The following is a 56,354-nucleotide window of genomic DNA, read 5'->3' as shown; positions in this document are numbered from 1 at the left end:
TGATCTTCTCGCCCAGCCAGTGCTTCTCGATGAAGTCGGTGGAAAAGATCTTTCCGACCACGTCGACGGTGTGGGATTCCTGGTCGGTGATATCCCTACTGTTCCAGGTGAAGCCGAAACGGTAGCCGAGCCTGTCGGCGAGTGACTTTGCGTTGGCCATGGCCAGCAGGCGGCCGCCAAGCCCGTCATCCCTGTTGACGGCAATCAACATCGACCTGTCGTCATGCGGCCCCGAGCCGGAAATCGCCCTTTTCAATGCGGCGGAGAAACCATGCATATGTCTGTTCCAGTCCACTGCGAAGTTCGAAGGCGCCAACCGGCGGTTAAACGCGCAAGGGCGAGCCGTCATTTGCCGCTGCGGCTGTCCGGAGCGTCAATTCGATGTCCCGGAAAAGCCGGTTGGCGGGTTCCGCCTTGCGCGATAGCGCAGCCATTGCCAGGGCGGCCTCGGTTCTGCCCAGAGCCGTGTGAAGGATATGGGCAGAGCATGCCGCGGCGTAGGGACAGCCAGCCCTGGCCGCGGCGAAGTAGAGTTCGAAGTCACCGGCCATGACATGGCCGCGCCACGAGGGGCTTGTCAAAACCTGCATGATCTGCATGGAATTTTCGGCGCCGGCATCGATTTCCCTGAGCATGAACGCTTTCAGAATTGCCTCGCCGCCTCGATAATCCTGTTCTCGAAAATAGCCGGCCGCCATCTTCAGCGCATAGGCGGGGTTTTGCGGATCGAGCGCGGCCGCCTTTTCGAGAATTCCCCGCGCCTGCGCTGGGCCAATGCTGTCTTCCATAAGCAGGAAGGCCGACTGATAGCCAAAGGCCGCCTCCAGCGGATGGTAATCGGATTGCCGAGCCTTCAATTCGTCCAGGATGGCCGCCGCTGTTCCACGATCGCCGAACAAGGCTTTTGGCCGCAGGACCCGGATACCGCCCATCACCGAGGACATTGTCGCGAACACGCTGCTTCCCGCATAGATCCGCCGACACCGAGCCATCAATGCCATTTCGAAAAACGCCTTGAGTGTCCCGTCTTCGAACTGGCCCGCTCCGAAATCATCGGAGAGGAAGGCTCCGGTCTCCGATTTCAGATAGTCGAGCGTTGCCCGATCCTGGCCGATCACAAGCGTCGCCAAGCCTTTTGACGCCAGTTTCGACACGATCGCCTTGGCTAGCGGTGCGGGAATGACCTTCTCGCAAAACTCCATCTGCGAGCGGTAGTTGCCGTGGATGATGTCGCCGCTGCGCAGATGCAGCGCGGCCATCGGCCGGGAAAACCGGCGCCCGTCGGCGGCGGCAATGGTTGCTCTCACGGGATCGGAAAAGCCAAGCGTGCCAAACGTCCGATGCCTCGATCGCGCCGACCTGTTGGCGGGCAGCATCGCCCTGAACCAACCCTGCCGGAACGATTTCAGGATGCGGAAATCATCGCAGATCCATCCCTGGGAACCGTTCCGGCGGGCATCGGCTGCCAGGCTGGACCGCGTGAATCGTGTACCGTCGAGGACCCCGTACCGGGCAGCGTCGATCGTCTCGCCCAGCCAGTGTTTTTCGATAAAGCTGGTGGCAAAAACCTTGTCGACGGAATCGACAATGTGGAATTGCATGTCGTCGATGGATCGGCGGTTCCAGGTAAAGCCGAAACGGCACCCCAGTTTATCGGCGAGACATTTTGCGTTGACCATGGCGAGCAGGCGCCCTCCAAGGCCGTCTGCCCTGGTCGCCGCCAATGTCATCATGGAGAAATCGCTCAATCGGCATCAACTTTCGGGCGCTGACAGCCGGACCTGACCGGCTTCGATATGCCGGAGGAACCATGCATATGTCTGCTCCAGCCCGCTGCGCAGCGAGTACCGGGGGCGCCAGCCGGTGGCAAACAGCCGCGAGACGTCGAGCAGCTTGCGCGGCGTGCCATCCGGCTTGGTCGTATCGAATGTAATCTTCGCGTCGCCGCCGACGACCGAGGCCACCGTCCTGGCCAATTCGGCGATGGTGATGTCTTGACCCGTGCCGACATTGATGTGGCTTTCACCGGTGTAGGTTTTCAAGAGGAAGACCAGCGCATCGGCTGCATCGTCGACATGCAGGAACTCGCGCATCGGTTTGCCCGATCCCCATACCCGCAGGCTCTTGTGACCAGCCTGCTTCGCTTCATGCGCCTTGCGCATCAATGCGGGTATGACGTGACCGGATTCAAGGTGGAAATTGTCGCCCGGACCATAGAGATTGGTTGGCATCGCCGAGATATAGTCGACCCCGTGCTGGCGCCTGTAGGCCTGGCAGAGTTTCAGCCCGGCGATCTTGGCGATCGCATACCATTCATTGGTTGGCTCCAGCGGCCCGGTCAGCAGCGCATCCTCCGGGATCGGCTGTGGCGCGAATTTCGGGTAGATGCAGGACGAGCCGAGAAACAGCAGTTTGCCCACCTCGCTGCGAAAAGCAGCTTCGATGACATTGGTCTGCAGCTCGATGTTCTCATACAGGAAATCGGCCGGAAACCTGTCATTGGCCAGGATGCCGCCGACCTTGGCGGCGGCCATCACCACGGCATCCGGCCGACGATCGGCCATCCAGCGCCGCACGCCGGCCTGATCGAGGAGGTCGAGCCCGTCGCGCCCTACGGTGAGGATCTCGCAATCCTCGGCTGCCAGCCTGCGCACGATGGCCGAGCCGACCATGCCGCGATGTCCGGCCACGAAAACCCGCTTGCCCCTGAGGTCGAAGGTCTCGTTCATCGCCCTGCCTTATCAGGATTGGCCGTGCCTGGCATCAGCGGCGACGCGTGTCAGATCAGCCCGCACCATCTCCGCCACCAGATCCCTGAAGCCGGTCACATGCGACCAGCCGAGCTTGGCTTTGGCCTTGGATGCGTCGCCGACAAGCAGGTCGACCTCGGTCGGCCTGAAATAGCGCGGGTCGATGCGCACCAGCGAGGCGCCAGAGCCGGCATCGACGCCGACCTCGTCCACGCCCGTGCCCTGCCAGCGAATGGTCCGCCCGGTTTCGGCAAAGGCCAGTTCGACGAATTCGCGCACCGAATGCGCCTCGCCCGTCGCCAGCACAAAGTCATCCGCCTCGTCATGCTGCAGGATGCGCCACATGCCCTCGACATAGTCGCGCGCATGACCCCAGTCGCGCCTGGCGTCGATGTTGCCGAGATAGAGTGTCTCCTGCAGGCCACGATGAATTGAGGCGACGGCTCGCGTGATCTTGCGGGTCACGAAGGTTTCGCCACGGGTCGGGCTCTCGTGGTTGAACAGGATGCCATTGGCGGCAAACATGCCGTAGGCCTCGCGATAATTGACCGTGATCCAGTAGGCATAGAGCTTGGCGGCGGCATAGGGCGAGCGCGGCTGGAAGGGCGTCGTCTCGCGCTGCGGGACTTCCTGTGCTCTGCCATAGAGTTCCGATGTCGATGCCTGGTAGAAACGCACGGACTTTTCCAGCCGCAGGATGCGGATTGCCTCCAGCAGCCTGAGCGCCCCCAACGCATCGGCATTGCCTGTGTATTCAGGCGTCTCGAAACTCACCTGGACGTGGCTCTGGGCGCCGAGATTGTAGATTTCGTCCGGCTGTGTCTCCTGCACCAGACGGATCAGGTTGGTGGAGTCCGTGAGGTCGCCATAGTGCAGGAAGAAACGGGCTTCGCGCTCATGCGGATCGACATAGATGTCGTCGACGCGCTCGGTGTTGAACGAGGACGAACGGCGCTTGACGCCATGGACGACATAGCCCTTCTGCAAAAGCAGCTGTGCCAGATAAGCCCCGTCCTGGCCGGTTACACCGGTGATGAGCGCCACTTTGTCTGCCATCGCTCTGTTGGTCCCTGATCTGCGCTCCCGCAATACAGATTCAAACCAACAACGCAAATCCCCGCGCGGGGGATTCTTTTGGCCCAACTTCCTATGGCTCAGGCGCCCGCAATGGCGCAGAGGCTCTTCATCCTGGCCACGGCCAGTTCCGGGTCGGCCAGCAATCCTGCCTGGTCGGCAAGGCGAAAGACATCGGCGTAGTGACGGATGCCGCGCGCCGACTGCATGCCGCCGATCATCGTGAAATGGTCCTGATGGCCGTTCAGCCATGCCATGAAGACGATGCCGGCCTTGTAGTACTCGGTCGGCGCCTCGAAGATCTTGCGCGACAGCGGCACCGTCGGCGCCATCAGCGCGTCATAGCCGGCGCGATCGCCGTCCGCCAGTTTCGCCAGCGCGGCGTTGGCGACCGGCGCAATCGCATCGAAGATACCGAGCAGAGCGTGCGAGTGTTTCTTGCCGTCGCCGGCGATCAGCTCGGGATAGTTGAAATCGTCGCCGGTGAACATGACGACCCCTTCGGGCAGCCGGTTCCTCAGCGCAACCTCCTTGCCGGCGTCGAGCAGGGAAATCTTTATCCCTTCGACCTTCCCGGCGTGGCGTTCGATGATGGCGACGACCGTGTCCAGCGCGGTTTCGAAATCGCTGCTGCCCCAATAACCTTTCAGCGCCGGGTCGAACATGTCGCCCAGCCAGTGCAGGATGACCTTGCCGGAGGCCTGGCTCAGAATGCGGTCATAGACACTGGCGTAGTCTTCCGGGCCCTTGGCGACAGCCGCCAGCGCCCGGCTGGCCATCATGATCGCCTTGCCGCCCAGCCCCTCGATGAAAGCGAACTGCTCCTCATAGGCGCGAATCACATCGTCGAGCGTCCTGGCGGCGGCCGGCGCCAGATGGTCGGTTCCAGCGCCCGACGCAAGGTCGGCGCCGCCGACCGTACGCGCCTCGGCAATCGATCGCCGGATCAATTCCTGTGCGCTTGCCCAGTCGAAACCCATGCCGCGCTGCGACGTGTCCATGGCTTCGGCGATGCGGAAGCCGAGCCGCCACAAATGGTGGCGGAAGGCCATGGTCCGTTCCCAGTCGACCACCGGCCGCGACCACGGATCGGTCATCGCAAGCGGATCGGCAACGACGTGCGCGGCGGCATAGGCGATGCGGGAAAACCGCGCGCCGATCACCGGCCGCGCCGGCTGGCCGACCAGATGGTAGCGGGCGCTGCGGCCCTCCTCCCCAGGCAAGGCAATGTCCATCGAACTCTCCCTTTTCCGCGCCTATAAATGGAACGTTCCAATAAATCAAGGACCTTTACGATTCATCGCCGATCCAGAGGAATATGCTGCATTGCAGCACGACAACCGTTAGTGCGCACGGCATTCAGCACTCGGCGATCAATCTCCTGGATGGAGAAAAAATCTCGATTGACTCATCCTTGAAGCAGTGATTAGAACGTTCCAATAGATTTGACCGAGAAACAGCCGGGAGGATGCATCTGGATGGCCAGCCGGGCCAAGGCGACGATATTCGACATTGCCCGCGAGGCTGGCGTGTCCAAATCGACGGTATCGCTCGTGCTCCAGGGCAGCGGGCTGATCCGGCCTGAAACCGCGGTCAAGGTGCGCAAGGCGATCGAGGATGTCGGTTACGTCTACAACCGCGGCGCCGCCAATCTGCGCAAGGCCCACTCCAACGTCATCGGCATGGTCATCAACGATCTCACCAATCCTTTCTTCGCGGAACTGGCGGTCGGCATGGAGCGTGTCTTCCAGTCGGCCGGCATCGTGCCTTTCATAGCCAACACGGCGGAGAACCCCGTGCGTCAGGAAGAGGTGCTGAAATCGCTGATGGAACAAGGCGTCGCCGGCCTCATCGTGTCACCGGCGCGCGGCACCACGCCGGGCGCCTTCCGGCGCCTGGAAACGGCGGGCGTGCCCGTGGTCTTCGCCATGCGTCGGCTGCCTGAAAGCCGCATCCCGGTGATCGCACCCGACAATCATCGCGGCGCCTTTCTCGCCACCGCTCACCTGATCGGCAAGGGGCATCGCCGGTTGGTCTTCTTCGGCGGCACGTCGGACCTGGTGGTCTATCAGGAACGGTTGGGCGGTTTTCGCGAAGCCTGCGAGACGCTTGGCATCGCCGCCCGCGACACGCTTGTCGTCCAGGGCGAGACCAGCCGCAGAGGTGGCATCGCTTGCCTGGAGACCGCCCTCGCGATGGCTGAACCGCCGACCGCGGCCCTCTGCTTCAACGATGCCGTCGCCTTTGGCGTCATGCTGGCATTGCGCAAGCGTGGGCTCGAGCCGGGAACGGATTTCGCCGTCGTCGGTTTCGACGATGTGGTCGAGGCCGAGCACTATATGCCGGCGCTGACCAGCGTCTCGGTGGATACGGCAGGTCTCGGCGAACGCGCCGCCCACGTCATGCTGAAGATGATCCAGTCGCGCACCACGCGCGCCGAAGACCATATCGGCGCCGTCAATCTGGTCGTCAGGGAAAGCTGCGGCCCAAATCGATCCGCGGAGCTGGGACTGGGGGACGCGGCATGAGCGTCAGATGGGGACTGGTCGGCGCCAGCACGATTGCCAGGCAGTTCATGATCAACGCCATCCGGGCACAGTCCGATGGCGAGATCGCGGCGGTGATGAGTTCCAGCCCGGAGCGCGCCACGGCCTATGCCAGGGAAAATGGCATTCCAGCCGCCGTTTCGACGCTTGATGCCCTGCTCAAATCCGACATCGATGCGGTCTACATCTCGACCACCAACGAACTGCATCTCGAACAGGCACTCGCCGCCGCCAGGGCGGGCAAGCATGTGCTGTGCGAGAAGCCGCTGGCGCTGACCAGCGCCGATGCGCGCACGATGGTTGCCGCCGCCAGGGCTGCCGGCATCGTGCTCGGCACCAACCACCATCTGCGCAATGCCGGCGCGCATCGCGCCATGCGCGAGGCGATCGCCGCCGGCCGCATCGGCAAGCCGATCGCGGCGCGTGTCTTCCATTCCGTCTATCTGCCGGAAAACCTGCAGGGCTGGCGCATAACCAGACCGGAAGCGGGCGGCGGCGTGGTGCTCGACATCACCGTGCATGATGCCGACACGCTGCGCTTCGTGCTTGGCGACGATCCCCTCGAGGTTTCGGCCTTCACCCAATCGGCGGGAATGGCCGGCAGCGGGCTGGAGGACGGCGCCATGTGCATCTGGCGCTTCAAGTCGGGCGTCATCGCGCAGTCGCACGAAGGCTTCACCACCAAATTCGCCGACACCGGCTTCGAGGTGCATGGCTCCGATGGCTCCTTGATCGCCAGCAATGTGATGACGCAGAAGCCGGCCGGCTCGGTTATGCTGCGCACCGCCAAGGGCGAGGAGCAGTTGAGCTTCGACCGCGAGGACCTCTACTCCCGGTCGTTACGCCAGTTCCATGCCGCGATCCGTGGCAAGGGCCAGCCCTCCGCCACTGGCGAGGACGGCATCTGGTCGCTCACGGCGGCCGAGGCAGCGCTTCAGTCGGCCAACTCCGGCAAGGCCGTCAAGATTGACCCGAAACTCGGGAGCATGGATTGAACAAGGTCGTTTCGGCAGCGCAGGCAGCGGGCCTCATCAAGGACGGCATGGTCGTTTCCGTGTCATCGTCGAGCGGTCTTGGCTGCCCGGACGCCGTGCTTGCGGCGATCGGCGAGCGATTCGACAGCGAAGGCCATCCGAAGGACATCACCACGCTGCATCCGATCGCCGCCGGTGACATGTACGGCATCAAGGGCATCGACCATCTGGCCAAGCCCGGCCTGTTGAAGCGGACACTGTGCGGTTCCTATCCGTCCGGTCCCTCCTCTTCCGAACCACCGCAGATCTGGAAGATGATCGGCGACAATTCGGTCGCCGCCTACAACGTGCCGTCCGGCATCCTGTTCGACATGCACCGCGAGGCCGCCGCCAAGCGCCCGGGCGTGCTGACCAAGGTGGGTCTCGACACCTTTGCCGACCCACGCCATCAGGGCTGCGCCATGAACGCTGCCGCCAGCGAGCCGATCGTTTCGGTACAGCAATTCGACGGCGAGGAGTGGCTCTATTTCCGCTCGATCGTGCCGCAGGTCTCGATCATCCGCGCCACCACGGCGGACGAGCGCGGCAACCTCACCTATGAGCATGAGGGCGCCTATCTCGGCGGGCTGGAACAGGCGCTGGCCGCCCGCAACAATGGCGGTGTCGTCATCGCGCAAGTCAAGCGCGTCGTCGAGAACGGCACGCTGAAGCCGCATGACGTGCGCGTGCCGGGCGTGCTGGTCGACCATATCGTCGTCGCGCCCGATCAATTGCAGACGACGCTGACGCCCTACGATCCGGCAATCTCCGGTGAGATATTCCGGCCGCTGTCGAGCTTCCGCAACGCCGAGATGAACGTGCAGAAGGTGATCGCGCGCCGTGTCGCCATGGAATTGCGCGACGGCATGGCCGTCAACATCGGCTTCGGCATCTCGGCCAATGTGCCGCGCATCCTTCTCGAGGAAGGCCAGCACGGCAAGGTCACCTGGGTGATCGAACAAGGCGCGGTCGGCGGCGTGCCGCTGCTCGACTTCAAGTTCGGCTGCGCCTCGAACGCTGAGGCGATCATGCCCTCGCCGCACCAGTTCATCTATTTCCAGGCCGGCGGCTTCGACGCCTCGCTCTTGTCCTTCCTGCAGATCGACCGCCACGGCTCGGTCAACGTGTCGAAACTTTCGGCGCGGCCGCATGTCACCGCCGGCGCCGGCGGCTTCGTCGACATCACCGCGCGGGCGAAGAAGATCGTGTTCTCCGGCTTCTTCAACGCCGGCGCCAAGCTGTCGCTGGCCGATGGCGGTATCCGCATCGACCAGGAAGGCAAGGTCAAGAAGGTGGTCGCGGAGGTTGAGCACATCTCCTTCTCCGGCAAGCGCGCGGTCGCGCAGGGCCAGGACATCACCTATGTCACCGAGCGCTGCGTCATGAAGCTGACCCCGGAAGGTCTGGTCGTCACCGAACTCGCGCCAGGCATCGACTTGCAGCGCGACGTGTTGGCGCAGTCGGAAATTCCGCTGGCGGTCGCCAAGGACCTCAAGACGACTCCGCAAGCGCTCTATCGCGACCAGCCGATCGGCCTGTCGCTGAATGGCGGCGCGTCACTTGGAGGCGCGCATGTCTGAGCCTCTCGTCACCTTCGAGCAGGACGGCGCCATCGGCACCATCACCTTGCGGCGGCCGGAGAAGTTCAACGCGCTGGACATTCCGATGCTGCGCGCGCTGGAGGCAGCACTCGACGAAGCAGAGACGGCAAGCGACGTGCGTGTCGTGCTGCTGCGCGGCGACGGCAAGGGCTTTTGCGCCGGCGGCGATGTCGAAGCGTGGGCCGCCATGAGCGCCGCCGATTTCCAGGTGCAATGGGTGCGCTACGGCCATCGCGTCTTCGACCGGCTGGCGCGGCTGCGGCAACCGACCATCGCCGTGCTGTCCGGCCATGCGCTGGGCGGCGGGCTGGAACTGGCGGCGGCTTGTGATTTCCGCGTGGCGGAAACACAGGTGAAATTGGGCTTCCCCGAAACCTCGATCGGCGTCGTGCCCGGCTGGTCCGGCACGCAGCGCGCGGTGCGCCGCTTCGGCGCGCAGACGGTACGTCGCTTGGCTCTGGGTGGCGAGGTTCTCCTCGCTGCCGAAGCGCTGGCCCTGGGCATGGTCGACCGGGTGGTCGAAACCGGCAAGGGTCATGCGGAGGCCAAGGCCTGGGCCGGAAAGATCGCCGAACGCGGACCGCTGGCGACGGAAGCCGCCAAGCTGATGATCGCGGTCGCCGAAGGCGAGGAAAGTGCCGCCGCCGTCGAAGCGCTGGCCAGCGGCTTCATCGCCTTGACCGGCGATCTCAAGGCCGGCGTCGGCGCTTTCAAGGCCAGGCAAAAGCCGGCCTTTTCGAGATCCTAGAGGAACCACATGAACGCACCCCTCAACATCGCCATGCCCGCCGAGGCATCTGCAGCGCCAAGAACCTATCGGCTGCTGATCGACGGCAAGCATGTCGATGCCCGCGACGGCCGCATGCTGGAGCGCAAGAGCCCCGGTCATGGTTTTACCGTTTCGCACTATGCGCAGGCCGGCGCGTCCGAGGTGGAAGCCGCTGTCCAGGCCGCGCACAAGGCGTTCGAGACCGGCCCGTGGCCGCGCATGAAAGCGGCCGAACGCGCCGCGATCCTGCTCAAGGCGGCCGACCTGATCGAGGCGCGGCTGGAAGAGATCGCGCGGCTCGACGCGCTGGAATCCGGCAAGCCGATCGCCCAGGCGCGCGGCGAGATCGGCGGCGCCGTCGACATCTGGCGCTATGCCGCATCGCTGGCCCGCACGCTGCATGGCGAATCCTACGCCAATCTTGGCGACGCCATGCTGGGCGTCGTGCTGCGTGAGCCGATCGGCGTCGTCTCGATCATCACGCCATGGAATTTCCCGTTCCTGATCGTCAGCCAGAAACTGCCGTTCGCGCTCGCCGCCGGCTGCACGGCTGTGGTCAAGCCGAGCGAAATGACCTCGGCCTCGACCTTCGTCCTCGGCGACATCCTGATGCAGGCCGGCCTGCCCGCCGGTGTCGTCAACATCCTTGCCGGCCTGGGCGCCGATGTCGGCGCGCCGATGGTCAGCCATCCCCTGGTCGAAATGGTGTCGTTCACCGGCTCGACCCGCGTCGGCAAGATGACCATGGCGTCGGCCGCGCAGTCGCTGAAGAAAGTCTCGATGGAGCTTGGCGGCAAGAACGGCCAGATCGTCTTCCCCGATGCCGACCTCGAGGCCGCCGCCGACGCGGCGGTGTTCGGCGGCTTCTTCAATGCCGGCGAGTGCTGCAACGCCGGCAGCCGGCTGATCGTGCATGAGGCGATCGCCGATGATTTTCTCAGCGCGGTGAAGGCACTTACTTCCAAGGTGGTTGTTGGTGACCCGCTCGACGATGGCACCAAGGTCGGCGCCATGATCTCGTCGGACCACCTGGCCAAGGTGGCGGGTTACGTTACGGCAGCCGCGAGCGACGGCAGCAGCGTCTACAGCGGCGGCAAGCAGCTGGCGTCCAATGCCGGCCAATACCTCGACCCGACCATCATTCGCGGCGTCACCGAGGACATGGCCATTGCGCGCGAGGAAGTGTTCGGCCCGGTGCTTTCCGTGCTGACTTTTGAATCGATTGAAAAGGCGTTGCACATCGCCAACAACACGCCCTATGGTTTATCGGCGGGCGTGTGGAGCGCCAGCATCGACACTTGCATGTCGGTGGCGCGTGGGGTGCGTTCGGGAACGGTTTGGGTGAACACATTCATGGAAGGTTATCCCGAGCTGCCCTTCGGAGGCTACAAGCAGTCCGGTCTCGGACGCGAACTCGGCAAACGCGCCGTCGAGGATTATACCGAGGAAAAGACAATCCAGTTTCATCGCGGCCAGCGCACCGGTTGGTGGGTCGGCTGAGTTGAGAAGAACCCGGTGGGTTCCACCGGTCGTGTAATGCAACAAGGGAGGAAGTACATGTTGCGCAAACTGCTTATCGGAACGGCTCTCGCATCGGGCCTGGCTTTCGCGGCCCACGCCGAGGACGTCAAGGAAGTCCAGATGCTGCATTGGTGGACGTCGGGCGGCGAAGCGGCTGCTCTCAACGTCCTCAAGGGCGACCTGGCCAAGGAGGGCTTTGCCTGGAAGGACGTGCCGGTGGCCGGCGGCGGCGGCGACGCTGCCATGACCGCGCTGAAGGCAATGGTCGCGGCCGGCAACTACCCGACCGCCTCGCAGATGCTCGGCTACACCGTGCTCGACTATGCCGCTGCCGGCGTGATGGGCGATTTGACCGAGACGGCCAAGAAGGAAGGCTGGGACAAGTCGGTTCCGGCCGCCCTGCAGAAGTTCTCGGTCTATGAAGGCAAGTGGGTCGCGGCTCCGGTCAACGTCCACTCGGTCAACTGGCTGTGGATCAACAAGGCCGTCATGGACAAGATCGGCGGCACCGAGCCGAAGACCTTCGACGACTTCGTTGCGCTGCTCGACAAGGCCAAGGCGGCAGGCGTGATCCCGCTCGCTCTCGGCGGCCAGAACTGGCAGGAAGCTACCATGTTCGACTCGGTCGTGCTGTCGACCGGCGGACCTGAGTTCTACAAGAAGGCCTTCAACGACCTCGACGACGCCTCGCTCAAGTCCGACACGATGAAGAAGTCGTTCGACAACCTCGCCAAGCTCGTCTCCTATGTCGACCCGAACTTCTCGGGCCGCGACTGGAACCTTGCCACCGCCATGGTCATCAAGGGCGATGCCCTGGTGCAAGTCATGGGCGACTGGGCCAAGGGTGAGTTCCACGCCGCCAAGAAGACACCGGGCACGGACTTCCTGTGCTATCGCTTCCCGGGCACGGACGGCTCAGTGATCTACAACTCCGACATGTTCGGCATGTTCAACGTCCCGGACGACCGCAAGGCCGCCCAGGTCGCATTGGCCACCGCCACCCTGTCGAAGAGCTTCCAGTCGGCCTTCAACGTCGTCAAGGGTTCGGTTCCGGCTCGTACCGACGTTCCGGACACCGACTTCGACGCTTGCGGCAAGAAGGGCATCGCCGACCTGAAGGCAGCCAATGATGGCGGCACGCTGTTCGGCTCGCTGGCCCAGGGCTATGGCGCGCCTCCGGCGGTCGCAAATGCCTACAAGGATGTCGTCTCGAAGTTCGTCCATGGTCAGATCAAGACCTCGGACGAGGCCGTGACCGAGCTGGTCAAGGCGATCGACGACGCCAAGTAAGCAATACGCACCAAAAATGCCTTCCCCGCTCCGGCGGGGAAGGCTCCGATCCGCGAGCCTGATTGGCCTCGCGTCGACGGGAGGGAGCCTCATGAGTACGGTAGCGACAAGCCAGATCAAGCTGACGCCGGAGCACGCCCGGCCCCGCGCCTCGGTGCGCTCGCGCCTGCAGGACGCCCTGCCGAAGATCGTGCTGGCGCCGAGCTTCGCCATCACCATCGTCTTCGTCTACGGCTTCATCCTGTGGACGATCTACCTGTCCTTCACCAATTCCAAGACCTTCCCGTCCTATGTCATCACCGGCTGGCGCGCCTATCAGCGGCTGTGGGGCTGGACCTTCGACACCGACCCGCCGTCGAGCTGGTACACGTCGATCACCAACATGGGCATTTTCGGCTTTCTCTATATCCTGATCTGCCTGGCGCTCGGCCTGTTCCTGGCCATCCTGCTCGACCAGAAGATCCGCGGCGAAGGCATGCTGCGGCCGATCTATCTCTACCCGATGGCGCTGTCCTTCATCGTCACCGGCGTCGCCTGGAAATGGTTCCTCGATCCCGGCCTCGGCCTCGAGCAGACCCTGCATCAGTGGGGCTGGACGAGCTTCCATTTCGACTGGATCAAGAACAAGGATTTCGTCATCTACACGGTGGTCATCGCGGGCGTCTGGCAGGCCTCCGGCTTCATCATGGCGATGTTCCTGGCCGGCCTGCGCGGCATCGACGGCGAGATCATGAAGGCGGCGCAGATCGATGGCGCCACCACCTTCCAGCTCTATCGCCGCATCGTCATTCCGCTGCTGCGGCCGATCTTCCTGTCGGCCTTCATCGTGCTCGCGCACCTCGCCATCAAGTCGTATGACCTTGTCGTGGCGCTGACCAGCGGCGGGCCGGGTGGCTCGGCCTGGCTGCCGTCCAACTTCATGTATGAGTACACCTTCAAGCGCAACGAAATGGCCGTCGGCTCCGCCAGCGCCGTGATCATGCTGATGACCATCGTCGCCATCATCGTGCCCTATCTCTATTCCGAACTGAGGGAGAAGCCGCGATGAGCGCTGTCACCACTCCCGCCCGTCAGGCCACTGGCGGCGTCAACATCAAGACCATCAACCGCATCGTCATCTACGGGCTGCTGGCGCTGTTTGCGCTGTTCTACCTGATGCCGCTGTTCGTCATGCTGGTCACCTCGTTCAAGACCATGGACGAAATCCAGAACGGCAACATGCTGGCATTGCCCAAGGCGCCGACCTTCGATCCGTGGCTGAAGGCCTGGGGCGAGACCTGCGTCGGCCTCACCTGCGCCGGCATCAAGGGCTATTTCTGGAACTCCATCAAGATGGTGGTTCCGGCGGTGCTGATCTCGACCATGCTCGGCGCCCTCAACGGCTACGTGCTGACCAAATGGCGCTTCCGTGGCGCAACGCTGGTGTTCGGGCTGATGCTGTTCGCCTGCTTCATTCCGTTTCAGTCGGTGCTGTTGCCGATGGCGACGATCCTGGGCAGCGTCGGCCGCTTCGGCGTGACGCTGCAAAACTCGATCGGAACGAATTTCGGCCTCGGCAATTCGACGGTCAATCTCGTCTTCGTCCATGTCGTCTACGGCATCGGCTTCACCACGCTGTTCTTCCGCAACTATTACGAGGCGTTCCCGACCGAACTGGTCAAGGCCGCCCAGGTCGACGGCGCCTCCTTCTTCCAGATCTTCCGCCGCATCATGCTGCCGAACTCGATGCCGATCTTCGTCGTCACCGTCATCTACCAGTTCACCAACATCTGGAACGACTTCCTGTTCGCCTCGGCTTACGCCGGCACCGGCGACGCGATGCCGATGACGGTGGCGCTCAACAACGTCGTCAACACCTCGACCGGTGTCGTCGAATACAACGTCAACATGGCCGCCGCGATGATCGCCGCACTCCCCACCCTTCTCGTCTATGTGCTCGCCGGCCGCTACTTCGTGCGCGGTCTCATGGCCGGCGCCGTCAAAGGATAACCCGATGGCTTTTCTTGAAATTGATGGTCTGAGGAAGCGCTTCGGCCAGGTCGAGATCCTCAAGGGGATCGACCTCGATCTGGAGAAGGGCGGCTTCCTGGTGCTGGTCGGCCCGTCCGGCTGCGGCAAGTCCACGCTGCTCAACACGATTGCCGGGTTGGAGACGATCACCTCCGGCGAAATCCGTGTCGACGGCCGCACGATCAACGATCTGCATCCGTCGAAGCGCGACATCGCCATGGTGTTCCAGAGCTACGCGCTCTACCCGAACATGACGGTGGCCGGAAATATCTCCTTCGGCATGGAAATGCGCGGCGTGCCGGCGGCGGAGCGGCAGAAGGCGATCGACAAGGTGGCCAAGGTGCTGCAGATCGGCCATCTCCTGCAGCGCAAGCCGAGCCAGTTATCGGGCGGCCAGCGCCAGCGCGTCGCCATGGGCCGGGCGCTGGTGCGCGACCCAAAACTGTTCCTGTTCGATGAGCCGCTGTCCAACCTCGACGCCAAGCTGCGTGTCGACATGCGCATCGAGATCAAGCGCCTGCATGCCACCACCGGCACCACCATCGTCTACGTCACCCACGACCAGATCGAGGCGATGACGCTGGCGACCAAGATCGCCGTGATGCGCGATGGCGAGGTGCAGCAGTTCGGCACGCCGGCCGAGATCTACAACAACCCGACCAATCTCTTCGTCGCCGACTTCATGGGCTCGCCGGCGATGAACCTCATCCCCGCGACGATCGGCACCAACGGCAATGCGCTGTCCGTCGTGCTGCAGCGCGAGGCGCGCGAGCCGATCTTGCTGCCGATGGCAAATGCACCCGCCGGCCTGTCGGCTTTCCAGGGTAAGCCGATCATCTTTGGCGTTCGCCCGGAAGCCCTGACCGATCCGGAAGGCGCCGAGCGCAACGCCTCCAACATCGCCACCGCCGACCTTCACATCGAGGTCGTGGAACCTGCTGGTTCCGACACCTTCGCCGTCACCAATCTCGGCGGCAAGGGCGTGGTGGCGCGGCTGCGCGCCGACGCCAACATCCAGCCGGGCACGGTGACGCCGCTCGCCTTCAACCTGACCAAGGCAGTGTTCTTCGATCCGGCGACCGAGAACCGCATTCGCTGACGGCTATGACAAATCCGGACATCGTCATCATCGGCTCCGGCATCGGCGGCGCCACGATCGCCTCCGGTCTGGCGGGCAGCGGCGCCTCGATCCTGATGCTGGAGCGCGGCGAGCCGTTGCCGGCGACACCGCATGCGCGCGACACACGCTCGATCTTCGTCGACGGCCATTACCGGCCGAAGGAGATGTGGCGCGAGGCTGGCGGTGCCGCCTTCAACCCCGGCAACTACTACTATGTCGGCGGCAATTCGAAATTCTATGGCGCGGTGCTGATCCGCTACCGCAAGCAAGACTTTTCCGCCATGGAGCATTTCGGCGGCGTCTCACCAGCCTGGCCATTTTCCTACGACGAATTCGAGCCCTGGTATTCGAAGGCCGAGCAGCTGTTTCGCGTGCGCGGCACGCTGGGCGAGGACCCGACCGAGCCATTCCACTCGATCCCCTACGCCTTCAAGCCGGTGCCCGACGAGACGCCCATCGCGCGTGCCCGCGCCGAGCTCAGGGGACTCGGCCTGCATCCAGCCTCGCTGCCGCTCGGCGTCGACATCGACACCTGGCTGAAGGAGGGCAAGACCGGCTGGGACGCTTTCCCGAACACCGGCCAGGGCAAGGTCGACGCGCAAACGGGACCACTGACGGCGGCACTGACCGACCAGAACATCAAGCTCGAAACCGGTGCTTACGTCGAATATCTCGAAGCCTCGGCGGATGGCAGGACGATTGTCGCCATTCACTACCGCCAGAATGGCGAGTTGAAAAAGGTAACGCCGAAGCTGGTCATCCTCTCCGCCGGCGCGGTCAATTCGGCCGTCATCCTGCTGCGCTCGCCCTCACCCGCCAATGGCAAGGGAGGCGGAAAGGGCCTTGCCAACCGCTCCGACCAGGTCGGCCGCAATTTCATGAACCACAATTCGAGCGCCATGCTGGCGATCGATCCGCGCCGCCGGAACGATGCGGTCTACCAGAAGACGCTGATGCTGAATGACTACTATCTGTCAGACGGCAAGGGCGGCAAGCCGCTCGGCAACGTTCAGCTGCTCGGCAAGATCGACGGCAACATGCTCAGAGCCAATGTGAAGTCAGCGCCGAAATTCGCGCTCGACTTCATGGCCGGCCACGCCATCGACTGGTACCTGATGTGCGAGGACCTGCCCGATCCTGAAAGCCGCATCATGGTCGATGGCAAGGATATCGTCATGCAGTGGCGGCGCTCCAACATGCAGTCGCTGGACGGCCTGACCAAGGTGATGCGCGAGAATTTCCGCGCCTGCGGTTATCCCCTGGTGCTGTCGCGCCCCTTCGACAAGCGCACCCCTTCCCACCAGTGCGGCACGGTCAAGATGGGCGATGATCCCGCCACCGCGCCGCTCGATCCGTTCTGCCGCTCGTTCGACCACCGGAACCTGTTCGTCGTCGACGGCGGCTTCCTGCCCAACTCGGCAGCCGTCAACCCGGCGCTGTCGATCGCAGCACAAGCGCTGCGCGTCGCCGACCACATCCGCAAGACGGAGCTTGCCGCATGATCGGTTGGCGCCCCTCACCCTTACCCTCTCCCCGCGAAGAACGGGGAGAGGCGGACGCCAGCGTTGCGGCCATCTCCCTTCTCCCCGTCACTATACGGGGAGAAGTGCCCGGCAGGGCGATGAGGGGCAGCGCCCGCAAGGCCAGCTTTCGATGATCCGGCCCGCAGCCATCGTCACCGGCGGCGCGCGCGGCATCGGTCTTGCCTGCGCCGAGGCACTGGCGGATGCAGGTTTCGATATTCTTGTTGCTGATCTTGCTGAAACAGCTGCTGACGGGCTAGCCGCCGACATCACCGGGCGCGGCGCGAAATTCGCTTATGTCCCGTGCGACATCGCCGATCTCGCCAGTCACGCAGCCCTCGTCGATGCCGCGATCAGCGCCTTCGGCCGCATCGACTGTCTCGTCAACAATGCTGGCGTCGGCGCTGTCGTGCGCGGCGACCTGCTCGAACTGAAACCGGAGAATTTCGACCGCGCGATCGGCATCAATCTGCGCGGCACCGTCTTCCTCAGCCAGGCGGTAGCCAAGGCCATGCTGGCTGCCCCTGCCGACTCGCCGAGATCGATCATCACCATCACCTCGGTCAGCGCCGAAATGGCCTCGCCGGAACGATCGGACTACTGCATCTCGAAGGCTGGCCTTTCGATGTGGGTGAAGAACCTGGCTCTCAGGCTCGCCGCCGAGAATATCGGCGTCTTCGAGCTGCGGCCGGGCATCATCCGCACCGACATGACGGCAGGCGTGGCCGCCAAATACGACGCATTGATTGACGGTGGACTAGTGCCGGCAAAGCGCTGGGGCGAGGCATCAGACATCGGCGCCGTGGTGGCGACCCTGGCTGGCGGCAAGCTCGGCTTCTCGACCGGCTCGATCATCAATGTCGACGGCGCGCTCTCCGTGCCGCGACTGTAAGTGGATAGTGTCATGACCGACTATATCATCGTGGGCGCCGGCCCGGCCGGTTGCGTTCTGGCCAACCGGCTGAGCGAGGATCCGGCGAATTCGGTCCTGCTGCTGGAGGCCGGCGGCAAGGACTGGCATCCCTACATCCACATGCCGGCCGGCTTCGCCAAGATGACCAAGGGCATAGCCTCCTGGGGCTGGTCGACCGTGCCGCAGAAGCACATGAAGGACCGCGTCTTCTGGTACACGCAGGCCAAGGTGGTCGGCGGCGGCTCCTCCATCAACGCCCAGATCTACACGCGCGGCAATGCCCGCGACTATGATGCCTGGGAGAAGGAAGAGGGCCTGACCGGCTGGGGCTATCGCGACGTGCTGCCCTACTTCAAGCGGGCCGAGAACAACCAGCGCTACGCCAACGACTTTCATGGCGACCAGGGCCCGCTCGGCGTGTCCAACCCGATTTCGCCGCTGCCGATCTGCGAGGCCTATTTCCGCGCCGGCCAGGAGATGGGCATTCCCTTCAATCCGGACTTCAACGGCGCCAGCCAGGAAGGTGTCGGCTACTACCAGCTGACCCAGAAGGACGCGAGGCGCTCCTCCGCTTCCGTCGCCTATCTCAAGCCGATCCGGGCGCGCAAGAACCTGACCGTCAGGACCGATGTGCTGGTGACCCGCATCGTCGTCGAGAAAGGCCGTGCCATCGGCGTCGAGGTTGTCGACAGGCCAGCAGGCGGGAAGACAATCCTGCGCGCCGAGCGCGAGGTGATCGTCTCCTCCGGCGCCATCGGCTCGCCCAAGCTCCTGATGCAGTCCGGCATCGGTCCGGCCGACCATCTGAAGTCGGTCGGCGTGACGCCGGTGCACGATCTGCCCGGCGTCGGCTCCAACATGCAGGACCATCTCGACCTGTTCGTCATCGCCGAATGCACCGGCGACCACACCTACGACAACTACGCCAAGCTGCACCGCACGGCATGGGCTGGCCTGCAATATCTGCTGCTAAAGAAAGGGCCGGTCGCCTCCAGCCTGTTCGAGACCGGCGGCTTCTGGTATGCCGATCCGACAGCCGCCTCGCCCGACATCCAGTTTCATCTCGGCCTCGGCTCCGGCATCGAAGCCGGCGTCGAGAAGCTGAATAATCCGGGCGTCACCCTGAATTCAGCCTTCCTGCGGCCGCGCTCGCGCGGCACCGTGCGGCTGAACAGCGGCGACCCGGCCGACCATCCGCTTATCGACCCGAACTACTGGTCCGATCCCTATGATCGCGCCATGTCGATCAAGGGGCTGCGGCTGGCGCGCGAGATCATGCGGCAGAAGGCGCTTGCCCCTTATGTGCTGCGTGAGGTGCTGCCCGGCCCGTCACTCGCCAGCGACGACGAGCTGTTCGACTACGCCTGCCGCAGTTCCAAGACCGATCATCACCCTGTCGGCACCTGCCGCATGGGCCATGACGACATGGCGGTGGTGACGCCTGATCTGCGGCTGCGCGGGATCGAAGCCTTGCGCGTCTGCGATGCTTCGGTAATGCCGCGCGTGCCCTCCTCCAACACCAATGCACCAACCATCATGGTCGGCGAAAAGGGCGCCGACCTGATCCTCGGCCGCGAGCCGCTGCCGCCGGCGGTGTTTTCCGGCAACCGCGCGGCGTGACAGCCGAGAAGGAACAATCCGATGATCAGGCACTGTGTCTTCGTCAAATTCCGCAATGATGTTGGCGTTGGTGAACGCAAGGCGATCCACGCCGACCTCGAGGCATTGCGACGGGTGATCGACGGCATGGACACGGTCCAGTTCAGCGCCAATGTCAGCCCCGAGCCGTTCGCGCGCGGCTTTACCCATGGCTTCACGATCGATTTCCGCGATGCCGCGGCGCGTGATGCCTATCTGGTGCATGAGGCCCATCAGCGCGCCGGCGCCCGGCTGGTCGCGGCGCTCTTAGGCGGCACGGATGGATTGATGGTCTTCGATCTCGATCTTACGAAAAAGTGACCGCCGGTTTTCGAAAGCCGGCTGAGCGCTGTTCTCATCTGCCAACCGGGCGTCATCCGCTTCAGTCCGGGAGCGACGCGGCAGGTGATGACTTTGCTCAGCTGACGGCAGTTATCCCAGTCGAAGTGCCACGACACCGGCGACGATGCTGAGCGCGGCGGCGCCGCGCCAGCCGGTCATCTTCTCGCCGAGCGCGAAAACCGAGATCATCATCGCGAACAGGATCGAGGTCTCGCGCAGTGACGCCACCGAGGCGATCGGAGCCTTGGTCATCGCCCACATCACGATCCAGTAGGCAGCGCCACTGAGCACACCGGTGAACAGCCCCGTCTTCCAGTCGCGCGCCAGCACCGGCAGCGACCGCGGCCCACGGAAGACGATGCACAGCACCAGCGCCCATAGCGCGTCGCAGATGAACAGCCAGGCGGCATAGCTCGACGCGGTGGCGGCGAGCCGCGCGCCACTGCCGTCCGACAGCGTGTAACTGGCGATGAAGATCGAGGTGCCAAGCGCGAAACCGACGGCGCGCAGGTTCAGCTTTTCCAGATGCGCGCCACCGCGAAACGACATCACCAGCGTGCCGGCCGACAACAGAGCGATGCCGAGAATGGCAAGCGGCGCAGGAACCTCCTTGACCACCACCATGCCGCCGAGAGCCGCGAGCAGTGGCGCGGTGCCGCGCGCCAGCGGATAGGTCTGGGCGAAATCGCCGGCCTTGTAGGCGCCGATGAGGAATGTCCGGTAGCCCATGTGGAAGAAGACAGAGGCGATGATGTAGGGCCACACTTCCGCTTTCGGCACCTCGACGAAAGGCAGCGCAATGAGCGCAGCACTGCCCATGCCGAGCGTCATCAGCGTGATCGACAGGAAGCGGTCGAGATGCACCTTGACCAGCGCGTTCCAGATCGCGTGCATGGCGGCGGCGGCTAGCACCGCGAAAAAGACGAACAAGGTCATGTGCGGCTCATCGGCCTCCAGAGGTGGCGGCGATGCCAGAGGTCTCCAGGTCGATGTCGATCCGCAGCGGGAAATGGTCCGACGCAACCTCGCCGATATCGGCGCTGACCGAGCGCACGCGCCCGGCGAACATGCCGCCAACGAAGCAATGATCAAGCCGGCGCTTGGTGAGCTTGCCGTCGATGGTCTTCACATGGGTGTGGAAATCCGCGGCCGGCTCGCTGGCGACGGCAGCGGCATCGATGAAGCCGTCGAGATAGGCGGCTCCGCGATGATAGGGCGTGCTGCCGACGATGCGGCGGTATTCGGCGCTGCCCGGTTCCATGTTGAAGTCACCCATCCAGATCGCCGCCAGCGGGTTCTCCGGCTCGGCTTCGCCGCTGGTCCAGTTGCGCGCCGGCTCGTCATCGATGCCGCTCCACGGGCCGCCATCGGAAGGCGCCCGGCGGTGCTCGGCAAGCAGATAGTCGATCTGCTCCAGCCGCTCCTCGGCCGCGATATGCGCGAGATGCAGCGACAGCACCCGCACCGGACCCGCCGGCGTGCGGATCATGCATTCGAGCGCCGCGTTACGCGTGTTGAGCGGCCGCAGCGTACGGCGCATCGGCAGCGCATGCAGCCGTGACCAGATGATCGGCAGCTTCGACAGCACCATGGTGCCGAACTGCCGGCGACGGTTGACGATCCGGCCGTCATGCCGTTCGCTGGCGTCCATGTCGAAGGCCGGACCATAGACCCAGTGATAGTCCGGCAAGAGGCGGGAAAGCTGCTCCGGCTGGTCGTCGAAATTGCTGCGCTGCCAATGGCGCTCGACTTCCTGCAAGGCAATGATATCGGCGCCCGCAATGACGCGCGCGGCACGCGAAAGATCATAGTGACCGTCACCGCCGAATCCGTACTGGATGTTGTAGCTGACCAGCTTCATTGCTTATCCGGCTCAATTTCGATGTTGGCAGTAACGGTTCGGCGATGGCCTTGCAATGGACCGCCACGATGGCGTGGCTGGGCCAGGAGCAGACACCCTATGTGGTAAGAGGCTGGAACCGCCCAGCGGGCGAGGCCGCCAGTTCCGACCAGTCGATTTCCTCTTCCAGGCGATGGTAGGCTTCGTCGCCGATCGTGCCGTTGCGGCGCAGTTCCTCCAGCGCGTCGCGCTGGCTTTTGATGGCATAGAGGCGCAGCCGGTCATACTCCGTCGCCGCTTGCGCGTTTTCCGGGTTTTCGGCGATCGTGCGCTGGGCCGTATACTGCTCGCGGACGGCGGCGGCCGCATTCGATGTCTTGCCGCTCAACACGTTGAGCGCGGCCTGCATGATGGCGACGCGCGCCCGCGCCACTTCGCGGTCGACTGTCGTGTCCGGATCGAGGTTGAGCAGGCGCAGCAGCGGCTTCAACGTCATGCCTTGCAGCACCAGCGTGCCGAGAACGACCGCGAAGGCGGCAAGCACGATCGGATCGCGGCCAGGGAAATTGGCCGGCAGGGCAAAGGCCGCAACCAGCGTTACCAGGCCGCGCATGCCGCACCAGCCGATGAGCAGGCCGCCGCGAACCGACGGCGCTTCTCGCCTTTGGTCCTCGCTGCCGAACCCGGCAAGCCATCTGATGATCACGCCGTAACCCAACACCCAGGCGAGGCGCGACACGATGACGACGGCCAGCACCGTTGCGGCAAAGACGAATGCTTCGCCCTGGCCTTCCCCGGCAAGCCGGCCGACGATCGACCGTGCCTGCAGGCCCATCAGCACAAAGGCCAGCACGTTGAGCACGAAGACCGCCGACTCCCACACCGAATAGGTGCTGACACGTCTCCTTGCCGATATGCGGCGCGGCGCCCTCCGCGCGAGGGTCATGGCATAGACGACGATGGTGATGATGGCCGAAAGGCCCAGCCTGTCGGCCAGGATCCAGACTGCGAATGTCCCGGCGAACTGCACCACCGTGCTGCTTGCCGCATCCTCGATACGGGTAAGCGTCAGCAGCGAAAAGCGGCCAAGCAGATAGCCCGCGACCAGACTGCCTATGGTTGACAGCAGGATCGTCGGAATGGCGTTGCTCAGCATGATCGAGCCAAGTGTTGCCGAAACCGCCAACCTGTAGATCAGGAGCGCGGTGGCATCGTTGAGCAGGCTCTCGCCCTGCAGGATGGCGGTGATGCGGTGCGGCACCTTGAACTGCCCGAGCACGGCCGACGCCGCGACCGCGTCGGGCGGCGCAACGATGGCGCCGAGCGCAATCGCCGCGGCGACCGGCAGTCCGGCCATTTTCCAGCCGACGAAAGCAACGACCGCCGTGGTGAAGATGACTGCGCCGAGCGCCAGGGCCACGAGCGGCAACCGGTAGCGGTTGAGATCCCGCAACGATGTATCGTAGGCCGCATCCAGAAGCACCGGGGCAATGAACAACGCCAGCGCCAGCTCCGGGTCGATCTCGATCATCGGCGCGCCAGGCAGGAAGGCAATCCCAACCCCGGCCAAAGCCAGCAGGGACGGATAAGGAATCTCCAGCCGTCGCGACAGTCCCGTCAGCGCGACGGCGATCAGCAGGAGGACAAGTGTGAGTTCGAAAAGAGCCATGGCTCGTTATATCCGGAAGCAGAACTGGCGGCAGTAGCTGGCCAACACCATGCCGTTGATTGGTCATCGCGTACAGGCCGACTGGCGGAACGCCTGGAACTTGTGGCGTACTGCTCCCAGCATGCCGCACAAGCCCACACCGCGCCGATGGAAGCGCTGCCTGGCTTTCAGATAGCGGTGCGGCCGCTCATAGCGCCGGCTCGAAAACGCCCGATTTGGGCAGGCCAGGGTGTGTCGAGATTCAGGTCAGGCCGAGGCGGTGTCGAAGACGGGCGCGAAGCGACCAAACAAGGTGGCTTCCGATACCCGGAGCGGAGCGTACTTGAAGCATGTGAGCGCCGGAAGCGCTGGAAACCGGCACTCGCAGGTCGGCATCACCTGAATATCGGCACGGCCTAATGCAGCACCAGCATATCGCTCGACGAAAACGAAATCTCGGCCTTCTCGCCGACCGCTGGCGGCGGCGTTGCCGGGCTGTTGAACGTGTCGAGCGAGACCGTGTTGCCGCCAATACCGACCCGAACCCGGATCACCGAACCCAGGAAATGCACTTCGGAGATTTCGCCCGAAAGGCTGGAGTCGCGGCCGGGCTGTCGGCCAAGCGAAATTGCCTCGGGCCGCAGCGCCAGCGACAGCGTGTCGCCCGACTTGGAACCGTTGAGCTTGCCCTTGAGCAGGACTTCCTCGCTGTTGACGCGGACCTTGCCCGACGCGGCGTCGGTGACGGTGCCTTCCAGCACGTTCAGCGTGCCAACGAAATTGGCGACGAACTTGGTTGCCGGGCGGTTGTAGATCTCGAACGGCGTACCCACCTGCTCGGCCTTGCCGCCATACATGACTGCGATGCGATCCGAGATCGACAGCGCCTCTTCCTGGTCGTGCGTCACGAAAATGGTGGTGATGCCGAGCTTCTTCTGGATCGAGCGGATTTCCTCGCGCAGTGACACGCGCACCTTGGCGTCGAGCGCCGACAGCGGCTCGTCGAGCAGCAGCAATTTCGGCTTGGGCGCGATGGCGCGGGCCAGCGCGATGCGCTGCTGCTGACCGCCCGAAAGCTGATAGGGATAGCGGTCCGCCATCTGTGGCAGCTTGATGATGCCCAGCATTTCGGCGACACGGACATCGATGTCCGCCTTGGACATGCCCGCGACCTTCAAGCCGAAGCCGATATTCTGCGCCACGGTCAGGTTCGGGAACAGCGCATAGGCCTGGAACACCATGCCGACATTGCGCTGGTTGGGCTTCAGCCTTGTGATGTCCTTGCCGCCTACGACGATCTTGCCGGCGCTCGGCTCCTCGAAGCCGGCGACCATGCGCAGCACGGTGGTCTTGCCGCAACCGGACGGTCCGAGGAAGGAGACAAATTCGCCGCGCTCGACGTCGAGATTGAAATCCTCCACGACCGTAGTGGCGCCGAAGGACTTTCGAACGTGCTGGATGGAGAGGAACGGGTCGGCCATGGAGTTGTTCTTTCGATCAGTTCGGGCGGTTGGCCGATTTCGGCGCGAAGCGTGACAGGATCTGGATCAACGACATGCACCCCCAGGTGATGGCGAAGGCGATGATGGCGAGGGCCGCCGGCTCGTAGGCGCGGTTGGCACCGATGTTTTGCAGGTAGGGACCGAAAGCCGGCCGATTGAGCAGGCTCGCCATGGTGAATTCGCCGATGACGATCGCGAAGGTGAGGAAGGCGCCAGAGAGCACCGCGATCAGCACGTTGGGCAGGATGACGCGGGTGATGATCGTTCCCCAGCCGGCGCCCAGAATCTGCGCCGCCTCCGTCAGTGTGCGCACGTCGATGGTCCGCAGACCGGTATCGACGGCTCGATACATATAAGGCAGCGCCAGTGTCGCATAACCGATGACCAGCAAGGCATTGGTGCCCGTGTCGGTCGCCAGGAACGGCAGCGGTGAATTCGAGCCATACATTCTGATATAGCCGAAGACGATGACGATGGCCGGGATGACCAGCGGCAGCAGGGTGATGAACTCGACGACCGGCCTGAGTTGCGGCAGGCGAAGCCGGATCCAGTAGGCAGCCGGCACCACGATGAGCACGCCGAGGATGATGGTGAAGATGGCGGCAAGCACCGAATAGCCGAACGTCGCCTGGAAGCGTGCGTCGCCCAATACGACCTTGTAGGCGTCGAAGGAATAGACGCCGCGCCGCATGCGCATGGAGAACTCCACCGTCGCGATCAGCGGAATGAAGAAATAGGCCGCGCCCAGCGCGAAGACGACCCAGGACCAGAACCTGCCGGCCTTCATTTGAGCCACCTCTCGGAACGGGTGCGGAACCAGATGTAGAAGACATTGGCAAGACCGGTGATGACGATCATGCCGAAGGCGATGGCATAGCCGAGATGGGCATTGTGCAGCACATCTCCACGGATCTGGGCATAGAGCAGGATCGGCACGATGTTGAGCGACGAGCCGGTCAACGCATAGGCAGTGGCGATGGCGCCGAAGGCATTGGCGAACAACAGGATCACGGTGCCGAGGAAACTCGGCCAGATCACCGGAATGACCACCATGCGCCAGTACTGCGCCATGGTCGCGCCCAGCGTCGCGGCGGCCTCGCCCCATTCCTTCTTCAGCCCGTCAATGGCTGGCACGATGATGACCACCATCAGCGGGATCTGGAAATAGACATAGGTCAGCGTCAGGCCCCAGAACGACAGGATGTTGAAGCCGTGCGCATAGATGTTGAGGCCGAACAATGTGTTCAGGAGCACCGTCGCCAGGCCGAGCCGGCCGAGCGTGGCAAGGAAGGCGAAGGCCAGCGGCACGCCGGCAAAATTGGAGGCGACGCCGGAAAACGTCAGTGTCGCCGAACGTATCCAGTCCGGCAGGCCGCCGCGCACGATGGCGATGGCAATCGCCAGGCCCGCAAAGGCGCCGATCAGCGACGAGGCCAGACTGACCTTGATCGAAATCCAGTAGGCGGCGACGATCGACGGCTGTGCCAGCGCCGCAATATTCTCGAAGGTGAACTCACCCGCATCATTCTGGAACGCGCCCAGCATCAGATAAAGCGTGGGCAGGATCAGGAACATGATGGCGAAGATGAAGAACGGCGCGACGCCAAGCCATTGCGTCGGCAGCCGCAAGGCGCGCGCCTCACCGGGGGGCACGGTCTTCCCCGCGATGGCCTGATTGGAAAGCGAGAGATCGGTCATGCGCCAGCTACCGTCATCGAGGGAGTCCGGGCGGCCATGGGGCCGCCCGGATCGATTTCAAGTGTTACTTGACGTTGGCGCCGACAACGGCGTCCCAGTTCTTGGTGATGGCTTCCTTGGCCTTGCCCTGCTCGTCGAGCGTCGGGAACACCGCGGCCGCATAGGACTCGGCCGGCGGCAGCTTGGCCAGCACGTCCGCCGGGATCTTGCCGTTCTTGGCGAGATCGTTGAAGCGGATCGGGTGGCAATAGCCCTTCAGCCAGGCGACCTGACCTTCGTCGGAATAGAGGTATTCCAGCCAGAGCTTGGCTGCATTCGGATGCGGCGCAAAGGCGCTGATCGCCTGCACATAGACGCCGGCGACGACACCGGTCTTCGGCACGACGACGTCGACGGGCGGGTTGCCCTTCAGCGTGTCGCGGCCGGCGAGCGCGTTGTAGTCCCAGGTGACGAGGATCGGGGTCTGGCCCTGGGCGAGCGTGGCGGCCTTGCCGATGACCGGCACGAAGTTGCCGGCGGCGTTGAGCTTCTTGAAGTAGTCGAGGCCGGCGGTGCCGGCGGCTTCGCCAGCGGCGGCGCCTGACGACAGGCCGGCGGCGTAGACCGCCTGGATGGCCTGGTTCGAGGCGCGCGGATCACCGGCAAGGGCTACCGAGTTGGCGAATTCCGGCTTCAGCAGGTCGGCCCAGTCCTTCGGCGATTCCTTGACCAGGTCCTTGTTCACCTGGAAGGAAAGCACGCCGTAATAGTCGCCGGTCCAAAACCCTTCCGCATCCTTGGCGCTGTCGGGGATCGAGTCCCAGGTCGACACCTTGTAGGCCTGGATCAGGCCGTCCTTCTTGGCGGACGGACCAAACGACAGGCCGACGTCGATGACGTCGGGAGCCTGCGGGCCCTTGTTGTCCTTGTTGGCCTTGATCGCCTCGACCTCATCGCCGGAACCGGCATCGGGGTTGAGTTCGTTGATGGTGATTTCCGGATACTTCGCCTTGAAGCCGGCGATGACGTCGCCGTAGCCGCACCAGTCATGCGGCAGGGCGATGGTGGTGAGCTGGCCTTCTGCCTTCGCGGCCTTGACGAGATCGTCCATCGAAGCCGAGGACGAAATCACCGTCGACGCAAAAAGCGCCGCGGCCGAAAGGGAAAGCACCTTCCCCGTGAATTTGAACATGTGTTCTCTCCGTTGAACTGACGCCGTTGGACGCCTGCGATGCGGTAGCGTTTTCATGTGACAGCCAGATGAAAGCTTTATGAAACCGGCTGCTCGCAGTACGAAAAAGTAAACTCTTTTTAACCTGATGTAGCAATCGCCTCGCGATTCTTTTTCCGGCTAACTAGTTTCTGCCTTGCCCGTCATCCTCCCCCTTGTTTCTGTAGCCCCTTTTCAGATCAATTTCCGGCGCGGAAAACGTCTCAGACCGTGCCGGCGATGGCGTTTTCGAGCAACGTCAGCGCGGCCTTCTTGGTCAGCTTGACCGGGTTGCCGCCGGCGGTCGGATCGACCACCGCCATGTCCGCGATCAGCCCCTTGCGCTTCTTGTCCATGTCGAGACCCTTGATCAGGCCCGGCAGCGCATGCGGCACCTTCAATTCCTTGCGCAGCTTGATGATCGCCTTGGCAAAGCCGTCAAAGCCACCCTTGATGCCGCAATAGGCGGCGAGCCGCGCGATGCGCACCTCGATGGCATCGCGGTTGAAGGCCAGCACATAGGGCATGAACACGGCGTTGGTCATGCCGTGATGGGTGTCGTAGAGCGCGCCGATCGGATGCGACAGCGAGTGGATGGCGCCGAGCCCCTTCTGGAAGGCGGTGGCGCCCATGGCGGCGGCGCTCATCATATGGGCGCGCGCGACGAGATCCTTGCCGTTGGCATAGGCCTTCGGCAGGTTTTCGAAAACGAGCCGGACACCCTCGACGGCGATGCCGTCGGCCATCGGATGATAGCCCGGCGCGCAATAGGCTTCGAGACAGTGGGCGAGCGCGTCCATGCCGGTGCCGGCTGTGATGAAGCCAGGCATGCCGACCGACAGTTCCGGATCGGCAATGACAATGGCCGGCAGCAGCTTGGGATGGAAGATGACCTTCTTGGTGTGCGTCGCCTCGTTGGTGATGACGCCGGCGCGGCCGACCTCCGATCCGGTTCCGGCCGTGGTCGGCACCGCGATGATCGGTGCGATCGCATCCGAATTGGCGCGTGTCCACCAGTCGTCGACATCCTCGAAGTCCCATACCGGCCGCGTCTGGCCGGCCTGGAAGGCGATCAGCTTGCCGAGATCGAGCGCCGAGCCGCCGCCGAAGGCGATGACGCCGTCATGCTTGCCCTTCTTGAACACGGCGATGCCGGCGGTGAGGTTGGATTCGACCGGGTTGGGCCTCACCTCGGAGAAGACGCCATAGGGGACCTTGGCATCGTCGAGGATCTTCAGGGTCGACGCGACGACCGGCAATTTCGCCAGGCCCGGATCGGTGACGAAAAGCGGCCGCTTGATGCCGGTGGCCGCCAGAACCTCGGGCAGTTCCTTGATGCGCCCGGCGCCGAAGCGGACGGTGGTGGGGTAGTTCCATTTGGAGATCAGCTTGGACATTTTTGTCTTTCAATAAATCAGATGGCTTCACGCAGGTGGAATGACTTCGGCCTTGTCAGATTGTCGTAGCCGATGGCCGACAATGCGGCACCCTTCCCAGTGTCCTTGACGCCGGTCCAGACCAATGCCGGATCGAGATAGTCGCAGCGGTTCATGAACACCGTGCCGGTCTCGACGCGGTTGCCGATCGCCACCGCATGCTCGGTGTCGCGCGTCCAGATCGAAGCCGTCAGCCCATAGGGACTGTCGTTCATCAGCGCGATCGCCTCTTCATCGTTACGCACCTTCATGATGCCGACGATCGGGCCAAAGCTCTCCTCGCGCATGACGCTCATCTGATGATCGACTTCGGTCAGCACTTCCGGCGCCAGATAGGGCGAGCCGGCCTTGTCGTTGCCCACCTTCATGTTGATGTGCGCCTTGGCACCCTTGCGCAGCGCCTCGGCCTTCTGCTCGCGGATCAGGTCGGCGAAGCGCGCCTGTGCCATAGGCCCCATCGTCGTCGCCTGGTCGAGCGGATTGCCGACCACATAGTTCTTGGTCTCGGCGATGAAGCCTTCCACGAATTCGTCATAGACCTTCTCATGCACGTAGACGCGCTCGATGCCGCAGCAGCACTGGCCGGAATTGTAGAAGGCGCCGTCGACCAGATTGGCGACGGCATGATCCATCTTGGCGTCCGGCAGCACATAGGCCGGATCCTTGCCGCCAAGCTCGAGGCCGAGCGTCATGAAGGTGCCCGCCGCCGCCTTTTCGATGGCGCGGCCGCCGCCGACCGAACCGGTGAAGTTGACATGGTCGATCTTGCCCGAGCCGAGCAGCTTCTCGGTCTGGGCGTGGTTGAGGACGACATTCTGGAACACGCCCTTGGGCAGGCCGGCCTTGTCGAAGGCCTGCTGGAAACGCTCGCCGACCAGCAACGTCTGCGCCGCATGCTTGAGGATGACGGCGTTGCCGGCCATCAGCGCCGGCACGATGGTGTTGACGGCGGTGAGGTAAGGATAATTCCAAGGCGCGATCACCATGACCACGCCGAGCGGATCTTTCTTCACGTAGCGCCGGAACCCTTCCTTCGGATTGGAGGCCGGCACCGGCCGCAACGCCGCCTCGGCGATCTCGACCATGTAGTTCGTGCGTTCCTTGACGCCGCCGAACTCGCCGCCGTAACGCACCGGACGCCCCATCTGCCAGGCGATCTCCGGCACGATCTCGTCGGTCATCGCGACCAGCGCCTCCAGCATGGCGAGCATGTACTTGCCGCGCTCCACGATCGGCGTCTCAGCCCATTTCTCCTGCGCCGCCTTGGCGCGCTCGACTGCGGCATTGATCGCCTGGTCAGTCGCTATCGGCCGCTCGGCATAGATCGAGCCATCGACGGGGGATATGATTTTGACCGTTTCGGTCATTTTGTAAGTCCTCACACTTCTGCAACAATCGAAAAATCGCGTGGCTTGGCGCTGCCCCTCATCCGCCTGCCGGCACCTTCTCCCCGTTCTTCACGGGGAGAGGGTAAGGGTGAGGGGCGGCGTCAACGTTCGCAGGCTACCTTAATACCGCTCGAACCCCCTGTGCAGTTCCCAATCCGTGATGCGGCGGTCGTATTCGAACTGCTCCCACTTTGCGGTGTGGACATAGTGTTCGAGCACGTCGTCGCCGAGCGCCTGTTTCAGCATCTTCGACTTCGCCAGCGTCTCGGTCGCATCGCGCAGCGTCTTCGGGATCTCCGGCAAACGAGATGCCTGGTAGGCGTCGCCGACGAAAGGCTTCTGTAGTTCGAGCTTCTCGTCGATGCCGGCAAGGCCGGCTGAGATCAGCGCGGCAAAAGCGAGATAGGGGTTGAGGTCGGCGCCGCCGATGCGGCATTCCATGCGGATGCCCTTGGTGCCTTCACCGCATAGGCGGAAGCCGGCGGTGCGGTTGTCCTCGCTCCACATGATCTTGGTCGGCGCGAAGGTGCCGGCCTGGAAGCGCTTGTAGGAATTGATGTAGGGCGCCAGGAACCAGGTGAACTCCTTGGCGTACTTCAACTGCCCGGCCGCCCATTGCTGGCCGAGCGTCGACAGCGTCCAGTCGGCCTTTTTGTCGAAGAACAGCGGCGTCTTGCCGTCGGCGCTCCACAGCGAATTGTGGATGTGGCTGGAATTCCCGGCGAACCCGTAATTGTACTTGGACATGAAGGAAATCGCCTTGCCCTCGGACTCGGCGATCTCCTTGGCGCCGTTCTTCAGGATGACGTGGCGATCGGCCATGTCGAGCGCCTCGGCATAGCGCACATTGATCTCTTCCTGACCCGGGCCCCACTCGCCCTTGGAGTTCTCGATCGGGATGCCGGCTGCTTCCATCTCGTTGCGAAGCCGGCGCATGACGCCTTCTTCCTTGGTGGTGATGCCGATCTGGTAGTCGCCGATATAGGGCGATGCGGTGTCGAGGCCCTGCCAGTGCTTCTTGCGGGCGGAATCGTAGGTCTCGTTGAACAGGTAGAATTCAAGTTCGGAAGCGAAATAGCCGATATAGCCGCGCTCCGTCAGCCGCTTGACCTGCTTCTTCAGGATGGCGCGCGGCGAATGCGGCAGATCGTCATGAGTGTGGTGGTCGAGCACGTCGCAGATGACAAGTGCGGTCTTTTCCAGCCACGGAATGCGCCGCAGCGTGGCCAGATCCGGCTTCATGACGAAGTCGCCATAGCCCTTGGACCAGCTCGCCGCCTTGTAGCCCGGCACCGGCTCCATATCGATGTCGGCGGCCAGGAGATAGTTGCAGCCATGCGTTTCATCATGCGCGGAATCGACGAAGTATTGCGCCAGGAAGCGTTTCCCCGCCAGCCGCCCCTGCATGTCGACGATGCAGGCCAGCACCGTGTCGATCTCGCCACTGGAGACCGCTTTCTTCAACTGATCGAACGAGAAATTTCCGGCCATTCCTTTGGCACTCCAGCGCTTTTCGATTGAAAGGGGTAAACAGAACCATGGCCGGCGCGATGCCGGCCATGGTCACAATGTTTGATGTCAGTGGCCCGTCTCGCCGACAGCCTGTTCCGCCGCCTTGATGGCCGCCTGACGCGCAGCGATGATATCGCCGAGCGGCGGACCCTGGAAGCGGTTCCGCTCGAAGGCAAACCAGACGATCGCCGTCAGGATGAAGAAGCCGACGGTGATGTACAGCGCCCAGTCGTTCGGCGGCTGAATGCCGATGACGAAGATAAGGATCATCGACAGGATCGACAGGAGGGCGAACAGCATGAACACGCCGCGCCCCATGTTCCACGGCCCCATCTTGTCCCACTTCGGCGTCCCCCAGGCCAACATGCCGAGCACGATCGGCACGGTGAAAGAGAGGAACAGGAAGATGACGGTGCAGGACACGACGATGGTGTAGGCCGAGGTGCCGGCAACCGAAACCAGCGTAGACCCCCAGACGAACAGCACCGACAGGATCGAGGCCGTCCAGATCGCCGCCACCGGCGTGCGATAGGTCGGGCTGACCTTGGCGAGTGCCGCCGAACCCGGCAGGCCTCCGTCACGCGAGAAGGCGAAGATCATGCGCGACGCCGAGGTCACGGTTGCAAGGCCGCAAAGCAGCTGCGAGACGAACACGACGAGGTAGACGAACTCCTTGACGCCGGGGCTGACGCGCTGGTCGAAGGCCCAGAAGAACACATTCCAGCCCTGCTTGGCAGCATCGTCCATGTTCGGGATCATCAGCACGAAAGCGACGAGGAACAGATAGCCGAACAAGGCCGACCAGACCACCGACATCACCATGGCGCGCGGCACGGAAGAAGCCGCCTTGATGGTCTCCTCCGAGGTATGCGCGGAAGCGTCGTAGCCGGTGATCGTATAGATCGGCAGCAACAGGCCGAGTGCGAACACCCAGGCATTCGACACCGACGGCCACACGCCGCCGCCAGCATCGCCGGAGTAATTGTGGAAGGTGAAGAGACGGCTGAAATCCCAATGTTCGGCCGAAATCAGACAGACCACTGCGATCAGGATCGCGCCGAAGAAGATCAGATAACCCGAGAAGTCGGTCAACTTCGCTGTCAGCTTGATGCCGAGGTGGTTGATCAGCGCCTGGAGACCGGTGACGACGACCAGGAAGATCATCTGGTTGGTCAGCGTGCCCTCGATGCCGAGCGCCGGTCCGAAGGCGCCGACGAAGAACGTCCAGGTGCCGACATTGATGGCGCCGAGCACGGTGATCAAGCCGAGCAGGTTGAGCCAGGCCGTCACCCAGCCGGTGCCGCGGTTACCGAGGATCGAACCCCAGTGATAGAGGCCACCGGCGGTCGGATAGGCCGAGCTGATCTGCGACATCGCGACCGCGAAGGTCAGCGACACGAAGCAGCCGACCAGCCAGCCGATGCCGATGCCGATGCCGCCGGCGCCTGACGTGCCTTGCGCCAGCGAATTGATACCGCCTGACAGGATGCAGATGATGGAGAAGGAAACTGCGAAGTTCGAAAAGCGGCTGAGCCGCCGCTCCAGTTCCTGGGCATAGCCCATGCTGTGGAGGGCCTTTACGTCCTCCGCCTTGTCAACTTCTGTATAACCCGGTGCTGCCATTTTGGTTTCCCCTGTTGGTTCTTAGCTGGCCGATTGAACTGACTTGCCGACTGCTGGTCGAGAGCCCTTGGCCTCCTCTGGCTCCAGATCAGAAAAAATGCCCGTGAGCAGATCCGCCCATTTCCGCTGCCCGGCTTCGCCGGCGATTTCGTCATTGCGGATTTCGATCATCGCGCACGGCAAGCCGCGCGAACGTGCGTGGCGTTCCAGCGTGAAATAGACGCGGTCGGCCGGCGAATAGGGTTCGTTGACACCCACAGTGACCCCGGCAAGCCGCTTCAGCGCGGCAATCAGCGGGGACGCCAGCCGGCGATCGTCGTCGTGGATGATGCCGATATGCCAGGGCCGGCTGCGGCCTTTGTAGACCGGAGTGAAGGAATGCACGGAAACCAGGCGGGTCTCCTGCCCGCGCGCCAGCCTGTCTTCGACAATGTGCTCGATGGCGCCATGGAACGGCTGCCACGACAAGGCGACACGCGCCGCACGCTGCTTTTCCGACAGGCCGGTATTGCCCGGTATCGCTGTGGTCTCGCTGACCGGCGGCACCAGATCTGGCGCGTCGAGCGGCCGGTTGCAGTCGATGACGAGGCGAGAAATACGGGTTTCGACCAGCGTCGCGTCGAGCGCCTCGGCCATGCGCTGCGCAACCGGCAGCGCGCCCGGGTCCCAGGCGATGTGGCGGGACAGGTCCTCGGCGGCGAGGCCCAACGTTCCGAATTCGGCCGGCAGGAAATTCGAGGCGTGATCGCAGGTCAGCACGAAAGGGCTCGATCCGCCCGGGTTCGTCACCCTCACGGTATCAGACGATGCAAGGCTGGCGGGCCGTGCTTTCTCCATAGTCTGCCGTCCCCGGGGAGCGCTGTATCGTATGTTACGTATTTTGCCTCATTGCGTCCCTATGGATGATTTCATACAGTTTACCCGGCTTTGTCAAATGCGATTTCGGAAAAGACCGTGGGCCAGGCCAGGGATGGGGAAAAGATGATTTCCAGCATTGCCGAATTGATCGCCGACCGCCTCGGTACGATGCCGGCCAGCGAAAGGCGGGCGGCACAGACGCTGATCGCCAGCTATCCTATGATCGGCCTGAAAACGGTTGCCGAATTCTCGGCCGCGGCCGGCGTTTCCTCGCCGACGATCCTGCGCTTCGTCGCCCGGCTCGGCTTCCAGAACTATCCGGAATTCCAGTCGAGCCTGCAGGACGAACTGGCTGCACAACTGCAGTCGCCGGCGACAAGGACGCTCAACCCGCCCTCGCCCGGCGGCGGCACCGTGTCACCGATGCTGGAAGCGACGCTCGACAACATGCGCGAGACCTTCAGGCACCTGTCCGACAAGCAGCTTGCCGACATCGCGGCCCGGCTCGCCGACCGGCGTGGCAAGACCTTCCTGATCGGCGGCCGCTTCACCGATCCGCTGGCGCGCTACATGGCCGCCCACCTCGCCATCATCCAGCCCGATGTCTTCCACCTCGCCGGGCAAGAAAGCATGTGGCGCGACCGGCTGATCGACATGGGCAAGCGCGACGTGCTGGTGATCTTCGACATCAGGCGCTACCAGGACAGCCTCGTCCGCTTCGCCGAGAAGGCGCATCAGCGCGGCGTGCAGATCGTGCTGTTCACCGACCAATGGCTGTCGCCGATCGCCCGTTTTGCCCGCCATGTCATCGCAGGACGAACTGCGGTGCCATCGGCATGGGATTCCTCCGCTGCCCTATTCGTCGTCGCCGAAACGCTGATCGGCGCCGTCACGAGGCAACTGGAGGCAAAAGGCGCCAAGCGCATCCGCGAGATGGAAAGCCTGCGTTAGGCCGTCAGCGGCACGTCAGGTCGACCTCCTCGGGTCGAGCCGGGTCGCCATCGAGTTCAGCGATGGCATCGATCTCGGTGCCGCTATTTCAGCAAGCGGCCTTCGATCGACCAGCGCGCGGCGAGGAAATTCAGCACAGCCGCCACAAGGACACCGCCGATCTTGGCCGGCCACACGCCGGCAATGCCGGCGAAAAGCGCGATCGACAGGCTGGAAACGCCGAGCGAAATCAGCGCCCCAAGCGAAACGAAACGCAGGAAGGCATCGTGCAGACGGACGGCCTGGTTGCGCTCGAACGACCAGAAGCCATTCGCCACGAAAGAGAAGGTGACCGCGATGAACCAGGCGCCGACGTTGGCGGGCAGCGGCGGCACGTGCAGCTTGAGCATCAGGTAGAAGCTGGCAAGGTCGATGGCGGTGTTCGCGAGCCCGACGACGGCAAAGCGGACGATCTTGCTGCCGGTCGAACGCCCGGGCCGGTCGGCTTCGCTCATCCCTCGCCACCCATGATCCCGACGCCGGCGCGGGCAAGGCTTGCACCGAAATCGCCCGATGCCAGGACAGCAAATTCCGCCTCGCGCACGCTCTGCATCGGGTCGCGTGCGCGCAGCGTCGCATCGACATGGCCGGGGTGGCACATGAATAGGCCTCGTTCCGGCAGCGCTTTGATGGCGGCTTGGAGAGCCGGAGCAAATCTATCGGGCTGCCGCCAGTCATAGATGCCGGTGAGGGGCGCGAAAATGGTGAAGCCGGCGCGCTGCATCGACCTGTTGAAGCCAGCGGCCAGGGTAGCGATCGCCGCGACTTTCGGTGCCGCGGCGGCATCGCCCAGCGCCGGGGCACCGCGAAGCGCGGGCCTGCTGCCGCCAGCTTCGGAAAAACGCGCCCGCAACCATTTTCGCACGACCGGCAGGAAGTGCACGTGCTGGTGGCCGTCGATGAAGTCCGGCTGTCGGTCCAACGCCTCGACGAAGCGGCCGTACTGGGCATCGAGCTCGGCATGGATGTCGCGGTCGTCGACGCGGCCGCTCAGGATCGGCAATGCCAATGAGCGCAGCGGCGGCAACCGGCCTTCCGGCGCCAGGCTCGACTGGCCGGTGATGGCGGGCTGATCGGTCAAGGTAAGATGCAGCCCGATCGCGGCACGGTCGCGTAATGGCTTTATGCGCGCCGCCTCCCCTTCCCATTCTGGAAAGCCGGTCATGCAACTGGTACCCGTCAGACGGCCGCGATCGAGCAGTTCGAGGATCGCTGCGGAAACCCCGGGCGCCAGGCCGTAGTCGTCGGCGATCAGGCGGATGCGCCGCGTCATGCGCCGGACGCGCCTGGAGGCCTGTCCGAAACGTCGCCGCGCACGACATCGCGCACGATATACACCGGCCGGTCCTTGCTTTCCGAAAGCGTCACCCAGACATATTCGCCGATCAGGCCAAGCAGCGTGAGGTTGAGGCCGCCGAGCAGCACGACGGCGACCATAAGGCTGGGATAGCCGGGGACGGCGACGCCGTAGAACATCACCTCGAAGAACACCTTGGCTCCGTAAACGAGGCCCGCCAACGCCGCCAGCATTCCGCTCAGGCTGATAATGCGCAACGGGATGACGGAAAAGGACGTGAACCCTTCCAGCGAGAAGGCGATCAGGTTGAGCCGGCTCCATTTCGACGTGCCGCTGGCGCGGTTCTCCGGCGAATAGGGCATGGCCTTCTGGCGGAAGCCGGCCCAGGCGAACAGGCCCTTGTTGAAGCGCCGCTTGTCACGCAGGCTCGTCAGCGCGCGCACCACGGCACCGCGCATGACGCGAAAGTCGCCGGCATTTTCGGGAATGTCGAAGCGCTGGCTGCTGTTGATCAGGCTGTAGAAAAGCCGGGCCAGCTGGCTGCGCCGCCAGCTGGCCTCGCGGCGGTCGTTCTGCGCGTAGACGACATCGATACCGGGGCTTTCCACCAGTTCGGCGATCATCTTCAGGCTGATGTCCATCGAATGCTGAAGGTCAGCGTCCATGATCAGCACAATGTCACCGCGCGACTGGTCGAGGCCGGCGAGCACCGCGACCTCCTTGCCGAAATTGCGGCTGAGCCGCACGATCTCCCAGGAACCCGACAGGGCCTGCGAAAACCGCTCGGCGCCATCGTCGTGGCTACCATCATCGACCAGGATCTTGTGGACGGCCATGCCGAAACGCTGCGCCACCGCGACTTCGAGCTTGTCGAGCAATTCAGCAAAGGCCGATGCCGATTGCGCCTCGTTGAGGAACGGCGCCACGATATCGAGGGTAGGCCGAGACTCAGCCATGTGCGACAGGCCTTTCATTCATCACCTTGTCTCGTGCTTTTGCCCAGAACCACCAGATCAGGCAACCGGCAATCACGGTGACCGCGACCGGCCGGAACCAGGGGTAGAAGAAATCATGGATATGGCGCTCGACGCCGGTCAGCCCGGTCAGGAACAGCGCCATGGACAGCGCCGAGGCCAGGACGCCGCCTTGTTCCTCGCGCCACAACAGGGCGATGGCGAGCCCGGCGGGTACGGCGATCATGGCATAGGTGTTGGGTTCTACGCGCGGGTTGAAGACGCACATGTAGAACGTTGCCGTCAGGAAGATGGCAAGCCCGGCAGTTCCGCGTTCGAGCTTGCGGTCGAACCAGACGACCGCGGAAAGCGTCAGCAGGGCCATGACGATGCGCACGATCGTGGCACCGAATTCCGGGATGGGCAGCCCCATCGTGGTGAAGGGCGCCGTGAAGTCGGTCGGAACAAAGTGGCTGGTGTTGTCGACAGCCATCGAGGTCAGCATGTGGGCGAAATCACGATATTGGTCGTTTAGATAGCCGGCGGGAGCGAACGCGTAAGGCAGGACGAGCACGAACAGCACCGCCAACACCAGCACCGGTATCAGCCGGGGTCGCAGCGCTCCAACCAGCAGCAGCATGATGATCGCGGTCGGCTTGGCGATGATGGCAAGCGAGGCCCAGAAAAACGTCTCGGCGCGCCGCCCTTCAAGCGCCGACAAAGTGAGAAGCCAGCAGGCGCCGGTCAAAAGGATCGTCGCCTGGCCGTTGCGGATCGCACCGAGCGCCATCGGCAGGGCGAGGAAGAGACCGAACGAAAGCAGCCAGGTCAATTCCCCGCCGCCGAGCTTGCGCACCTGCCGCACCGCGGCGAAGGTCAGCACCGCGAAGCCGAGAACATGCCACACCAGCCCGCCTATTTGCGGTCCCAGCTTGAACAGCGGAGCATAGAGCGCGGCAAAGGCCGGCGCGTAGAGATACCCCATCTCGGACTGAATATTGTAAAGTGGCCGGCCGGCCAGAAATTCCTCGCTGCCGTATCTGTAGGCCTGCAACACCGTGCGCGTGTCGGGCGACCACAGCACCAGGACAAGAACGATCAGGAACGCTCCGATCCACAGGCTAAGTCCCAAACGGTCGAAAACCGGCTTGGAAATCGTCATCAAGGCACCCCACGCCACCCCGGAACAGGCCCTTGCCTGCGCCGTCCGGCATTTCGATGGCGGCGGCATATCACGGACAAAGCAGCGTGGCATAGGGGGCTGAAAGACGCGGCCATCAACTGCGCGGGCCGTCGCGGAAGGTCATTCACCGTGACGGCCTAGCCGGCAAAAGCGTTCTGAAAGCCTCCTATTCGCGCTTCCGGCACCGCTTCGAATGACGTCAAGGCCGGATGAAAACCTTGCCGTTGGGCTTGGCCAGTTCCGCCGGCACCCGCGCCATGGCCTCAGCGAGTGGCACGACAGCCGTCACATCGGTCGACCAGCGCCCGTCGGAGAAACGCTTCTGCGCTTCGAGGATCGCCGGGCCGCGCCGCTCCTTGGATTGCCGCATCCATTCGCTCAGCCAGAAGCCCTCGATATGCTTGTGCTGGAAGATCAGCTGGCCAGGCTCGCGAATGATCGTGGCCTCAGGATCGAGCCGGCCGTAAACGATCCACCGCGCCCGCTTCGGCATTGCATTGAAGATGGCTGAAGCCAGCGGCCCGGTGACCGCATCGAGGAAGATGCGCGGCTGTTCTTCCTTCATCACCTCGCGCAGCGCAGCCTCGAAATCCGGCGCCTTCTCGTTGAGGACGTGTGCGGCGCCAAGCTCTTTGAGCAATGCGATCTGCTCATCGCGGCGCACGGTCACGATCGGCCGGAACCCTTCCTCCCTGGCCAGGCCGATGATCAGCTTGCAGAGCTGGCTGGCGCCGGCGGTCATCACGAAGGCCTTTTCGCCCTCCTGCTTGACGATGTCGAACATGGCGATCGCTGTGAGCGGATTGACGATCATCGCAGCACCATCCTCGTCGCGCACCGTGTCGAGCAGCGGAATGCACGCGGCTGCCTCGGCGACGGCATATTGCGCCCACGAGCCCCAGTTGCTGAGGCCGGTGGCGAAGGCGACGCGCTTGCCAACGAGGCTTTTGGGATAAGGCTCGTCGCCGCCGGCAACGATGGTGCCGACCCCCTCGAAGCCGGCTGGCTGTCCCTTGGCGCGTGGCTGGCCGTACTGGCCCTTGACGAACATGACATCGGACGGATTGATCGAAGCCAGGCTGACCTTGATCAGAACCTGCGTCGGCCCGGGCGTAGGCACAGCGATACTGCCGGGCTGCAGATAGGGTTCCATCGCCTCCAGCACGCTGCCGGTAGGGGTCTTGGTGTAGCCGTCGCCGATCAGCAGCAGCGCTTTCATTTCGGACGGGACAGTCATCGGAACGCTCCTTGGTTCTGCAGAAAGACCGCAACGCGGCCGCGCTGAGCTGCTGCTCAGACCCTTTCCTGCGTGTATTTCTTCAGCTCGGTGCGCGCCACTTGCCGGCGATGCACGGCGTCAGGCCCGTCGGCCAGGCGCAATGTCCGCAGATGCGTCCACGAGCGCGCGAGCGGCGTGTCCTGGCTGATGCCTTGCGCGCCGAACATCTGCACCGCCTCGTCGGTGACCTTGAGCGCGACGCGCGGTGCGATGACCTTGATCTGGCTGATCCAGGGCGCGGCGGCACGCGCGTCGCCCTGATCGATCATCCACGCCGCCTTGAGGCAGAGCAGTCTCGCCATCTCGATCTCCATGCGGCATTCGGCGATGATGTCGAAATTGGCGCCGAGTTTCGCCAGCTTCTGGCCGAAGGCCTCGCGGCGCACGGAACGCTGGCAGAGCATCTCCAGCGCCATCTCGGCCTGGCCGATGGCGCGCATGCAGTGATGGATGCGGCCGGGGCCGAGCCGGCCTTGCGCGATCTCGAAGCCCCTGCCCTCGCCGAGGATAAGGTTCGATGCCGGTACCCTGACATTGTCGAAGCGAAGGTGCATGTGACCATGCGGCGCGTCGTCGTCGCCATAGACCTGCATGGCCCGGACCTTGGTCACGCCTTTTGTGTCTGATGGCACCAGGACCATCGAATGGCGGCGGTGCTGCGGCTCTTCATCGCCGCCGGTCCGGACCATGACGATATAGATGGCGCAGCGCGGATCGCCGGCGCCGGAGGCCCACCATTTCTCGCCGTTGAGCACATAGTCGCCGTCCTGGCGTTCGCAGCGCATCGAAATGTTGGTGGCGTCGGACGAGGCGACATCCGGCTCGGTCATCAGGTAGGCAGAACGGATCTTGCCGTCGAGCAGTGGCTCCAGCCATGCCTTTTTGTGGTCGGCGGAACCGTAACGCTCCAGCACCTCCATGTTGCCGGTGTCGGGCGCCGAGCAGTTGAAGGTCTCGGCGCCGAGATGCGCCTTGCCCATCTCCTCGGCCAGATAGGCGTATTCGACGGTGGAAAGACCGTAGCCGCGTTCCGAGCCGGTCAGCCAGAAATTCCACAGGCCACGCTCTCTCGCGGTCTTCTTCAGCCCTTCGAGGATCTCGCTCTGGCGCGCCGTATGGACCCAGCGGTCGCCGGCCTTGCCCACCTCGCCGAGGAATTCCTCGTCGAGCGGCATGATCTCGTCGCGCACCATCGCCGCGACGCGCGCGTGGATCGGCCTCAGCCGCTCGGTCATGCCGAGATTCATGTCTGTCATCGGTCGCTAACCCTTCATGCACGCCGGGCACTTTACCCATGGCAAGGATGACCGTACTTCGGATAGCCTTGTCAACGCGAACTGTTTTGCCCGCATGCCGGAGCAAGGCGCGGAGAATTGTGATGAGCTATCTGGACGAGCTGTTTTCGGTGGCCGGCAAGACCGCGCTGGTGACGGGTGCCGCGACCGGCATCGGCCGCATGGCGGCAACCGCGCTGGTCAGGGCCGGCGCCAGCGTGATGATCGCTTCGCGCAAGGGCGAGGATTGCATCAAGGTCGCAGCCGAGTTGAACGGGCTTGGCGCTGCCGGTCGGGCCGAAGGCTTCGCCGGCGATGTCTCCAGCGAGGCTGGCATCGCGGCGCTGGTGGCCGAGGTCAAGGCGCGCACCGCGAAACTGGACATTCTGGTCAACAATGCCGGCGTTTCCTGGGGCGCGCCGCTGGAGAGCTTCCCCTATTCGGCATGGGCCAGGGTGCTCGGCGTCAATGTCACCGCGGTCTTCCACCTGACCCGCGAATTGCTGCCGCTGCTGGAAGCCGCCGCCAGTGATGCCGATCCGGCCCGGGTCATCAACCTGGGTTCGGTGATGGGCACGCAGCCGCTGGCCGACGATGCCTATTCCTACACCGCCTCGAAGGCCGCGGTTCACCATCTGACACGCACCCTGGCGCTCGAATTCGCCGCCCGACGCATCACCGTCAACGCCTTCGCCCCCGGCCCCTTCCAGAGCCGCATGACGGCTTTTGCCACCAGCAGCGACGAACAGGCGAAACGCGTCGGCAGTCACGTTCCGATCGGTCGTATCGGCGCCCCGGATGACATTGCCGGCGCAACGCTCTATTTGTGCAGCCGTGCAGGCAGCTACGTCACCGGCGCCATCCTGCCGATCGACGGCGGACAGTCCGTGCAGCATGGGCTGACCTTGTTCAAGGAATGACATTTTCCGGCCGCAGAAGCCGGGAGTGAACTGGAGGACATCAGCGTGGAACCGATCAGTCTCGATGTGCTTCTGGCCAGTGTCGGCAAGGAGGTTGGCGTGTCGCCGTGGCGGGTGGTCACCCAACGCATGATCGATCAGTTCGCGGACGCCACCGACGATCACCAGTTCATCCACTGCGACCCGGAGCGGGCCATGCGGGAAACGCCGTTCGGCGGCACCATCGCGCACGGCTTCCTGTCGCTGTCGCTTTTGTCGGCAATGACCTTCGAGACCATGCCGCCGCTCGAAAATAGCAAGATGGGCGTCAACCACGGCTTCGATTCGCTGCGCTTCCTGGCGCCGGTGAAGACCGGGGCGCGCATCCGCACCCGTTTCGTGCTGGCCGACGTCAAGGTCAGGCCGTCGGGCTGGGTGCAGACGGCCCATGACGTGACGATCGAGATCGAGGGCTCGAAGAAGCCGGCGTTGACCGCGCGCTGGCTGACGCTGACCTTGATCGAACGCCAGCCCGAGACCGCATGAGCGATCCGAACGTTCTCGACCAGGCAGCGCTAGCGCCTTACCTTGAGGCGAACATCCCCGGCTTTTCCGGGCTTGTCTCCATCGAAAAATTCAAATCAGGCCAATCGAACCCGACCTATCTGATGACGGCGGCAAGTGGCCGCTATGTGCTGCGCGCCAAGCCGCCTGGGCAGTTGCTGAAATCGGCGCATCAGGTCGACCGCGAATTCACCGTGATGAGCGCGCTTGCCGGAACCGCGGTGCCTGTGCCGCGGATGCTGCATCTGTCGGCGGAAGACTCGCCGATCGGCCGTATGTTCTACGTGATGGATTTCCTCGACGGCCGCATCTTTTGGGATCCGGCGCTGCCGGAGGCTCGCGACAACGATGAACGCGCCGCCATCTACGATGCCATGAACGTCACGCTCGCGGCCATGCATGATGTCGACGTCGAGGCCGTGGGTCTCGGCGATTTCGGCCGCCCGGGCAATTATTTCGAGCGGCAGCTGGCGCGCTGGACCAGCCAGTACCGCGCCTCGGAGACGGGCACAGTCGCCGACATGGACCGGCTGATTTCCTGGCTGGAGAAGCACATGCCCGCCGATGACGGCCGCGTTTCGCTGGTGCATGGCGACTACCGGCTGGACAATCTGATCTTCGCCCCGGATCGGCCCCAGGTGGTGGCGGTACTCGACTGGGAACTGTCGACGCTTGGCCACCCCTTTGCCGACATCGCCTATCAATGCATGCAATGGCGCTTGCCGCACGCCTCGGGTTTTCGCGGCCTGGGCGGTGTCGACCGCTCCGCTTTCGGCCTGCCCTTGGAAGAGGCTTACGTCGCCGCCTACTGCCGCCGACGCGGGCTGGACGGCATCGGCGACTGGACGTTCTTCCTGGCCTTCTCCTTCTTCCGGCTGGCCGCGATCTGCCAGGGTGTCTACAAGCGGGCGCTGGACGGCAACGCCTCCAATCCCGAAAAGGCCAGGACCTATGGCGAAGCGGTGAAGCTGCTTTCACATCTCGCCGCGAAACTGATCGACAAGGAGGCGTGATGGGCCGTTTTGACGGAGCAACCGTGCTGATCACGGGCGCCGCCGGCGGGCTCGGCCAGGGCGCCGCGAAAGGCTTTGCCACCGAGGGCGCGCGGCTGGTGCTGTCGGACATCGACGAAAAGGCGTTGGCCGATCTTGCAGGCTCCCTGCGGGCCGAAACGGCGATCCTGGCCGGCAACATAGCGGACGAAAGCCTGTCCGAGGATCTGGTCAGGCTGGCGGTCGAGAAATTCGGCCGGCTGGACATCGCGGTCAACAATGCCGGCATCGTCCAGAGCTTCGTGCGCCTGCCACAGGTGCCGTCGGACGAAGCCCGCCGCGTGCTGGAGATCGACCTGCTCGGCGTCTTCTATGCCATGAAGCATCAGATCCCGCAGATGGAGCGGCAGTTCAAGGCGGCTGGCAAGGGTGGCGCCATCGTCAACATCGCTTCGGCCGCCGGCCTGTCCGGCGCGCCGAAACTCTCGGTCTACGCCGCCGCCAAGCACGGAGTCATCGGCCTGACCCGCTCGGCCGCGGTCGAATACGCCACCAAGGGCCTGCGCATCAACGCCATCTGCCCCGCCCACACAAGGACGGCGATGGTGGACGGCTTCGTACGTCTCTCCGGCGCGCCGGAAGCAGAGGCATTGGCCGAACTGACGCGTGGCGTGCCGATGAAGCGGGTGGCCGAAGTCGACGAGATCGTCACCGCCATCCTGTTCGCCGCCGACCCCGCCAATTCCTTCATGACCGGCCATGCGCTGGCCGTCGACGGCGGCATCGGCGCCATCTGACACCTGCCGCATGGGAACCCGCCGCGCCCTTGTTCGTTTTCGTACAGCGTATATAATTTAGCCAGGCACCAACCGAGCAAAGGCACGAGATCTTGCCGCCGAGCGTCCAGAAACGCCGCGAGAAACAAAAGGCCGAACTGCGCTCCGAACTCGTCGCGGCCGCGCACAAGCTCGTCCAGGAAGAGGGTTATGAAGGCCTGACCATCCGCAAGCTGGCCAAGCGGGTCGGCTATGCGCCGATGTCGGTCTACTCCTATTTCGCCGACAAGCAGGACATCCTGTTCGCGCTGGCCGAGGATGCGTTCGAGACGCTTGCCCGACGTATCGAGGAGCACCCGTCCGACGATCCGATCGAGGCATTGCAGGCGGTGATGACGGAATATGCCGCCTTCGGGCTCGGCAATCCCAACGAATACCGCACCGTCTTCATGACCGAAAAAACCAGGCTGCCGGAAGGCAGGAGCTACGAAGACATGGAGGAGGGCAACCCGGCAATGAAAGTGCTCATCAGCCGGGTCGAGGCCTGCGTCGCCGCCGGCAAGTTGCAGGGCGATCCGCGCGCGATCGCCACCATGCTGTGGGCGGTCGGCCATGGCACGATCTCGCTGCTGATCACCTTTCCGTTCTACCCCTTCGGCGACCCGCACGCTTTTGTGAAGCGCATGTGCGATTTCCAACTGGCCGCACTCAGCACGCAGACCGTGCCGCCGCTGACCGAGACACCGGTCAACTGCTGAACGCCAGCTCCTTTCGTTTCCATAGTCCTCACCACCCTCCCCAGCCAAACGGGGGGCGAATTTCTTGGTTAACGAAAAATTTATCGTACGCGTACGATTTCGACTTGAACTTCGCGATCAACGGTCGTATTTGTACGCCATACCGTACATGTACGGAAAGAATTTAACCGTCGAAAAACGGAGACTGACGATGAAAAAGACACTCATCACCCTCGCCGCGGTGCTGGCACTTTCGGGCTCGGCCTTCGCCACCAGCGCCACCCAGCCGGTCAAGCATGCGCCGGTCGCGACCTGCGTCGACACCAAGACCCATGTGAAGCTCGATTGCGCTTCGACTGGCTCGGTTGAGAATGAGAAGAAGAAGGGCTCCACGGAAAACACGGCTGACGGCAAGGGCCCCCGGCTCGGCATCAGCATCGATCCGTGGATTGTGCCGAACGCATTCTAAGATCGACCGCACACCCGCCTGGGGTTTCCCCAGGCATGGACGAGATGCCTAATCCCGATTTTGCGCCTGATATTGAGTTGGTGCGCAACCAACCCTGCCGCTAAAGGCGGTGCTGAAGGCACTTGCTGATTGATAGCCAACATCGGCGGCGATCCGGCTGAGCGGTTTGTGACTATGCAGCAGGGCGTCCTTGGCCAGTGCCATGCGCCACGCCAGCAGATATTCGACCGGTGCCGCCCCGACGATATCGGCGAACCGTCGCGCAAAGCGCGAGCGTGACATTCCGGCGCTTTTTGCGAGTTCGGCGACCGTCCACGCTCTGCCGACATCCGAATGGATGTGGGCGAGCGCCCTCGCCAGCTTCGGGTCCGCAAGACCGCCAAGCAACCCCTGTGGCTGTGACGCGCGCCGCGCGCCGTCCCGCCGCAGCGTTTCGATCAGCATCACCTCGATCAGCCGCGACAGTACCATGTCCCTGGCGGGCCGCGCAGCGTTCGTCTCATCGACGATGATGCGCATCAGGCTTCCCAGCCTTTCCCCAACCTCTTCCGCCGCCCGTATATGGGTGAAGCGCGGCAGCAGGCCGAACAGCAGATCGGCATTGGCCGGATCGCAGAGGATCAGGCCGCCAAGAATGCGCGTTGCCGGGCCTTCCGCTGCCGTGCCGACCCTGAGTTCATTGTTGATCGTATTGCGTTGCTTGAACTCGGCGTCGGACAGGACGAACTTTGCGCCGGGGCGGCTGGCGAAGCACGCCGAAGTCGGCTGCGCGGCAAGGAGGTAATCCCCCGCGCACAGCCGCACCGGCTCGGCATCATCAGACTCGAACCAGCATTCGCCTTCGGTCACCAGATAGAAGGTGGGATCGGTCTGGTATGGCGAGCGGATGCCCCACTCACCGGTTGCCGCGAGATTGCCGAGCAGCAGCGTTCTTGGACGCAACAGGGCGATGATATCGGTCAAAGGGTCCAAATGAGACGATCCGTAATCGAATTGGCACTCTTCATTATAGATCAGGCCAAGCGCTTTACCTAGATCAGCCGCATAACCTCAAGGAGTTATGTGAATGACCAAGACCGTCCTCATCACCGGCTGTTCCTCCGGGCTGGGCAAGACCACGGCGAGGCACTTCGCTGCCCAAGGCTGGAACGTCATCGCGACGATGCGCAAGCCGGACCAGAACCTCGCCGCCGATTATCCCGATCAAGTGCTTGTCCTGCCCCTCGATGTCACCAACCCCGCCAGCATAGAGACCGCCATTGCCGCCGGCATCGCGCGATTTGGCCATATCGACACCGTCGTCAACAATGCCGGCATCAGCGTCGTTTCGATCTTCGAGGCGACAGCGAAGGAGACGATCCGCGGCATTTTCGAGACCAACGTCTTCGGGGTGATGAATGTCATGCAGGCCGTCATCCCGCATCTGCGTGATCATGGCGGCGGCACGATCATCAACATCACCTCCGGCGTCGGCCTGGCGGCTGTACCGCTGCTGGCGCTGTACACCGCGACCAAGCAAGCCGTCGAAGGCCTGTCGGAATCGCTGTCCTACGAACTTGAATCGCAGAACATCCGGGTCAAGCTGGTCGAACCTGGAGCCATGCGCACCACCAGTTTCACCGCCAACACCATGGAGGCGTCACAGGCCGTTTCCGTGCCGGCAACATACAAGCCCTACTTCGACCACATGATGCAATCGATGATGGACTACCCGTTCCCGGATGCGGATGAAGAGCAGGTCGTTGCGACAATCCATGCGGCGGCGACCGATCCATCGCACCGCCTGCGCTATCTCGCCGGTCCGGACACAGAGGAAATGGCAAGGCTGCGTTGGTCGACCTCGGAAGACGAATATCTGACCACGATGAACCGGCTGATGGGGCAGGCCGCCTGGCGCGACGGTAGCCCCCGCTGATCGCCTTTCGCCGGGGCCGCCAAATCGCCGGCCAGAGGTCAGCCGAGCGTAACCGGCAGCCTGGCTGCTGAACTCTCGATGGCCGCGTCGATCAGTCTCTGCATGTCGGCGGCGCGCCGGAAGGACGGATCGCCGTTCTGCCCGGTGTCCAGCGCATCGGCGAAACGCCGGGCGTTGCGTTTGACATCCGGCGGCGCGAGCGTTCGCCAGCGCTGCTGATCGACGTCCTTGCCCAGGCAAGCGGACAGATGCGATGCCTTGCCGTCTGTCTCGACCTTGATGGCGCCCCTGGTGCCGTGCAGGGCCAGCGACAAATCGTTGGCGTGGCCGGTGGTGTAGCGGCTTGCCACGATCGTGGCGAGCGCGCCGAATTTGAGCCGCGCCGTCATTGCAACGCTGTCGTTGGCGTCCAGCACATAGTCGCCGATCCGCTCGCCCTCGGCCTTCGGAAACGTCACCAGGTCCGCATGCAAGCTGACGATATCCTGGTCGGCGCCATAGGTGGCGAAGTCCAGTATGTGAATGCCGACATCGCCCAGCACGCCGGTCGAACCGTGCCGGCTCGACAGGCGCCACAGCCATTTGTCCTCGACCCGCCAGTCGCCCCAGGATTTGCTGACCAGCCAGCTTTGCCGGTAGCTCGCCTCGACATGGCGCAGTTCGCCGATCTCGCCGGCCTGCACCATGCGCCGTGCTTCCTGGATCGCCGGTGAGTTGCGATAGGTCAGGTTGACCATGTTGACGACCCCGGCCGCCTCGGCCGCCTCCGTCATATCAAGTGCATCGGCATGGTTTGGCGCCAGCGGCTTTTCGCAGAAGACATGCTTGCCCGCGGCAAGCAGCGCCAGTGTCGTCGCCTTGTGTGCGCCGTCCGGCGTCGCGTTGATGGCGGCGTCGAACCCGCCCCAGGCGATCGCCGCTTCCAGGCTCTCGAAGAAATCGCCTATTCTGTTGGCGGCGGCGAACGCTGCCGCGCGCCCCGGGACCTGGTCGACGCAGGCGACGATGGCGCAGCCGGGAATCTTGGCGAATTCCTCGACGTGATGCCCGGCGATGCCGCCGGTGCCGAGCAGAAGCAGTCGATGCATCGGATCAGGCCCCAATCAACTCAAACCGCCCCAATCAACTCAAACCCTTGTCGCCATCGGCATGCAGGCGCAGACCCTTCTGGACGATCTTCTCCTTGGCCGCATCCGTCGGCACGTTGGGCGCATTGGTGATTCCCGACCATGCCGGCGCCGGGTTGTGCGCCCAGTGCACGGCGTTGCGCAGCACCTGCTGCACGCCCTCATTGTGATAGATCGGGTAGGTCTCGTGGCCAGGCGAGAAGTAGAAGATCCTGCCCGCGCCGCGCTGATAGGTGAGCCCGGAACGGAACACTTCGCCGCCCTCGTACCAGGAGACGAACACCGTCTCCAGCGGCTCCGGCACCGCGAACGGCTCGCCATACATCTCCGTCTCGCCGATCTCCAGGCATTCGCCGATGCCTTGCGCGATCGGGTGGCCACGGTTGATCGCCCAGACACGCTCGCGCTCGCCCGCCTCGCGCCATTTCAGCGAACAGGGCGTGCCCATCAGCCGCTTGAAGATCTTCGAGTAGTGGCCGGAATGGAGCACGATCAGCCCCATGCCTTCCCAGACCCGCTTCTGCACGCGCTCGACGATCTCGTCCCTGACCTCGCCATGCGCGGCGTGGCCCCACCACAGCAGGACATCCGTGGCGGCCAGGCGCTTCTCGCTCAAGCCATGTTCGGGTTCCTGCAAGGTGGCTGTGGTCGCCTCGATGCCCTTGTCCTGGTTGAGCGCGGCGGCAATGGTGCCGTGCATGCCTTTGGGATAGAGGTCGCGCACGGCGGCATTGGTCTGCTCATGGACATTCTCCCCCCAGACAACGGCTTTTATCGGCATTTCTGTCTCCCAAAGCGCTTTAAATAGCATGCCCAATGGGATTGAGAAGGTGCGATCCGGCCTTGTCCGACGAAAATTAAGTCTTGCGCTTCTTGCGCCCGGCCACTGTCTTGGCCTTGCCCGGTTTCGCGGGAGCACCGGGAATGGCCGTTCCCGTGATCGATATCGGATCGCTGGCCGGGAACGTGTCCTCGAGCCCCTCCTCGAGTTCGTGTTCGGCACTCGGCTCTTCGTGTCGCTCATGCTCCAGGGAGCGAACGGCCGGCGACTTCTTGGCCTGTGACCTTGGCGTGGAATTCGACGGCATAGGCATTCTCCCTCGGCGTGCGAATGCAGAACGAGCGTGCCCTGCAAAACGTTCCGAGTTCACACCGCTGCGTCTCGCGATCCCTCGGACAGGAAAGTAAAGACATAGTCCGAGAAGGAACGCCAGCATTCGACCCGGAAGGCATCGGCGGCATTGCGCAAGAGCACGATCTCGGTCTTGCCCAGGATGGTGCGTGAACACGCACCGACCGGAAAGGCATCCAGCGACAAGTCCTGCGGACAGCCCGCATTGATCGTCGCGGCGGCCCCCGCGCCGGTCACGGCAATCGCGACGTTGCGATGCGAGATGCCGACAGCCGAGTGCAGGGCGGAAACCCCGGCGCAGTCGGCGAGCGGATCGTTGCCGGCCTCGTCGATCACCAGCCATTCATCGGGGCCGAGCCACAGCGCGGTCCGTCCGGCTTTCGAAGCCGAGGTTTTTGGCTTCTTCGGCAAGGTCACGCCGAGCGCCTTGGAAAGCGCTGCGACCGAAGCCTCCGGCGCGCGCAGCGAGATGCGTTCGGCCGGTGGCAGCACCTCGACCTTGACGGCGGGTGCGGAAGTGGTGCGGCCGGCCAGCGCCGGGCGGCGCCCGACCGACGGCGTCGCGGCAGTTGTTGCTTTTTTCGCGGCGGCCTTAGCCATTGAGGCGCCCTCCCGTCTCGTCGAAGAACACCATGCCGGTAACCTCCACCTCGACCACTCCGTTTGGCATCGGCACATAGAGCGTGTCGCCCATGCGGTCGCGGCCGCCGGCAACCAGCGCCAGCGCGATGGAGCGGCCGCAATTTTGCGACCAGTAGCTCGAGGTGACATGGCCGATCATCTTCATCGGGATCGCCTGCTTCGGATCCTCGACAATCTGCGCGCCTTCTTCGAGCACCACCTTCGGGTCCTTGGTCTTCAGGCCGACCAGTTGCTTGCGGCCCTTGGCCACAAGGTCCGGCCGCGCCATGCCGCGGATGCCGACGAAATCGGCCTTCTTCTTGCCGACCGCCCAGTCGAGACCGGCATCGTTCGGCGTCACCGTGCCGTCCGTGTCCTGGCCGACGATGATGTAGCCCTTTTCGGCGCGCAGCACGTGCATGGCCTCGGTGCCGTAAGCGGCCGCACCATGCTTCTGCCCCTCGGCCCACAGAGCTTCCCACACAGCCTGGCCGTAATCGGCCGGCACATTGACTTCGAAGCCGCGCTCGCCGGTGAACGACATGCGGAACAGCCGCGTCGGCACGCCGCAGATCTTGCCTTCGCGCACGGACATATGCGGCAGCGCCTCATCCGACATGTCGATGCCTTCGACCAGCGGCGCGATGATGTCGCGGGACTTGGGGCCCTGCACGGCGATGACCGCCCACTGCTCGGTGATCGAGGTCAGCCAGACATTGAGATGCGGGAACTCGGTCTGGAGATAATCCTCCATGTGGTTCATGACGCGCGGCGCGCCGCCGGTCGTCGTCGTCACATGGAAACGATCGGGCGCCAGCCGGCCAACGACGCCGTCATCATAGATGAAGCCGTCCTCGCGCAACATGATGCCATAGCGGCAGCGGCCGGGCTCCAGCTTCTCCCACGGATTGGTGTAGAGCAGTTCCATGAACTTGGCCGCGTCCGGCCCGACCACCTCGATCTTGCCGAGCGTCGAGGCATCGAACAGGCCGGCTTTCGTACGAACCGCCACACACTCGCGGTCGACCGCCGCGTGCATGTCTTCGCCCGTCTTGGGGAAATACCAGGCGCGCTTCCACTGGCCGACATCCTCGAACACCGCACCCTGGGCTTCGGCCCAGGGATGGATCGCCGTCCTGCGTGTCGGGTCGAACAGCGGACCGCGCGCATGGCTGACGATCGCGCCGAACGTCACCGGCGTATAGGGCGCCCGGAACGTGGTCAGGCCGACCTCCGGGATCGGCTTGCCAAGCGTCTCGGCGGCAATCGCCAGGCCGTGCATGTTGGAGGTCTTGCCCTGGTCGGTCGCCATGCCGTTGGTGGTGAAGCGCTTGACGTGCTCGATCGAGTGCATGCCCTCGTGCACCGCCTGGCGGATATCCTTGGCGGTGACGTCGTTCTGGAAGTCGACAAAGGCTTTCACTGTCGTATCCGGCCCGGCGCCGGGGGCGGCGCCCAACATGCCGCGCGACCAGCTCTCCGAGGCGTCGACCTTCGGCTTCGTGCCCTTGGCGGCTTTCGCCCCATAATCCCTGGCATTGGCATCCCTGGCCGCCTTGGCGCCCGCCGCATAGGCCTCGTCGAGCGACGCCGACAGCCCATCCGTGCCGTTGCAGGCGCCGACCGAGACGCAGTCCTGTGCGTAGGTACCCGGCACGAAGCGCTTGGTCTCGTCGTTGAAGGCGACCTTGCCGCGCGACTGCGAGAACAGATGCACCGACGGCGTCCAGCCGGCCGACATCAGGATCGCGTCGACAGGAATGGTGCGTTCGCCGCCGCCATTCTTCGGCTGCACGGTCATCGACGATACCCTGAGCTTGCCGCCGGCGCGGACCACCGCGCGGCCGAAATTGACCTCGATGCCAAGCGCCCTTGCCTCGTCGATCACCGGGCCGGTCGGATTGTCGCGCAAATCGACGATCGCCGCCACGTTGACGCCGGCCTTCTTCAGGTCGATCGCCGCCGCATAGGCGGAATCATTGGCGGTGTAGACGCCGACATTCTTGCCGACCGCGACACCGTAGTGGTTGAGATAGGTGCGCGCCGCGCCCGCCAGCATGATGCCTGGCCGGTCGTTGTCGGCGAACACCATGTGCCGCTCGATGGCGCCGGAGGCCAGCACGACGCGCCTGGCGCGAACCTGCCACAGCCGCTCGCGCGGCAGGTCGTGGCCGGGAGCCTTCAGATGATCGCTGACGCGCTCGACAAGGCCGACGAAATTCTGCGCGTAGTACCCAAAAGCAGTGGTGCGCGAGAGCACACGGACATTGTCCATGGCGGCGAGCTTCGCCACCGCACCTTGAGCCCAGGCAAAACCGTCCTGGCCGTCGATCCTGGCGCCGCTTTCGAAACGCAGGCTGCCGCCGAACTCGGCCTGCTCGTCGGCGAGGATGACGCGCACCCCGGTCTCGGCCGCGGCCAATGCCGCCGCGACGCCGGCGGCACCACCGCCCAGCACCAGCACGTCGCAATGCGCATAGCGCGATGAATAGTGATCGGGATCCGGCTGATCCGGGGAAACGCCAAGACCGGCCGCTGCGCGGATCTTCGGCTCGTAAAGGCTCTTCCAGGCCGCCTTCGGCCACATGAAGGTCTTGTAGTAGAAACCAGCGGAAAAAAACGGCGAGGCGATATCGTTGACCGCGCCGACATCGAAGGACAGCGACGGCCAGCGGTTCTGCGACTGGGCTGCAAGCCCGTCATAGAGCTCCTGCACGGTAGCCCGCACGTTCGGCGTCTTGCGCGCCGCGTCGCGCTTGATCTCGACCAGCGCGTTCGGCTCTTCCGCGCCCGCCGACAGGATGCCGCGTGGACGATGGTACTTGAACGAGCGGCCGACGAGATGGACGCCATTGGCGAGTAGCGCCGAAGCCAGCGTGTCGCCCTCGATGCCGGCGTAGGACTGGCCATCGAAGCTGAACCGCGCGGTCTTCGCCTGGCTGAGGCGGCCGGCGCTTGGAATGCGGAACGCGCCGCTCATTTGGCAACTCCCGGCAGCTTCGACGGCTTCGGCTCGCCGGCCTTGTAGGTCATGATGAACTTGTCGGTGACCGTGTCGCGCACGGCGTTGAAGAAGCGGGCGCAGCCATGCATGTGCCGCCAGCGCTCATGGATGATGCCCTTGGGGTTCGAGCGGATGAAGAAGAATTTCTCGAAGTCGTCGTCGCTCTCGCCGGCCATGTTGGCCGAACGCGCGATATGCGCCTCGCCAGCGTTACGGAACTCGAGCTCGGGGCGCTCTTCCTCGCAATAGGGACAGCGGATGAGAAGCATCGTCTTCGTTCCTACAGTTCGCCGTGGCCGACGTGGGCGCCGGCCGGTTGGTCGCAAAGCCTCTGGCCCATCGCCGCAAAAGGCGCGACGAGCCGGATGCGCTCCTCCACGCTCGCGGCCGGGCGAAACAGGTCGCGATACGCCATGTTGCCGATGGTGAGTTGCACCGGATCGGTCGTGACGATGACGCGACGTGGCTCGAACGTGTCGTCCTCGCCGAGATCGGAAGGCCTGTTCTCCAGGAACATGACCACCTTCTGGCCACCGCTCCACACGCAGGCCAGCATGCCGTCGTCGACGGAAAACGGCCAGTTGGCCTCGTTCCCGGCGCGGCTGATCGGCTGCGTGCGAACTTCGTCCGCCGAAGGAAAATGGAACATGCCCTGTTCCCCCGCCAGTATCAGCGGCATCGCGACGGCCATCTGCGCCATCATCAGTGCGCCACGGCCGCCGCCGCCGCCTCGTCGATCAGGCGGCCGGTGCGGAAGCGTTCGATGGTGAAGGGCGCGTTGATCGGATGCGGGTCATCCCTGGCGATGGTGTGGGCGAAGACATGGCCCGAGCCCGGCGTTGCCTTGAAGCCGCCCGTACCCCAGCCGCAATTGACATAGAGGCCCGGCACCGGCGTCTTTGCCAGGATCGGCGAGCGATCCGGCGTGACGTCGACGATGCCGCCCCACGAACGCAGCATCTTCATGCGCGTAAAGATCGGGAACATCTCGCAGATGGCGTCGAGCGTATGCTGCAGGATGTGCAGGCCGCCGGTCTGCGAATAGGAGACATACTGGTCGGTGCCGGCGCCGATCACCAGCTCGCCCTTGTCGGACTGCGAGATGTAGGCGTGCACCGTGTTCGACATCACCACGCACGGCACCACCGGCTTGACCGGCTCGGACACCAGCGCCTGCAGCGGGTAGCTTTCCAGCGGCATGCGCACGCCGGCCATGTTCATGATGACCGAGGAATGGCCGGCGGCAACCACGCCGACCTTCCTGGCGCCGATGAAGCCGCGCGTGGTATCGACGCCCATGACCGCGCCGTTCGGCGCCCGCTTGACCCCGGTGACCTCGCAGTTCTGGATGATGTGGACACCGCGCGCCGAGGCGCCGCGCGCATAGCCCCAGGCCACCGCATCGTGACGCGCCGTGCCGCCGCGCCGCTGCAGGGCAGCACCGACCACTGGATAGCGCGCATCCTTGGAGATGTTGAGCGGCGGGCAGAATTCCTTCGCCTGCTCCGGCGACAGCCATTCATTGTCGATGCCGTTCAGCCGGTTGGCGTGGACATGGCGCTTCAGCACCTGGATGTCGTGCACATTGTGGGCCAGCATCATGACGCCGCGCGCCGAATACATGACGTTGTAGTTGAGCTCCTGGCTGAGCCCGTCCCACAGCTTCAGCGCATGGTCGTAGATGCCGGCGCTCTCGTCATAGAGATAGTTGGAGCGGATGATGGTGGTGTTGCGGCCGGTGTTGCCGCCGCCCAGCCAGCCCTTTTCCAGCACCGCGACATTGGTGATGCCGTGTACCGTGGCAAGATAATAGGCGGTGGCCAGGCCGTGGCCGCCGGCGCCAACGATGATGACGTCGTATTCCTTCTTGGGTTCAGGCGAGGACCACTGCTCCTCCCAACCCTTGTGGCCGCGCATGGCCTCGCGGGCGATGGCGAATACCGAATATTTCTTCAACGTCCCAGCCTCGCGCCAAAAGGTCTCGCGGATTGCAGCCGGGCGTTCAGTCGATCCCGGCGCGCGAGGTGTATCACTAGCGAAACCGGGCTTCCACCCTTGCGCTGTTTGCGACGGCGCTTGCCGTTTTGCGCCGCGACAAAAAAGACGCAGGCGATCGGGTGAAACACCCATCTGACCCAGCACTACCAATTTGCGCTACAGGCACCTTTTGCTTAGGCGACGCGGAGGATCAGGCGATTGCGCCGGCAGATGGGATGGGTTTTGTACCTAGCCTTGAAGCTCATTGTCGTTTGCCGTGATGAGCTTTTCCATGACGATTATGATTTCTTCGGTCATTGTTGCGACGTTTCCACGCTCACGGTCATCCAATGAGGTTGAT

General features: G+C 63.8%; 54 protein-coding genes (1 of these 54 running past the window's edge). 22 read left to right on the top strand and 32 right to left on the bottom strand.

What is annotated here, in order from left to right; all coding sequences use genetic code 11:
• On the bottom strand, positions 1–277 hold the 5' portion of the coding sequence (locus OOJ09_RS09270; RefSeq protein WP_269904931.1) for a hypothetical protein. It extends 1,211 nt beyond the left edge of the window; only the first 277 of its 1,488 coding nucleotides appear in the window; the start codon lies at positions 275–277; the stop codon falls past the left edge of the window.
• Positions 278–323: 46 nt separating this feature from the next.
• Positions 324–1,259: a hypothetical protein gene (locus OOJ09_RS09265; RefSeq protein WP_269904930.1), complete on the bottom strand. Its 936-nt coding sequence runs from the start codon at positions 1,257–1,259 to the stop codon at positions 324–326.
• Here OOJ09_RS09265 and OOJ09_RS09260 point away from each other — a divergent pair.
• Positions 1,221–1,772 (top strand): hypothetical protein, encoded by a 552-nt coding sequence (locus OOJ09_RS09260; protein ID WP_269904929.1) that lies wholly within the window; start codon positions 1,221–1,223, stop codon positions 1,770–1,772. The genes OOJ09_RS09265 and OOJ09_RS09260 overlap by 39 nt on opposite strands.
• Here the strand turns inward: OOJ09_RS09260 and fcl are convergent.
• The 3 genes from fcl to OOJ09_RS09245 form a co-directional block, all read right to left on the bottom strand.
• Positions 1,755–2,729 carry a GDP-L-fucose synthase gene (gene fcl, locus OOJ09_RS09255; RefSeq protein WP_269904928.1) on the bottom strand — a complete coding sequence of 325 codons (975 nt, stop codon included), beginning with the start codon at positions 2,727–2,729 and terminating at the stop codon, positions 1,755–1,757. The genes OOJ09_RS09260 and fcl overlap by 18 nt on opposite strands.
• Before the next feature lie 12 nt (positions 2,730–2,741).
• Positions 2,742–3,806, bottom strand: coding sequence for a GDP-mannose 4,6-dehydratase (gmd, locus tag OOJ09_RS09250; RefSeq protein WP_269904927.1), 1,065 nt, complete (start codon positions 3,804–3,806; stop codon positions 2,742–2,744).
• Positions 3,807–3,904: 98 nt separating this feature from the next.
• The gene (locus OOJ09_RS09245) at positions 3,905–5,059 is read right to left on the bottom strand and encodes a dihydrodipicolinate synthase family protein (RefSeq protein ID WP_269904926.1); all 1,155 of its coding nucleotides are present in this window, start codon (positions 5,057–5,059) and stop codon (positions 3,905–3,907) included.
• 243 nt (positions 5,060–5,302) lie between these two features.
• On the opposite strand from OOJ09_RS09245, the gene OOJ09_RS09240 reads away from it, so the two are divergent.
• From OOJ09_RS09240 to OOJ09_RS09180, 13 genes are all read left to right on the top strand, one after another.
• Positions 5,303–6,352 carry a LacI family DNA-binding transcriptional regulator gene (locus OOJ09_RS09240; RefSeq protein WP_269904925.1) on the top strand — a complete coding sequence of 350 codons (1,050 nt, stop codon included), beginning with the start codon at positions 5,303–5,305 and terminating at the stop codon, positions 6,350–6,352.
• Complete coding sequence (locus OOJ09_RS09235) at positions 6,349–7,365, top strand: Gfo/Idh/MocA family protein (RefSeq protein WP_269904924.1); 1,017 nt, start codon at positions 6,349–6,351, stop codon at positions 7,363–7,365. Before OOJ09_RS09240 ends, OOJ09_RS09235 begins: the two co-directional genes overlap by 4 nt.
• Positions 7,362–8,963, top strand: a complete 1,602-nt coding sequence (locus OOJ09_RS09230) for an acyl CoA:acetate/3-ketoacid CoA transferase (protein WP_269904923.1) — start codon at positions 7,362–7,364, stop codon at positions 8,961–8,963. Before OOJ09_RS09235 ends, OOJ09_RS09230 begins: the two co-directional genes overlap by 4 nt.
• Entirely contained in the window at positions 8,956–9,732 is a 777-nt protein-coding gene (locus tag OOJ09_RS09225; protein WP_269904922.1) for an enoyl-CoA hydratase/isomerase family protein, read from the top strand. Before OOJ09_RS09230 ends, OOJ09_RS09225 begins: the two co-directional genes overlap by 8 nt.
• Before the next feature lie 9 nt (positions 9,733–9,741).
• The gene (locus OOJ09_RS09220; protein WP_269904921.1) at positions 9,742–11,253 is read left to right on the top strand and encodes an aldehyde dehydrogenase family protein; all 1,512 of its coding nucleotides are present in this window, start codon (positions 9,742–9,744) and stop codon (positions 11,251–11,253) included.
• Positions 11,254–11,310: 57 nt separating this feature from the next.
• Positions 11,311–12,564 (top strand): ABC transporter substrate-binding protein, encoded by a 1,254-nt coding sequence (locus OOJ09_RS09215; protein WP_269904920.1) that lies wholly within the window; start codon positions 11,311–11,313, stop codon positions 12,562–12,564.
• 91 nt (positions 12,565–12,655) lie between these two features.
• Positions 12,656–13,612 carry a carbohydrate ABC transporter permease gene (locus OOJ09_RS09210; protein WP_269904919.1) on the top strand — a complete coding sequence of 319 codons (957 nt, stop codon included), beginning with the start codon at positions 12,656–12,658 and terminating at the stop codon, positions 13,610–13,612.
• Positions 13,609–14,553, top strand: a complete 945-nt coding sequence (locus OOJ09_RS09205) for a carbohydrate ABC transporter permease (protein WP_269904918.1) — start codon at positions 13,609–13,611, stop codon at positions 14,551–14,553. The genes OOJ09_RS09210 and OOJ09_RS09205 overlap by 4 nt, the downstream gene beginning before the upstream one ends.
• Positions 14,554–14,557: 4 nt before the next feature.
• Positions 14,558–15,673: an ABC transporter ATP-binding protein gene (locus tag OOJ09_RS09200; protein ID WP_269904917.1), complete on the top strand. Its 1,116-nt coding sequence runs from the start codon at positions 14,558–14,560 to the stop codon at positions 15,671–15,673.
• 5 nt (positions 15,674–15,678) lie between these two features.
• A complete protein-coding gene (locus OOJ09_RS09195; RefSeq protein WP_269904916.1) occupies positions 15,679–17,196 on the top strand; it encodes a GMC oxidoreductase in 1,518 nt (505 codons plus the stop codon).
• 151 nt (positions 17,197–17,347) lie between these two features.
• Complete coding sequence (locus OOJ09_RS09190) at positions 17,348–18,109, top strand: 3-ketoacyl-ACP reductase (RefSeq protein ID WP_269904915.1); 762 nt, start codon at positions 17,348–17,350, stop codon at positions 18,107–18,109.
• A gap of 12 nt (positions 18,110–18,121) precedes the next feature.
• Entirely contained in the window at positions 18,122–19,750 is a 1,629-nt protein-coding gene (locus tag OOJ09_RS09185) for a GMC family oxidoreductase (protein WP_269904914.1), read from the top strand.
• A gap of 21 nt (positions 19,751–19,771) precedes the next feature.
• Complete coding sequence (locus tag OOJ09_RS09180) at positions 19,772–20,089, top strand: Dabb family protein (RefSeq protein WP_269904913.1); 318 nt, start codon at positions 19,772–19,774, stop codon at positions 20,087–20,089.
• Positions 20,090–20,200: 111 nt separating this feature from the next.
• On the opposite strand, the gene OOJ09_RS09175 is transcribed toward OOJ09_RS09180, so the two are convergent.
• From OOJ09_RS09175 to OOJ09_RS09120, 12 genes are all read right to left on the bottom strand, one after another.
• Complete coding sequence (locus OOJ09_RS09175; RefSeq protein ID WP_269904912.1) at positions 20,201–21,046, bottom strand: EamA family transporter; 846 nt, start codon at positions 21,044–21,046, stop codon at positions 20,201–20,203.
• A gap of 7 nt (positions 21,047–21,053) precedes the next feature.
• On the bottom strand, positions 21,054–21,971 hold the full coding sequence (locus OOJ09_RS09170) for an endonuclease/exonuclease/phosphatase family protein (protein WP_269904911.1): 918 nt from the start codon (positions 21,969–21,971) through the stop codon (positions 21,054–21,056).
• A 97-nt stretch (positions 21,972–22,068) separates the two neighbouring features.
• Positions 22,069–23,619 carry a cation:proton antiporter gene (locus OOJ09_RS09165; RefSeq protein ID WP_269904910.1) on the bottom strand — a complete coding sequence of 517 codons (1,551 nt, stop codon included), beginning with the start codon at positions 23,617–23,619 and terminating at the stop codon, positions 22,069–22,071.
• 395 nt (positions 23,620–24,014) lie between these two features.
• Positions 24,015–25,079 (bottom strand): ABC transporter ATP-binding protein, encoded by a 1,065-nt coding sequence (locus tag OOJ09_RS09160; protein WP_269904909.1) that lies wholly within the window; start codon positions 25,077–25,079, stop codon positions 24,015–24,017.
• 16 nt (positions 25,080–25,095) lie between these two features.
• A complete protein-coding gene (locus tag OOJ09_RS09155) occupies positions 25,096–25,887 on the bottom strand; it encodes an ABC transporter permease (protein ID WP_269904908.1) in 792 nt (263 codons plus the stop codon).
• Positions 25,884–26,798 (bottom strand): ABC transporter permease, encoded by a 915-nt coding sequence (locus OOJ09_RS09150; protein WP_091577905.1) that lies wholly within the window; start codon positions 26,796–26,798, stop codon positions 25,884–25,886. Before OOJ09_RS09150 ends, OOJ09_RS09155 begins: the two co-directional genes overlap by 4 nt.
• Positions 26,799–26,862: 64 nt before the next feature.
• On the bottom strand, positions 26,863–27,969 hold the full coding sequence (locus tag OOJ09_RS09145) for an ABC transporter substrate-binding protein (RefSeq protein ID WP_269904907.1): 1,107 nt from the start codon (positions 27,967–27,969) through the stop codon (positions 26,863–26,865).
• Between the two features lie 242 nt (positions 27,970–28,211).
• Entirely contained in the window at positions 28,212–29,384 is a 1,173-nt protein-coding gene (locus OOJ09_RS09140; protein WP_269904906.1) for an iron-containing alcohol dehydrogenase, read from the bottom strand.
• A gap of 17 nt (positions 29,385–29,401) precedes the next feature.
• Complete coding sequence (locus tag OOJ09_RS09135) at positions 29,402–30,790, bottom strand: aldehyde dehydrogenase family protein (RefSeq protein ID WP_269904905.1); 1,389 nt, start codon at positions 30,788–30,790, stop codon at positions 29,402–29,404.
• A 141-nt stretch (positions 30,791–30,931) separates the two neighbouring features.
• Positions 30,932–32,302, bottom strand: coding sequence for a glutamine synthetase family protein (locus OOJ09_RS09130; protein WP_269904904.1), 1,371 nt, complete (start codon positions 32,300–32,302; stop codon positions 30,932–30,934).
• 87 nt (positions 32,303–32,389) lie between these two features.
• Complete coding sequence (locus OOJ09_RS09125; RefSeq protein WP_269904903.1) at positions 32,390–33,946, bottom strand: amino acid permease; 1,557 nt, start codon at positions 33,944–33,946, stop codon at positions 32,390–32,392.
• A gap of 21 nt (positions 33,947–33,967) precedes the next feature.
• Entirely contained in the window at positions 33,968–34,783 is an 816-nt protein-coding gene (locus tag OOJ09_RS09120; protein WP_269904902.1) for an N-formylglutamate amidohydrolase, read from the bottom strand.
• 144 nt (positions 34,784–34,927) lie between these two features.
• Between OOJ09_RS09120 and OOJ09_RS09115 the strand changes: the two genes are divergently transcribed.
• Complete coding sequence (locus tag OOJ09_RS09115; RefSeq protein ID WP_269904901.1) at positions 34,928–35,755, top strand: MurR/RpiR family transcriptional regulator; 828 nt, start codon at positions 34,928–34,930, stop codon at positions 35,753–35,755.
• 83 nt (positions 35,756–35,838) lie between these two features.
• Here the strand turns inward: OOJ09_RS09115 and OOJ09_RS09110 are convergent, their stop codons facing one another.
• From OOJ09_RS09110 to OOJ09_RS09085, 6 genes are all read right to left on the bottom strand, one after another.
• On the bottom strand, positions 35,839–36,249 hold the full coding sequence (locus OOJ09_RS09110; protein WP_269904900.1) for a GtrA family protein: 411 nt from the start codon (positions 36,247–36,249) through the stop codon (positions 35,839–35,841).
• On the bottom strand, positions 36,246–37,067 hold the full coding sequence (locus OOJ09_RS09105; protein WP_269904899.1) for a ChbG/HpnK family deacetylase: 822 nt from the start codon (positions 37,065–37,067) through the stop codon (positions 36,246–36,248). The genes OOJ09_RS09110 and OOJ09_RS09105 overlap by 4 nt, the downstream gene beginning before the upstream one ends.
• Entirely contained in the window at positions 37,064–38,047 is a 984-nt protein-coding gene (locus tag OOJ09_RS09100; RefSeq protein ID WP_269904898.1) for a glycosyltransferase family 2 protein, read from the bottom strand. Before OOJ09_RS09100 ends, OOJ09_RS09105 begins: the two co-directional genes overlap by 4 nt.
• On the bottom strand, positions 38,040–39,206 hold the full coding sequence (locus OOJ09_RS09095; RefSeq protein ID WP_269904897.1) for a glycosyltransferase family 87 protein: 1,167 nt from the start codon (positions 39,204–39,206) through the stop codon (positions 38,040–38,042). Before OOJ09_RS09095 ends, OOJ09_RS09100 begins: the two co-directional genes overlap by 8 nt.
• A 220-nt stretch (positions 39,207–39,426) precedes the next feature.
• Positions 39,427–40,464, bottom strand: coding sequence for a zinc-binding dehydrogenase (locus OOJ09_RS09090; protein ID WP_269904896.1), 1,038 nt, complete (start codon positions 40,462–40,464; stop codon positions 39,427–39,429).
• Positions 40,465–40,520: 56 nt separating this feature from the next.
• Complete coding sequence (locus tag OOJ09_RS09085; protein ID WP_269904895.1) at positions 40,521–41,762, bottom strand: acyl-CoA dehydrogenase family protein; 1,242 nt, start codon at positions 41,760–41,762, stop codon at positions 40,521–40,523.
• 122 nt (positions 41,763–41,884) lie between these two features.
• On the opposite strand from OOJ09_RS09085, the gene OOJ09_RS09080 reads away from it, so the two are divergent.
• From OOJ09_RS09080 to OOJ09_RS09055, 6 genes are all read left to right on the top strand, one after another.
• Positions 41,885–42,700 (top strand): SDR family oxidoreductase, encoded by an 816-nt coding sequence (locus OOJ09_RS09080; RefSeq protein WP_269904894.1) that lies wholly within the window; start codon positions 41,885–41,887, stop codon positions 42,698–42,700.
• A gap of 39 nt (positions 42,701–42,739) precedes the next feature.
• The gene (locus OOJ09_RS09075) at positions 42,740–43,225 is read left to right on the top strand and encodes a MaoC family dehydratase (protein WP_269905276.1); all 486 of its coding nucleotides are present in this window, start codon (positions 42,740–42,742) and stop codon (positions 43,223–43,225) included.
• On the top strand, positions 43,222–44,256 hold the full coding sequence (locus OOJ09_RS09070; protein WP_269904893.1) for a phosphotransferase: 1,035 nt from the start codon (positions 43,222–43,224) through the stop codon (positions 44,254–44,256). Before OOJ09_RS09075 ends, OOJ09_RS09070 begins: the two co-directional genes overlap by 4 nt.
• On the top strand, positions 44,256–45,032 hold the full coding sequence (locus OOJ09_RS09065) for an SDR family NAD(P)-dependent oxidoreductase (RefSeq protein ID WP_269904892.1): 777 nt from the start codon (positions 44,256–44,258) through the stop codon (positions 45,030–45,032). The genes OOJ09_RS09070 and OOJ09_RS09065 overlap by 1 nt, the downstream gene beginning before the upstream one ends.
• Positions 45,033–45,124: 92 nt before the next feature.
• Positions 45,125–45,769 (top strand): TetR/AcrR family transcriptional regulator, encoded by a 645-nt coding sequence (locus tag OOJ09_RS09060; RefSeq protein ID WP_269904891.1) that lies wholly within the window; start codon positions 45,125–45,127, stop codon positions 45,767–45,769.
• 190 nt (positions 45,770–45,959) lie between these two features.
• On the top strand, positions 45,960–46,217 hold the full coding sequence (locus tag OOJ09_RS09055; RefSeq protein WP_269904890.1) for a DUF680 domain-containing protein: 258 nt from the start codon (positions 45,960–45,962) through the stop codon (positions 46,215–46,217).
• A 48-nt stretch (positions 46,218–46,265) separates the two neighbouring features.
• Here OOJ09_RS09055 and OOJ09_RS09050 read toward each other — a convergent pair whose 3' ends face one another.
• Positions 46,266–47,189 (bottom strand): AraC family transcriptional regulator, encoded by a 924-nt coding sequence (locus tag OOJ09_RS09050; protein ID WP_269904889.1) that lies wholly within the window; start codon positions 47,187–47,189, stop codon positions 46,266–46,268.
• 94 nt (positions 47,190–47,283) lie between these two features.
• Between OOJ09_RS09050 and OOJ09_RS09045 the strand changes: the two genes are divergently transcribed.
• Positions 47,284–48,132 carry an SDR family oxidoreductase gene (locus OOJ09_RS09045; RefSeq protein ID WP_269904888.1) on the top strand — a complete coding sequence of 283 codons (849 nt, stop codon included), beginning with the start codon at positions 47,284–47,286 and terminating at the stop codon, positions 48,130–48,132.
• A 38-nt stretch (positions 48,133–48,170) separates the two neighbouring features.
• Here OOJ09_RS09045 and OOJ09_RS09040 read toward each other — a convergent pair whose 3' ends face one another.
• The 8 genes from OOJ09_RS09040 to OOJ09_RS09005 all read right to left on the bottom strand — a co-directional run bounded on the left by OOJ09_RS09040 (position 48,171) and on the right by OOJ09_RS09005 (position 55,972).
• Positions 48,171–49,220, bottom strand: a complete 1,050-nt coding sequence (locus OOJ09_RS09040; protein ID WP_269904887.1) for a Gfo/Idh/MocA family protein — start codon at positions 49,218–49,220, stop codon at positions 48,171–48,173.
• A gap of 34 nt (positions 49,221–49,254) precedes the next feature.
• Positions 49,255–50,040 (bottom strand): ThuA domain-containing protein, encoded by a 786-nt coding sequence (locus tag OOJ09_RS09035; protein ID WP_269904886.1) that lies wholly within the window; start codon positions 50,038–50,040, stop codon positions 49,255–49,257.
• 76 nt (positions 50,041–50,116) lie between these two features.
• On the bottom strand, positions 50,117–50,347 hold the full coding sequence (locus OOJ09_RS09030) for a hypothetical protein (protein WP_269904885.1): 231 nt from the start codon (positions 50,345–50,347) through the stop codon (positions 50,117–50,119).
• Positions 50,348–50,406: 59 nt separating this feature from the next.
• Entirely contained in the window at positions 50,407–50,991 is a 585-nt protein-coding gene (locus OOJ09_RS09025; protein ID WP_269904884.1) for a sarcosine oxidase subunit gamma, read from the bottom strand.
• Positions 50,984–53,992 (bottom strand): sarcosine oxidase subunit alpha, encoded by a 3,009-nt coding sequence (locus OOJ09_RS09020; protein WP_269904883.1) that lies wholly within the window; start codon positions 53,990–53,992, stop codon positions 50,984–50,986. Before OOJ09_RS09020 ends, OOJ09_RS09025 begins: the two co-directional genes overlap by 8 nt.
• Positions 53,989–54,285 (bottom strand): sarcosine oxidase subunit delta, encoded by a 297-nt coding sequence (locus OOJ09_RS09015; protein ID WP_195178375.1) that lies wholly within the window; start codon positions 54,283–54,285, stop codon positions 53,989–53,991. The genes OOJ09_RS09020 and OOJ09_RS09015 overlap by 4 nt, the downstream gene beginning before the upstream one ends.
• Before the next feature lie 11 nt (positions 54,286–54,296).
• Positions 54,297–54,719 carry a hypothetical protein gene (locus tag OOJ09_RS09010; protein ID WP_269904882.1) on the bottom strand — a complete coding sequence of 141 codons (423 nt, stop codon included), beginning with the start codon at positions 54,717–54,719 and terminating at the stop codon, positions 54,297–54,299.
• The gene (locus OOJ09_RS09005) at positions 54,719–55,972 is read right to left on the bottom strand and encodes a sarcosine oxidase subunit beta (protein ID WP_269904881.1); all 1,254 of its coding nucleotides are present in this window, start codon (positions 55,970–55,972) and stop codon (positions 54,719–54,721) included. The genes OOJ09_RS09010 and OOJ09_RS09005 overlap by 1 nt, the downstream gene beginning before the upstream one ends.
• Positions 55,973–56,354 lie beyond the last annotated feature (382 nt).

This window comes from Mesorhizobium qingshengii, assembly GCF_027563465.1.
Classification (GTDB): Bacteria; Pseudomonadota; Alphaproteobacteria; order Rhizobiales; family Rhizobiaceae; genus Mesorhizobium; species Mesorhizobium qingshengii_A.
Note: the sequence above shows the minus strand (reverse complement) of the source record. Positions and strands in the feature narration are given on the sequence as shown.

What these genes read in the sequence shown, in the direction of transcription:
- OOJ09_RS09110 (WP_269904900.1), bottom strand. Translation starts at nt 36,249, where the DNA reads ATGAGCGAAGCCGACCGGCCCGGGCGTTCGACCGGCAGCAAGATCGTC.
- OOJ09_RS09145 (WP_269904907.1), bottom strand. Translation starts at nt 27,969, where the DNA reads ATGTTCAAATTCACGGGGAAGGTGCTTTCCCTTTCGGCCGCGGCGCTT.
- OOJ09_RS09070 (WP_269904893.1), top strand. Translation starts at nt 43,222, where the DNA reads ATGAGCGATCCGAACGTTCTCGACCAGGCAGCGCTAGCGCCTTACCTT.
- OOJ09_RS09265 (WP_269904930.1), bottom strand. Translation starts at nt 1,259, where the DNA reads ATGGCCGCGCTGCATCTGCGCAGCGGCGACATCATCCACGGCAACTAC.
- OOJ09_RS09225 (WP_269904922.1), top strand. Translation starts at nt 8,956, where the DNA reads ATGTCTGAGCCTCTCGTCACCTTCGAGCAGGACGGCGCCATCGGCACC.
- OOJ09_RS09040 (WP_269904887.1), bottom strand. Translation starts at nt 49,220, where the DNA reads ATGCATCGACTGCTTCTGCTCGGCACCGGCGGCATCGCCGGGCATCAC.
- OOJ09_RS09235 (WP_269904924.1), top strand. Translation starts at nt 6,349, where the DNA reads ATGAGCGTCAGATGGGGACTGGTCGGCGCCAGCACGATTGCCAGGCAG.
- OOJ09_RS09120 (WP_269904902.1), bottom strand. Translation starts at nt 34,783, where the DNA reads ATGGAGAAAGCACGGCCCGCCAGCCTTGCATCGTCTGATACCGTGAGG.
- OOJ09_RS09175 (WP_269904912.1), bottom strand. Translation starts at nt 21,046, where the DNA reads ATGACCTTGTTCGTCTTTTTCGCGGTGCTAGCCGCCGCCGCCATGCAC.
- OOJ09_RS09015 (WP_195178375.1), bottom strand. Translation starts at nt 54,285, where the DNA reads ATGCTTCTCATCCGCTGTCCCTATTGCGAGGAAGAGCGCCCCGAGCTC.
- OOJ09_RS09135 (WP_269904905.1), bottom strand. Translation starts at nt 30,790, where the DNA reads ATGACCGAAACGGTCAAAATCATATCCCCCGTCGATGGCTCGATCTAT.
- OOJ09_RS09140 (WP_269904906.1), bottom strand. Translation starts at nt 29,384, where the DNA reads ATGTCCAAGCTGATCTCCAAATGGAACTACCCCACCACCGTCCGCTTC.
- OOJ09_RS09205 (WP_269904918.1), top strand. Translation starts at nt 13,609, where the DNA reads ATGAGCGCTGTCACCACTCCCGCCCGTCAGGCCACTGGCGGCGTCAAC.
- OOJ09_RS09245 (WP_269904926.1), bottom strand. Translation starts at nt 5,059, where the DNA reads ATGGACATTGCCTTGCCTGGGGAGGAGGGCCGCAGCGCCCGCTACCAT.
- OOJ09_RS09185 (WP_269904914.1), top strand. Translation starts at nt 18,122, where the DNA reads ATGACCGACTATATCATCGTGGGCGCCGGCCCGGCCGGTTGCGTTCTG.
- OOJ09_RS09215 (WP_269904920.1), top strand. Translation starts at nt 11,311, where the DNA reads ATGTTGCGCAAACTGCTTATCGGAACGGCTCTCGCATCGGGCCTGGCT.
- OOJ09_RS09095 (WP_269904897.1), bottom strand. Translation starts at nt 39,206, where the DNA reads ATGACGATTTCCAAGCCGGTTTTCGACCGTTTGGGACTTAGCCTGTGG.
- OOJ09_RS09115 (WP_269904901.1), top strand. Translation starts at nt 34,928, where the DNA reads ATGATTTCCAGCATTGCCGAATTGATCGCCGACCGCCTCGGTACGATG.
- OOJ09_RS09010 (WP_269904882.1), bottom strand. Translation starts at nt 54,719, where the DNA reads ATGATGGCGCAGATGGCCGTCGCGATGCCGCTGATACTGGCGGGGGAA.
- OOJ09_RS09240 (WP_269904925.1), top strand. Translation starts at nt 5,303, where the DNA reads ATGGCCAGCCGGGCCAAGGCGACGATATTCGACATTGCCCGCGAGGCT.
- OOJ09_RS09220 (WP_269904921.1), top strand. Translation starts at nt 9,742, where the DNA reads ATGAACGCACCCCTCAACATCGCCATGCCCGCCGAGGCATCTGCAGCG.
- OOJ09_RS09035 (WP_269904886.1), bottom strand. Translation starts at nt 50,040, where the DNA reads ATGCCGATAAAAGCCGTTGTCTGGGGGGAGAATGTCCATGAGCAGACC.
- OOJ09_RS09170 (WP_269904911.1), bottom strand. Translation starts at nt 21,971, where the DNA reads ATGAAGCTGGTCAGCTACAACATCCAGTACGGATTCGGCGGTGACGGT.
- OOJ09_RS09200 (WP_269904917.1), top strand. Translation starts at nt 14,558, where the DNA reads ATGGCTTTTCTTGAAATTGATGGTCTGAGGAAGCGCTTCGGCCAGGTC.
- OOJ09_RS09195 (WP_269904916.1), top strand. Translation starts at nt 15,679, where the DNA reads ATGACAAATCCGGACATCGTCATCATCGGCTCCGGCATCGGCGGCGCC.
- OOJ09_RS09085 (WP_269904895.1), bottom strand. Translation starts at nt 41,762, where the DNA reads ATGACAGACATGAATCTCGGCATGACCGAGCGGCTGAGGCCGATCCAC.
- OOJ09_RS09130 (WP_269904904.1), bottom strand. Translation starts at nt 32,302, where the DNA reads ATGGCCGGAAATTTCTCGTTCGATCAGTTGAAGAAAGCGGTCTCCAGT.
- OOJ09_RS09055 (WP_269904890.1), top strand. Translation starts at nt 45,960, where the DNA reads ATGAAAAAGACACTCATCACCCTCGCCGCGGTGCTGGCACTTTCGGGC.
- OOJ09_RS09155 (WP_269904908.1), bottom strand. Translation starts at nt 25,887, where the DNA reads ATGAAGGCCGGCAGGTTCTGGTCCTGGGTCGTCTTCGCGCTGGGCGCG.
- OOJ09_RS09045 (WP_269904888.1), top strand. Translation starts at nt 47,284, where the DNA reads ATGACCAAGACCGTCCTCATCACCGGCTGTTCCTCCGGGCTGGGCAAG.
- OOJ09_RS09030 (WP_269904885.1), bottom strand. Translation starts at nt 50,347, where the DNA reads ATGCCGTCGAATTCCACGCCAAGGTCACAGGCCAAGAAGTCGCCGGCC.
- OOJ09_RS09150 (WP_091577905.1), bottom strand. Translation starts at nt 26,798, where the DNA reads ATGACCGATCTCTCGCTTTCCAATCAGGCCATCGCGGGGAAGACCGTG.
- OOJ09_RS09190 (WP_269904915.1), top strand. Translation starts at nt 17,348, where the DNA reads ATGATCCGGCCCGCAGCCATCGTCACCGGCGGCGCGCGCGGCATCGGT.
- OOJ09_RS09090 (WP_269904896.1), bottom strand. Translation starts at nt 40,464, where the DNA reads ATGACTGTCCCGTCCGAAATGAAAGCGCTGCTGCTGATCGGCGACGGC.
- gmd (WP_269904927.1), bottom strand. Translation starts at nt 3,806, where the DNA reads ATGGCAGACAAAGTGGCGCTCATCACCGGTGTAACCGGCCAGGACGGG.
- fcl (WP_269904928.1), bottom strand. Translation starts at nt 2,729, where the DNA reads ATGAACGAGACCTTCGACCTCAGGGGCAAGCGGGTTTTCGTGGCCGGA.
- OOJ09_RS09105 (WP_269904899.1), bottom strand. Translation starts at nt 37,067, where the DNA reads ATGACGCGGCGCATCCGCCTGATCGCCGACGACTACGGCCTGGCGCCC.
- OOJ09_RS09180 (WP_269904913.1), top strand. Translation starts at nt 19,772, where the DNA reads ATGATCAGGCACTGTGTCTTCGTCAAATTCCGCAATGATGTTGGCGTT.
- OOJ09_RS09125 (WP_269904903.1), bottom strand. Translation starts at nt 33,946, where the DNA reads ATGGCAGCACCGGGTTATACAGAAGTTGACAAGGCGGAGGACGTAAAG.
- OOJ09_RS09020 (WP_269904883.1), bottom strand. Translation starts at nt 53,992, where the DNA reads ATGAGCGGCGCGTTCCGCATTCCAAGCGCCGGCCGCCTCAGCCAGGCG.
- OOJ09_RS09065 (WP_269904892.1), top strand. Translation starts at nt 44,256, where the DNA reads ATGGGCCGTTTTGACGGAGCAACCGTGCTGATCACGGGCGCCGCCGGC.
- OOJ09_RS09080 (WP_269904894.1), top strand. Translation starts at nt 41,885, where the DNA reads ATGAGCTATCTGGACGAGCTGTTTTCGGTGGCCGGCAAGACCGCGCTG.
- OOJ09_RS09160 (WP_269904909.1), bottom strand. Translation starts at nt 25,079, where the DNA reads ATGGCCGACCCGTTCCTCTCCATCCAGCACGTTCGAAAGTCCTTCGGC.
- OOJ09_RS09025 (WP_269904884.1), bottom strand. Translation starts at nt 50,991, where the DNA reads ATGGCTAAGGCCGCCGCGAAAAAAGCAACAACTGCCGCGACGCCGTCG.
- OOJ09_RS09210 (WP_269904919.1), top strand. Translation starts at nt 12,656, where the DNA reads ATGAGTACGGTAGCGACAAGCCAGATCAAGCTGACGCCGGAGCACGCC.
- OOJ09_RS09165 (WP_269904910.1), bottom strand. Translation starts at nt 23,619, where the DNA reads ATGGCTCTTTTCGAACTCACACTTGTCCTCCTGCTGATCGCCGTCGCG.
- OOJ09_RS09100 (WP_269904898.1), bottom strand. Translation starts at nt 38,047, where the DNA reads ATGGCTGAGTCTCGGCCTACCCTCGATATCGTGGCGCCGTTCCTCAAC.